52 protein-coding genes (2 of these 52 cut by a window edge) are annotated in these 57,254 nt (G+C 69.0%); 18 read left to right on the top strand and 34 right to left on the bottom strand.

Annotated elements, in window-relative coordinates; genetic code table 11:
- The 4 genes from FHU35_RS19280 to FHU35_RS19265 all read right to left on the bottom strand — a co-directional run.
- On the bottom strand, positions 1-771 hold the beginning of the coding sequence (locus FHU35_RS19280) for a YhgE/Pip domain-containing protein (RefSeq protein WP_145741727.1). 1,251 nt of this gene lie to the left of the window's left edge; the window shows 771 of its 2,022 coding nt (coding positions 1-771); its start codon is at positions 769-771; its stop codon lies off the left edge, out of view.
- A 16-nt stretch (positions 772-787) separates the two neighbouring features.
- Positions 788-1,423 carry an ATP-binding cassette domain-containing protein gene (locus tag FHU35_RS19275; protein WP_145741725.1) on the bottom strand — a complete coding sequence of 212 codons (636 nt, stop codon included), beginning with the start codon at positions 1,421-1,423 and terminating at the stop codon, positions 788-790.
- 47 nt (positions 1,424-1,470) lie between these two features.
- On the bottom strand, positions 1,471-2,403 hold the full coding sequence (locus FHU35_RS19270) for a GNAT family N-acetyltransferase (protein ID WP_145741723.1): 933 nt from the start codon (positions 2,401-2,403) through the stop codon (positions 1,471-1,473).
- Positions 2,404-2,544: 141 nt separating this feature from the next.
- Positions 2,545-3,402 carry a class I SAM-dependent methyltransferase gene (locus FHU35_RS19265; RefSeq protein ID WP_145741721.1) on the bottom strand — a complete coding sequence of 286 codons (858 nt, stop codon included), beginning with the start codon at positions 3,400-3,402 and terminating at the stop codon, positions 2,545-2,547.
- 304 nt (positions 3,403-3,706) lie between these two features.
- Between FHU35_RS19265 and rpsA the strand changes: the two genes are divergently transcribed.
- On the top strand, positions 3,707-5,224 hold the full coding sequence (gene rpsA / locus FHU35_RS19260; protein WP_145741719.1) for a 30S ribosomal protein S1: 1,518 nt from the start codon (positions 3,707-3,709) through the stop codon (positions 5,222-5,224).
- A gap of 181 nt (positions 5,225-5,405) precedes the next feature.
- Complete coding sequence (coaE, locus tag FHU35_RS19255) at positions 5,406-6,593, top strand: dephospho-CoA kinase (protein ID WP_145741717.1); 1,188 nt, start codon at positions 5,406-5,408, stop codon at positions 6,591-6,593.
- 21 nt (positions 6,594-6,614) lie between these two features.
- Here coaE and FHU35_RS19250 read toward each other — a convergent pair whose 3' ends face one another.
- On the bottom strand, positions 6,615-7,094 hold the full coding sequence (locus FHU35_RS19250) for a hypothetical protein (protein WP_186459510.1): 480 nt from the start codon (positions 7,092-7,094) through the stop codon (positions 6,615-6,617).
- A 132-nt stretch (positions 7,095-7,226) separates the two neighbouring features.
- Complete coding sequence (locus FHU35_RS19245; protein WP_145741715.1) at positions 7,227-7,823, bottom strand: ribonuclease FAU-1 family protein; 597 nt, start codon at positions 7,821-7,823, stop codon at positions 7,227-7,229.
- A 192-nt stretch (positions 7,824-8,015) separates the two neighbouring features.
- Here FHU35_RS19245 and uvrB point away from each other — a divergent pair, with 192 nt between their 5' ends.
- Both uvrB and FHU35_RS19235 read left to right on the top strand, forming a co-directional pair.
- Complete coding sequence (gene uvrB / locus FHU35_RS19240; RefSeq protein ID WP_281290249.1) at positions 8,016-10,196, top strand: excinuclease ABC subunit UvrB; 2,181 nt, start codon at positions 8,016-8,018, stop codon at positions 10,194-10,196.
- 726 nt (positions 10,197-10,922) lie between these two features.
- Positions 10,923-12,482: an acyl-CoA dehydrogenase family protein gene (locus FHU35_RS19235; RefSeq protein WP_145741713.1), complete on the top strand. Its 1,560-nt coding sequence runs from the start codon at positions 10,923-10,925 to the stop codon at positions 12,480-12,482.
- 110 nt (positions 12,483-12,592) lie between these two features.
- Here the strand turns inward: FHU35_RS19235 and FHU35_RS19230 are convergent, their stop codons facing one another.
- The 13 genes from FHU35_RS19230 to FHU35_RS19170 all read right to left on the bottom strand — a co-directional run bounded on the left by FHU35_RS19230 (position 12,593) and on the right by FHU35_RS19170 (position 26,159).
- Entirely contained in the window at positions 12,593-13,153 is a 561-nt protein-coding gene (locus tag FHU35_RS19230) for a GAF domain-containing protein (protein WP_145741712.1), read from the bottom strand.
- 33 nt (positions 13,154-13,186) lie between these two features.
- Positions 13,187-13,759: a GTP-binding protein gene (locus FHU35_RS19225; protein WP_145741710.1), complete on the bottom strand. Its 573-nt coding sequence runs from the start codon at positions 13,757-13,759 to the stop codon at positions 13,187-13,189.
- Positions 13,740-14,099, bottom strand: a complete 360-nt coding sequence (locus FHU35_RS19220; protein ID WP_145741708.1) for a DUF742 domain-containing protein — start codon at positions 14,097-14,099, stop codon at positions 13,740-13,742. The genes FHU35_RS19225 and FHU35_RS19220 overlap by 20 nt, the downstream gene beginning before the upstream one ends.
- Before the next feature lie 2 nt (positions 14,100-14,101).
- Entirely contained in the window at positions 14,102-14,542 is a 441-nt protein-coding gene (locus tag FHU35_RS19215) for a roadblock/LC7 domain-containing protein (protein ID WP_132684740.1), read from the bottom strand.
- Between the two features lie 74 nt (positions 14,543-14,616).
- The gene (locus FHU35_RS19210) at positions 14,617-16,311 is read right to left on the bottom strand and encodes a sensor histidine kinase (RefSeq protein WP_145741706.1); all 1,695 of its coding nucleotides are present in this window, start codon (positions 16,309-16,311) and stop codon (positions 14,617-14,619) included.
- A 322-nt stretch (positions 16,312-16,633) separates the two neighbouring features.
- Positions 16,634-17,818 carry an acyl-CoA dehydrogenase family protein gene (locus FHU35_RS19205; protein ID WP_145741703.1) on the bottom strand — a complete coding sequence of 395 codons (1,185 nt, stop codon included), beginning with the start codon at positions 17,816-17,818 and terminating at the stop codon, positions 16,634-16,636.
- 14 nt (positions 17,819-17,832) lie between these two features.
- Positions 17,833-18,789 (bottom strand): 3-hydroxyacyl-CoA dehydrogenase NAD-binding domain-containing protein, encoded by a 957-nt coding sequence (locus FHU35_RS19200; protein WP_186459509.1) that lies wholly within the window; start codon positions 18,787-18,789, stop codon positions 17,833-17,835.
- Positions 18,786-19,538, bottom strand: coding sequence for an acetoacetate decarboxylase (locus tag FHU35_RS19195; protein WP_145741701.1), 753 nt, complete (start codon positions 19,536-19,538; stop codon positions 18,786-18,788). The genes FHU35_RS19200 and FHU35_RS19195 overlap by 4 nt, the downstream gene beginning before the upstream one ends.
- The gene (locus FHU35_RS19190; protein ID WP_145741699.1) at positions 19,535-20,308 is read right to left on the bottom strand and encodes a crotonase/enoyl-CoA hydratase family protein; all 774 of its coding nucleotides are present in this window, start codon (positions 20,306-20,308) and stop codon (positions 19,535-19,537) included. Before FHU35_RS19190 ends, FHU35_RS19195 begins: the two co-directional genes overlap by 4 nt.
- On the bottom strand, positions 20,305-21,495 hold the full coding sequence (locus tag FHU35_RS19185; RefSeq protein ID WP_145741696.1) for a CaiB/BaiF CoA transferase family protein: 1,191 nt from the start codon (positions 21,493-21,495) through the stop codon (positions 20,305-20,307). Before FHU35_RS19185 ends, FHU35_RS19190 begins: the two co-directional genes overlap by 4 nt.
- Positions 21,496-21,627: 132 nt before the next feature.
- On the bottom strand, positions 21,628-22,536 hold the full coding sequence (locus FHU35_RS19180; protein ID WP_145741694.1) for a LysR family transcriptional regulator: 909 nt from the start codon (positions 22,534-22,536) through the stop codon (positions 21,628-21,630).
- A 69-nt stretch (positions 22,537-22,605) separates the two neighbouring features.
- Positions 22,606-23,538, bottom strand: a complete 933-nt coding sequence (locus tag FHU35_RS19175) for an ABC transporter permease subunit (RefSeq protein WP_246110420.1) — start codon at positions 23,536-23,538, stop codon at positions 22,606-22,608.
- Positions 23,535-26,159: an alpha/beta fold hydrolase gene (locus FHU35_RS19170; RefSeq protein ID WP_246110473.1), complete on the bottom strand. Its 2,625-nt coding sequence runs from the start codon at positions 26,157-26,159 to the stop codon at positions 23,535-23,537. The genes FHU35_RS19175 and FHU35_RS19170 overlap by 4 nt, the downstream gene beginning before the upstream one ends.
- Before the next feature lie 676 nt (positions 26,160-26,835).
- Between FHU35_RS19170 and FHU35_RS19165 the strand changes: the two genes are divergently transcribed.
- Positions 26,836-27,804, top strand: a complete 969-nt coding sequence (locus FHU35_RS19165) for a TerC family protein (protein WP_186459539.1) — start codon at positions 26,836-26,838, stop codon at positions 27,802-27,804.
- A gap of 75 nt (positions 27,805-27,879) precedes the next feature.
- Here the strand turns inward: FHU35_RS19165 and FHU35_RS19160 are convergent, their stop codons facing one another.
- Together FHU35_RS19160 and FHU35_RS19155 are read right to left on the bottom strand one after the other, a co-directional pair.
- Positions 27,880-28,536 (bottom strand): RES family NAD+ phosphorylase, encoded by a 657-nt coding sequence (locus FHU35_RS19160; RefSeq protein ID WP_186459508.1) that lies wholly within the window; start codon positions 28,534-28,536, stop codon positions 27,880-27,882.
- A gap of 33 nt (positions 28,537-28,569) precedes the next feature.
- Entirely contained in the window at positions 28,570-29,154 is a 585-nt protein-coding gene (locus tag FHU35_RS19155) for a DNA-binding protein (RefSeq protein ID WP_145741688.1), read from the bottom strand.
- Between the two features lie 267 nt (positions 29,155-29,421).
- On the opposite strand from FHU35_RS19155, the gene FHU35_RS19150 reads away from it, so the two are divergent.
- The 5 genes from FHU35_RS19150 to FHU35_RS19130 all read left to right on the top strand — a co-directional run bounded on the left by FHU35_RS19150 (position 29,422) and on the right by FHU35_RS19130 (position 35,096).
- On the top strand, positions 29,422-31,092 hold the full coding sequence (locus FHU35_RS19150; RefSeq protein ID WP_246110419.1) for a class I adenylate-forming enzyme family protein: 1,671 nt from the start codon (positions 29,422-29,424) through the stop codon (positions 31,090-31,092).
- 16 nt (positions 31,093-31,108) lie between these two features.
- Positions 31,109-31,861 carry an SDR family oxidoreductase gene (locus FHU35_RS19145; protein WP_145741686.1) on the top strand — a complete coding sequence of 251 codons (753 nt, stop codon included), beginning with the start codon at positions 31,109-31,111 and terminating at the stop codon, positions 31,859-31,861.
- Between the two features lie 61 nt (positions 31,862-31,922).
- Positions 31,923-32,627, top strand: coding sequence for an SDR family oxidoreductase (locus FHU35_RS19140; protein WP_145742586.1), 705 nt, complete (start codon positions 31,923-31,925; stop codon positions 32,625-32,627).
- Positions 32,628-32,671: 44 nt separating this feature from the next.
- Positions 32,672-33,289 (top strand): TetR/AcrR family transcriptional regulator, encoded by a 618-nt coding sequence (locus tag FHU35_RS19135; protein ID WP_145741684.1) that lies wholly within the window; start codon positions 32,672-32,674, stop codon positions 33,287-33,289.
- A 250-nt stretch (positions 33,290-33,539) separates the two neighbouring features.
- Entirely contained in the window at positions 33,540-35,096 is a 1,557-nt protein-coding gene (locus FHU35_RS19130; RefSeq protein WP_145741682.1) for an AbgT family transporter, read from the top strand.
- 50 nt (positions 35,097-35,146) lie between these two features.
- Here the strand turns inward: FHU35_RS19130 and FHU35_RS19125 are convergent, their stop codons facing one another.
- From FHU35_RS19125 to FHU35_RS19095, 7 genes are all read right to left on the bottom strand, one after another.
- The gene (locus FHU35_RS19125; protein ID WP_145741680.1) at positions 35,147-35,599 is read right to left on the bottom strand and encodes a MaoC family dehydratase; all 453 of its coding nucleotides are present in this window, start codon (positions 35,597-35,599) and stop codon (positions 35,147-35,149) included.
- Complete coding sequence (locus FHU35_RS19120) at positions 35,596-36,693, bottom strand: acyl-CoA dehydrogenase family protein (RefSeq protein ID WP_145741678.1); 1,098 nt, start codon at positions 36,691-36,693, stop codon at positions 35,596-35,598. Before FHU35_RS19120 ends, FHU35_RS19125 begins: the two co-directional genes overlap by 4 nt.
- The gene (locus FHU35_RS19115) at positions 36,690-37,868 is read right to left on the bottom strand and encodes an acyl-CoA dehydrogenase family protein (protein WP_425474164.1); all 1,179 of its coding nucleotides are present in this window, start codon (positions 37,866-37,868) and stop codon (positions 36,690-36,692) included. The genes FHU35_RS19120 and FHU35_RS19115 overlap by 4 nt, the downstream gene beginning before the upstream one ends.
- 5 nt (positions 37,869-37,873) lie before the next feature.
- Positions 37,874-38,629, bottom strand: a complete 756-nt coding sequence (gene fabG, locus FHU35_RS19110; RefSeq protein WP_145741674.1) for a 3-oxoacyl-ACP reductase FabG — start codon at positions 38,627-38,629, stop codon at positions 37,874-37,876.
- Between the two features lie 117 nt (positions 38,630-38,746).
- A complete protein-coding gene (locus FHU35_RS19105; protein ID WP_145741673.1) occupies positions 38,747-39,961 on the bottom strand; it encodes an acyl-CoA dehydrogenase family protein in 1,215 nt (404 codons plus the stop codon).
- 3 nt (positions 39,962-39,964) lie between these two features.
- Positions 39,965-41,002, bottom strand: coding sequence for a phosphotransferase family protein (locus FHU35_RS19100; RefSeq protein WP_145741671.1), 1,038 nt, complete (start codon positions 41,000-41,002; stop codon positions 39,965-39,967).
- Entirely contained in the window at positions 40,999-41,682 is a 684-nt protein-coding gene (locus tag FHU35_RS19095; protein WP_145741669.1) for an HAD family hydrolase, read from the bottom strand. The genes FHU35_RS19100 and FHU35_RS19095 overlap by 4 nt, the downstream gene beginning before the upstream one ends.
- Positions 41,683-42,026: 344 nt before the next feature.
- Here FHU35_RS19095 and FHU35_RS19090 point away from each other — a divergent pair, with 344 nt between their 5' ends.
- Positions 42,027-42,662: a cyclase gene (locus FHU35_RS19090; protein WP_145741667.1), complete on the top strand. Its 636-nt coding sequence runs from the start codon at positions 42,027-42,029 to the stop codon at positions 42,660-42,662.
- 43 nt (positions 42,663-42,705) lie between these two features.
- Here the strand turns inward: FHU35_RS19090 and FHU35_RS19085 are convergent, their stop codons facing one another.
- Positions 42,706-43,872, bottom strand: coding sequence for a benzoate/H(+) symporter BenE family transporter (locus FHU35_RS19085; protein WP_145741664.1), 1,167 nt, complete (start codon positions 43,870-43,872; stop codon positions 42,706-42,708).
- Positions 43,873-43,921: 49 nt separating this feature from the next.
- Between FHU35_RS19085 and FHU35_RS19080 the strand changes: the two genes are divergently transcribed.
- Positions 43,922-44,479 (top strand): helix-turn-helix domain-containing protein, encoded by a 558-nt coding sequence (locus FHU35_RS19080; protein ID WP_145741662.1) that lies wholly within the window; start codon positions 43,922-43,924, stop codon positions 44,477-44,479.
- A gap of 201 nt (positions 44,480-44,680) precedes the next feature.
- On the opposite strand, the gene FHU35_RS19075 is transcribed toward FHU35_RS19080, so the two are convergent.
- From FHU35_RS19075 to FHU35_RS19065, 3 genes are all read right to left on the bottom strand, one after another.
- Entirely contained in the window at positions 44,681-46,234 is a 1,554-nt protein-coding gene (locus FHU35_RS19075) for a GMC family oxidoreductase (RefSeq protein ID WP_145741660.1), read from the bottom strand.
- Positions 46,235-46,252: 18 nt separating this feature from the next.
- Complete coding sequence (locus FHU35_RS19070; RefSeq protein WP_145741658.1) at positions 46,253-47,797, bottom strand: APC family permease; 1,545 nt, start codon at positions 47,795-47,797, stop codon at positions 46,253-46,255.
- 159 nt (positions 47,798-47,956) lie between these two features.
- Positions 47,957-49,450 carry an aldehyde dehydrogenase family protein gene (locus FHU35_RS19065; protein WP_145741656.1) on the bottom strand — a complete coding sequence of 498 codons (1,494 nt, stop codon included), beginning with the start codon at positions 49,448-49,450 and terminating at the stop codon, positions 47,957-47,959.
- Positions 49,451-49,802: 352 nt separating this feature from the next.
- Here FHU35_RS19065 and FHU35_RS29360 point away from each other — a divergent pair, with 352 nt between their 5' ends.
- The 4 genes from FHU35_RS29360 to FHU35_RS19050 all read left to right on the top strand — a co-directional run bounded on the left by FHU35_RS29360 (position 49,803) and on the right by FHU35_RS19050 (position 53,299).
- Entirely contained in the window at positions 49,803-49,955 is a 153-nt protein-coding gene (locus FHU35_RS29360; RefSeq protein ID WP_186459507.1) for a hypothetical protein, read from the top strand.
- A 21-nt stretch (positions 49,956-49,976) separates the two neighbouring features.
- Positions 49,977-50,552, top strand: a complete 576-nt coding sequence (locus tag FHU35_RS19060; protein WP_145741654.1) for a TetR/AcrR family transcriptional regulator — start codon at positions 49,977-49,979, stop codon at positions 50,550-50,552.
- A gap of 275 nt (positions 50,553-50,827) precedes the next feature.
- A complete protein-coding gene (locus tag FHU35_RS19055) occupies positions 50,828-51,763 on the top strand; it encodes a coiled-coil domain-containing protein (protein ID WP_186459506.1) in 936 nt (311 codons plus the stop codon).
- A gap of 174 nt (positions 51,764-51,937) precedes the next feature.
- Positions 51,938-53,299 (top strand): S28 family serine protease, encoded by a 1,362-nt coding sequence (locus tag FHU35_RS19050; RefSeq protein WP_145741652.1) that lies wholly within the window; start codon positions 51,938-51,940, stop codon positions 53,297-53,299.
- Here FHU35_RS19050 and FHU35_RS19045 read toward each other — a convergent pair.
- Positions 53,287-54,393: an acyltransferase family protein gene (locus FHU35_RS19045; protein WP_246110418.1), complete on the bottom strand. Its 1,107-nt coding sequence runs from the start codon at positions 54,391-54,393 to the stop codon at positions 53,287-53,289. The two genes, FHU35_RS19050 and FHU35_RS19045, sit on opposite strands and share 13 nt — an antisense overlap.
- Before the next feature lie 68 nt (positions 54,394-54,461).
- Positions 54,462-55,283, bottom strand: coding sequence for an SAM-dependent methyltransferase (locus FHU35_RS19040; protein WP_145741650.1), 822 nt, complete (start codon positions 55,281-55,283; stop codon positions 54,462-54,464).
- 384 nt (positions 55,284-55,667) lie between these two features.
- On the opposite strand from FHU35_RS19040, the gene FHU35_RS19035 reads away from it, so the two are divergent.
- On the top strand, positions 55,668-57,014 hold the full coding sequence (locus FHU35_RS19035) for an ATP-binding protein (RefSeq protein ID WP_145741648.1): 1,347 nt from the start codon (positions 55,668-55,670) through the stop codon (positions 57,012-57,014).
- Between the two features lie 66 nt (positions 57,015-57,080).
- Positions 57,081-57,254, top strand: partial view of a roadblock/LC7 domain-containing protein gene (locus FHU35_RS19030; RefSeq protein WP_145741646.1) — the start only. The gene runs 231 nt beyond the window's last position; the window shows 174 of its 405 coding nt (coding positions 1-174); the start codon lies at positions 57,081-57,083; its stop codon lies beyond the right edge, outside the window.

Raw genomic sequence — 57,254 nt, 5'->3', positions numbered from 1 at the left:
GGGCAGCTGGGCGGTGGAGGACTGCAGCGTCTGCAGTCCGGTGTGCAGCCGGCCGGTTCCGTCGGCGAGCCGGTCGGCTCCCGAGGCCAGCTGCTGCTGTCCGGAGAGCAGCTGGTGCGCGCCGTCGGACAGCTGCGTGCCACCCTGCTCGGCTTGGCCGAGCCCGTCGCGCAGCCGTCCGGCGCCGTCGGCGAGCTGCCCCGCGCCGTTGGCGGCTTCGACGGTTTTGTCGTGCACCGTCGAGAAGCCCAGCAGGAACTGCTCGGCGGCGGTCGACCCGGCGTTGGCCGCCACGCCCTTGCGGACCTCACCGGCGAGCTTGTCGGCGATGGTGCCTACGAGGTAGTTGTTCGCGTCGTTGGTGACCAGCTGCAGCTTCGCCTGCCGCGGCTCGAAATCGGCGGGGGAGACCAGGGCGCCGGAGAAGTCCCGGGGCACCACGAGCGCGAAGGTGTAGTCGCCGTTGGCCACGCCCTCCTGGGCGTGCTGGAGGTCGGTGCGCGTCCAGGAGAACGTGCCGGAGTCCAGCAGTTCGTCGTAGACGTCCTCGCCGGCCCGGAGCGGCTGGCCGTCGTCCTTCTCGGCACCGGTGTCGTCGATGACGACCGCCGCGGGAACCGAGTCCAGCTTCCCGTAGGGGTCCCAGTTGGCGTAGATGTACATCGCGCCGTAGAGCAGCGGCACCAGGGTGACCGCGAGCAGCGCGAGCTTGGGCAGCTTGCCCGAGGTGAGTCGTCGCAATTCCGTTGCGGCGAGCCGGAAAGTAGTCATCACGGACCTTCAGGTATCAACCGGCCGAAGTGGACTTCTGGGTTTCGTCCGCGCCGATGCGGACGGCGGGTGCGCCGAGCTTGTCGGCGGAGTGCGTGGAGCACAGGACGACCACGGCCATGCCCGCCTCGGCGCGGGCGGTGGCTGCGGCGTACCAGTGCTGCGGGTCGTGACCGTGCCGGTCGGGGCAGTCCAGCACCAGCGCGCGGGCGGTGCGGGACTCGCAGGCGAGGTCGATCAGCAGTCGGGTGCGCTGGTGCGCGGTGAGGTTCTCGAAGCGCACGTCACCGGGCAGTTCGCGTTCGGCCAGCCAGTTGCGGACCCTGCGGCGGGTCGATCGGCGCCGGGCGAGCGAAAGCCCTTCGGCGACGACGTTGGTGACCTGCAGCGCGTCGTCAGGTTCGGTGATCTGCGGCGCGTCGACGACGGCGACGGCGCGCCGCAGCGCGTCGGCGCTCGCCGAGCCGTCGAGGCGGACGCTTCCGCTGCTGGGCTTAAGCCGCCCGGACAGGGCGAGCGCGAGCGCGGTCTTGCCCGTTCCGGCTTCGCCGGTGACCAGGAGGGTTTGCCCGTCGGTGACGCGCAGCGACGTCGGGGCCAGCAGCGGCCCGTGCGCGCCGACGACTTCGACGCCGGTGGCGACGATCTCCACGCCTTCTCCTCGATTCTCGGAGCCTGCCGCGCGGCCCCGGGACGGGGTCAGCGCAGTGCGGTTGCCGGGCGCATCTCCCACATCGTCCACAGTGGCCGGTATCCCTGCCGGGGCCAGAACACCGAGGAGAGCGGGTTGGGCGGGTTGTAGTACAGGAAGCTGCCTTCGGCTCCCCGACGCACGAACTCGTTGTGCGCCACCGCCATCAGCTGTTGGCCGACGCCGGTGCCGCGCGCCTTCTCGTGCACGGACACGCAGTTGACGTACGCCCACGAGCCGGGGCGCAGCCGGTAAGCCCGCGGGGGCTTGCCGGTGTCGACCCAGCCGCATTCCGCGACCGCGACGGGCGTGCCGTCCTGCTCCGCGAGCCAGACCGGATCGTCGGAGTGCAGACGCACTCGAGCGGCGGTCCGCTTCAGCTGCGCGGCATCGGAGCGGTACGTGGCGGTTCCGACGAGGGCGGCGTACTCGAGCTCGGCGAGCGTGAGCTCGACGACGGCGTCCAGGTCGGCCGGTCCGGCGCGACGCACTATTACGGTACCAGATAGTTCCGTATCTGCTACCGGGGTGGGAGATCGAACCGCGAGCACCGACAGCGGGAGGAAGCCGTGATCCAGCAACGCCCTCGTGGCCTGCACGTCCCGGCTCGGCCAGACCACCATCGCCGACGAGTTCGGCCCCGGGTCGTCCTGCTCGCCCAGCCACGCGCGCCACGCGTCCAGCAGCGAATCCATCCCGCCGCGCGGGTGCTCGCCGACGATCGGGAACAGCTCGAAGGCCTCGCCCGCCTGCCACAGACCGCGCGCCGAACCGTCCGCGTTCGTCGTGCGGGTCACCAACCCGGCCACCGCGTGCCCGTCGGCGGTGCGCGCCGCCACCGGCTCGGCGTCGGAAGGCACGAACTGGTCCTGCGGCAGCTGCGGATCGAGAGCGGCGAACCGCGCGAATTGGGCCTTCATCAAATCCTGCGCGGTCGCCACCCCGGGCTCCTCACCTCTGCGGCCCGCGCATCGGCAGCGCGGGCGTGGACCTTGATCGAACGACGAAGCCGCTCCTCTTCCGCCACGTGATCACCCGGCCGCGCCACCCGCGCGGCTGGAGGGGCCGAGCCGGGGACCAGTTCACTCGAGCGTGCAGACGAAGATCGCGGTGCCGGGGAACAGCCTCCCGCGGAGCGGGCTCCACTGACCCCAGATCTGAGTGTGCCCGCTCGGCCACTCCGGTTCGATCAGATCGGTCAACCGCATCCCGGCCTCCGACAGCTCCCGCACGAAGTCGCCCAGCGTGCGGTGGTGCTCGACGTAGGTCGCGCGGTCGTCGCCGTCGATCTCCAGGTAGGGGGTCCGGTCGAAGTAGGAGTTCGTGGCGGTCAGGCCGGTCGGTCCCGGATCGTCCGGGAAGACCCACCGCATCGGGTGCGTGACGGCGAACACCCACCTGCCTCCCGGTCGCACGACCCGGGCCACCTCGCGGAACGCCGCGCCCACGTCGGCCACGAACGGGATGCCGCCGAAGGCGGAGCAGGCCAGGTCGAAGCTGTCGGTGGCGAAGGGCAGCACATCAGCGCTGGCCTGGACCAGCGGAACCGGCGTGCCGCTGCGCCGGGAGGCGTCCCTCGCGTGGCGCAGCATCCCGGCGGAGATGTCCAGACCGACCGCCTCGGCGCCGTGCCCGACCAGCCAGCGCGCGCACGACGCCGCGCCGCAGCCGACCTCCAGGACCTTCTTGCCGCGCACGTCGCCGAGCAGTCGAGCGTGCTCCTCGCGCAGGCCCTCCGGGCACCACACGAAGTCGTCGTCGCCCAGGAAGCCGCCGTGCTCGGCCTGGTAGTCGTCGGCGTCGGCGTCCCACCACAGCCGGTTCGCCGAACGTGACTCGGTGGCATCCACGCCGCGCTTGCGCACACCGACCGTCCCCAGCCGCTGCTCCGCCGAGCTATTGTGGGAGCTGGCGTTTTCCGGCTCGTCGAGACGTGTCATGGATTCCCCCGGGATGGTCGTCGTGGTTCGGACGTGAAGAGATTGTGTCGTGCGTCCGAAGCCCGTCTGCCGTCCAGGGGTACCGCAGTTTGCCTGGCGATCGAGAAAGCGCGTACGATACCGCCCGCGCCGTGGGTCTTTTTCTCATCGGCTTCCGCGTCCCGGTTCGCGCCGGGTGGCGAAGGCCGGTCGGCAAAGCGGAATCCGCAGGTCCGGCTACTAGTCGGGCTTGACGGAACCGGCCACGACGCGGAACAAACGTAGAACCAACGACCAGCCTATCCGTACCGGAGCAACCCACCTGATGTCCACCGACACCACCACCGTCCCGACTGCAGCCGCCACCAAGCCGCAGGTCGCAGTGAACGACGTCGGGACGGAGGAGGACTTCCTCGCCGCCGTCGACCAGACCATCAAGTACTTCAACGATGGGGACATTGTTGAGGGCACCATCGTCAAGGTCGACCGTGACGAGGTGCTGCTTGACATCGGCTACAAGACCGAGGGCGTCATCCCGTCCCGGGAACTGTCGATCAAGCACGACGTCGACCCCGCCGAGGTCGTCACCGTTGGTGACTTCGTCGAGGCCCTTGTTCTCCAGAAGGAGGACAAGGAAGGCCGACTGATCCTCTCCAAGAAGCGCGCCCAGTACGAGCGTGCCTGGGGCACCATCGAGGAGCTCAAGGAGAAGGACGAGCCCGTCAAGGGCACGGTCATCGAGGTCGTCAAGGGCGGCCTCATCCTCGACATCGGCCTGCGCGGCTTCCTGCCGGCCTCCCTCGTCGAGATGCGCCGCGTCCGCGACCTGCAGCCCTACGTCGGCCGCGAGCTCGAAGCCAAGATCATCGAGCTGGACAAGAACCGCAACAACGTGGTCCTGTCCCGCCGCGCCTGGCTGGAGCAGACCCAGTCCGAGGTCCGCAGCGAGTTCCTCAACCAGCTGCAGAAGGGCCAGGTCCGCAAGGGCGTCGTGTCCTCCATCGTCAACTTCGGTGCGTTCGTCGACCTCGGTGGAGTCGACGGTCTGGTGCACGTCTCCGAGCTGTCCTGGAAGCACATCGACCACCCGTCCGAGGTCGTCGAGGTCGGCCAGGAGGTCACGGTCGAGGTCCTCGACGTCGACATGGACCGCGAGCGCGTCTCCCTGTCGCTCAAGGCGACCCAGGAAGACCCGTGGCGTCAGTTCGCCCGCACCCACGCGATCGGCCAGATCGTGCCGGGCAAGGTCACCAAGCTGGTGCCGTTCGGTGCGTTCGTCCGCGTCGACGAGGGCATCGAGGGCCTGGTCCACATCTCCGAGCTGGCCGAGCGCCACGTGGAGATCCCGGAGCAGGTCGTCCAGGTCGGCGACGAGGTGATGATCAAGGTCATCGACATCGACCTCGAGCGTCGCCGGATCTCCCTGTCGCTGAAGCAGGCCAACGAGGGCTTCAGCCCCGACTCGGAGTTCGACCCGACCCAGTACGGCATGGCTGCCGAGTACGACAACGAAGGCAACTACATCTACCCCGAGGGCTTCGACCCGGAGACCGCGGAGTGGCAGGAAGGCTTCGACACGCAGCGCGAGGAGTGGGAGCGCCAGTACGCCGAGGCGCACACCCGCTTCGAGAAGCACATCGCGCAGATCACCAAGGCTCGCCAGGCCGACGCCGAGGCCGCGGCTGCCGCGGCCGCCGGTGGCGGCGAGGAGCAGCCGGCTCCGACCGGTGGCGGCAACTACTCCTCGGCTTCCTCGTCGAACGAGGAGCAGCAGGACAGCGGCTCGCTCGCGAGCGACGCCCAGCTGGCCGCCCTCCGCGAGAAGCTCTCCGGTGGTGCGTGAGCACTGAAGCCTGAAGGCTGAGGCCTGAATCGGCCCCGCATCCCCCGTGGATGCGGGGCCGATTCGCGTCCAGGGGCGGTTCTGGTCCGAACCGCCCATGATCGATGTCCTCTTCGCCCCGGTCAATTCGGACCGGAACTGCCCCCTCACAGAGCGATGATCACCTGGCAGGATGTAGCGCATGTTGCGCGTGGGTTTGACCGGAGGCATCGGATCGGGCAAGTCGACGGTGGCTCGGCGGCTGGCCGAGCTGGGCGCGGTGGTGATCGACGCCGACCAGCTCTCGAGGGAAGCGGTCGAGCCCGGCAGCGCGGGGCTGGCCGAACTGATCGAGCGGTTCGGCGAGGACGTCCTGGACTCCTCGGGCGCCCTGGACAGGCCCGCGCTGGCGGCCAAGGCGTTCGCCGACGAGCAGTCCCGGCTCGACCTGAACGCGATCGTGCACCCCAGGGTCGCCGAGCTCACCGCGCGCCGGATGGCCGAGGCTCCCGCTGATTCCGTGCTGGTGCACGACATCCCGTTGCTGGTGGAGGCGGGATACGCCCCCAACTACCACCTGGTGCTCATCGTCGACGCCGCCGAGGACGTCCGGGTGCAGCGGCTGGTCGGCCGCGGGCTCGCCGAGCAGGACGCACGCGCGCGCATCGCCGCGCAGGCCACCGAGGAGCAGCGCCGCGAGGTCGCCGACGTGTGGCTGGACAACGGTGGCGAGGTCGAGGACCTCCTCGCGCGAGTCGACGAGCTGTGGAAGGAACGCCTGGTGCCGTTCGAGCGGAACCTGAGGCTGCACCAGCGCAACGCGCAGAAGCCACCGACCCTCGTCGACCCGGATCCGGAGTGGGCGGCTCAGGCCCGGCGGCTGATCGCCCGCGTGGAGCGGGCGGCGGGGCAGCGCGCGGTGCGCGTCGACCACGTCGGCTCGACCTCGGTGCCGATCCCCGCCAAGGACGTGATCGACCTCCAACTCACCGTCCGGACTCTCGCCGACGCCGACGCGCTGGCGGAACCGCTGGACGAGGCGGGCTTCCCGCTGCTGCAGGGCCTCGACAGCGACCCGGCGCACGATTTCGCCCCGGAACCCGAGCAGTGGTCCAAGCGGATCCACGCCGCAGCGGACCCCGGTCGATACGTGAACCTGCACATCCGAGTCGAAGGTACGGCGGCCTGGCGGGTGGCCTTGCTCTTCCCGGCGTGGCTGCGAGCCGACCCCCAGGCCCGCGAGGATTACCTCGCCACCAAACGTCAGGTCGCCGAAGCCCACGCCGACGACCCGGACCACCAGGGCTACGCCGAGGCGAAGGAGCCGTGGTTCATCGCCAACCTCCCCAGGGCCATGACCTGGGCGGACGCCACGCACTGGACCCCCTGACCCCGGCGGGAGCGGGGCGGTTCACCAGGGGTCGAAGATGCCTCGGTAGGCGAGCCACTGGTTGATCGACCGGTGAAGGCTGACCTCGTCGAGGGTGCGGTGGACCGTCTGGAACGCGTAGTCGGCCTCGCTCTGCCGGATGGTTCCGGTGGCCACCGCGGAGGCGAACTCGGCCGCCCTGGTGATGCGCGGGCGGCCCTCGTCCGGGATCTCCAGCCCGAGGAGCAGGTTGGTGGTGGCCCAGGACCGGGTGTCGTGGCTGATGGTGACCGCAGTGAGCGTGCTCGGGCTCGGACGGGAGTGCCGGTTGCGCGGCCGGAACTTCGTCAGTCGCAGGCCCAGGTCGGCCAGCAACCAGGTGATCTCCACGTCGTGCTCCGGGGCCTGTGGAGTCGGGCACTCCACGGCCAGCCCCCACCGCTCGACGTGGCAGGCCTCCAGCCGGTGCACGTGGCCGGACGGATATCTGCGCTGCGAGCTGAAGAGGTCGATGACTTCCATCAGTTTGGGGGAAATCGCAGCGCTCACAGAATCAGAGAGTAGCCGCGAAAACCGGCAACGTGATCATCAGTACCGGGTTTTAACATAACTTTTCTGCAATGGTCGACCGGCGCCGGCAAGCCCCGCTCATGATCACTCCGATGGCGGTAGCGAACGCGGCTCGGGTACGGGATCTTGGGTGGGTTGTCCGCCCCACGACAGCTCGATGTCGTTGTCGCGCAACCACTTCGGCAGGTCGTAGCCGCAGCGGGTGATGCCCTCGATGGCCGCGCACGACCGCCGCATCGCACGCTCGGCGGTCGTCGGGTCGAGCAGTCCGGACTGAACCGCGAGCACGAATTCATCCACGTCGAGCAGTTCCAGTCCCCGGCCCTGGCGCACTTCCAGATCCAGGTAGTGGTCGACGGTCCGCCACTCGCCGTCACCCGATTCGACGTCCACGAGATCGAGGTAGAGATCGATGTCGCGTTCGTGGCCGGGCCGCCAGTACCAGCGCGTCACCCGCAGTCCGAGCGCGGGCAGCAGCCACGATTCCAGGGCGGCGAGCCTCGGGTGGCCCGGCAGCGGCCTGGCCAGGTACAGCCCGAAGGGCTCGCGGCGGAAGCGGCTCACGGTGCGCACGTGGCCCTTGGGGTCGGTGTTGGTGCCCGCCGCGAGGTCGAACACCTCGGTCTTCGGCGGATGCACGGGCAGTCCCAGACGCTCGGCGATCTCCCGCTGAGTGGTCACACGCACACTCTAGGCGTTCGCACGAGACGGGCGCGACGTTCGAATCCCGTCGCGCCCGCTCTCTCTCTGCCACTGTTCGCAGGTCACCTCCCATCGGTCGGGGCCGGTGACGTAAACCATTGTCCGCCCTCATCGCCGCGAAAGCACCCCGTGACGCAACATGATGTCGGTGGGTGCTCGTACGCTGGGGCCGTGGCTTTTGCGACTGAGCGAACCCCGGAAGACGACGACGCCGACTCCGTGCGGGCGCACTCCGAGTTCCGGCCGGTCGGCGACATCCCACGGTCCGACGGCCGGTTCCGCATGGTCAGCGATTACGAGCCCGCCGGTGACCAGCCCCAGGCGATCGAGGACCTGGAGCGGCGGATCAACTCCGGTGAGAAGGACGTGGTCCTGCTCGGTGCCACCGGTACCGGCAAGTCAGCCACCACCGCGTGGCTGGTGGAGCGGGTGCAGCGGCCGACGCTGGTGCTGGAGCCGAACAAGACCCTGGCCGCCCAGATGGCCAACGAGCTGCGCGGGTTCTTCCCGGACAACGCCGTGGAGTACTTCGTCAGCTACTACGACTACTACCAGCCCGAGGCCTACGTCCCGCAGACCGACACCTACATCGAGAAGGACTCCTCGATCAACGAGGACGTCGAGCGGCTGCGCCACTCCGCCACCTCGAACCTGCTCTCCCGCCGCGACTGCGTGGTGGTCTCGTCGGTCTCCTGCATCTACGGCCTGGGCACGCCGCAGTCGTACCTGGACCGCGCGATCCCGCTGGAGGTCGGCGGCGAGATCGATCGCGACGTCTTCCTGCGGGCGCTGGTCGACGTGCAGTACAGCCGCAACGACATCGCCTTCGCCCGCGGGACCTTCCGGGTGCGCGGCGACACCGTCGAGATCATCCCCGCCTACGAGGAGCTGGCCGTGCGGGTCGAGTTCTTCGGCGACGAGATCGACCGGCTGCACTACCTGCACCCGCTCACCGGCGAGATCGTCCGCGAGGTGAAGGACCTGCGGATCTTCCCCGCGACCCACTACGTCGCGGGCCCGGAGCGGATGGACAAGGCGATCCGCGCCATCGAGGGCGAGCTGGAAGAGCAGCTGGAACGCATGGAGAAGCAGAACAAGCTGTTGGAGGCCCAGCGGCTGCGGATGCGCACCCAGTACGACATCGAGATGATGCGCCAGGTCGGGTTCTGCTCGGGCATCGAGAACTACTCGCGGCACATCGACGGCCGTGAGGCGGGTTCGGCCCCGGCGACCTTGATCGACTACTTCCCGGACGACTTCCTGCTGGTCATCGACGAGTCGCACCAGACCGTCCCGCAGATCGGCGGCATGTTCGAGGGGGACGCGTCCCGGAAGCGGACGCTGGTCGAGCACGGCTTCCGCCTGCCCAGCGCGCTGGACAACCGGCCGCTGACCTTCGAGGAGTTCTCCGACCGCATCGGTCAGAGCGTCTACCTGTCGGCCACGCCCGGGCCGTACGAGATGGCTCAGGCGGGCGGCGAGTTCGTCGAGCAGGTCATCCGCCCGACGGGTCTGATCGACCCGGAGGTCGTCGTCAAGCCCACCGAGGGGCAGATCGACGACCTGGTGCACGAGATCCGCGAGCGCGCGGACCGCGACGAGCGCGTCCTGGTGACCACGCTGACCAAGAAGATGGCCGAGGACCTCACCGACTACCTGCTGGAGCTGGGGATCCGGGTGCGCTACCTGCACTCCGAGGTGGACACGCTGCGGCGCGTGGAGCTGCTGCGGCAGCTGCGGCTCGGCGAGTACGACGTGCTGATCGGCATCAACCTGCTGCGCGAGGGCCTGGACCTCCCGGAGGTCTCGCTGGTGTCCATCCTGGATGCCGACAAGGAGGGCTTCCTGCGCTCCGGAACCTCCTTGGTGCAGACCATCGGTCGTGCCGCGCGCAACGTGTCCGGTCAGGTGCACATGTACGCCGACCGCGTCACCGACTCGATGCAGCACGCGATCGACGAGACCAACCGGCGCCGCGCCAAGCAGACCGCCTACAACGAGGAGCGCGGTCTCGACCCGCAGCCGTTGCGCAAGAAGATCGCCGACATCCTCGACCGCGTCTACAGCGAGGCGGAGGACACCGAGGAGTCGGTGGCGGTGGGCGGCTCGGGCCGCAACACCTCGCGCGGCAAGAAGCCCTCCGGCGAGGCGGTGTCCAGTGCCGGCCTGCTGGAGGACCGCGACATCTCGGCGATGCCGCGCGCCGAGATGGCCGACCTGGTGCAGCAGCTCAACGACCAGATGATGAACGCCGCGCGGGAGTTGCAGTTCGAGCTGGCGGCCAGGTTGCGCGACGAGATCGCCGATCTGAAGAAGGAGATCCGGGGGATGGACGCCGCGGGCATCGAATGAACCGTGCGCGGAAGGTGATCAAGCTCTCGCTCTCCGCGCACGGGTCCTCTCCGCGTTGCCGAGAAGCGGAAGCGTCACCTCGATTACTGGCGAGTTATGGGCATGACCTCGCAGTATTCGCGTTCTGGTCCACAGTGGATTCGCCTTTGTGGAAACTGCTCGCGAGCGGGGTCGATTTGCTCACAGAATTCTCAGACTCCGTCCACCAGCAGCGATTACTTTCCGTTGTTCAGCTCACCGAGAAGGGGGTACCCCGCATTGGTGAGGTGAGGTAATTTCGCTCTCCTGCTGTGCTCACGTGGATGCTGCTGGACGCGCCAGGAAACGGAGTTTTCGAGATGGATCCCGGTCGGTCGCCAAGGACTCGTTCCCTCCGAGGTCCTTCGCCGATCCGGTCCGGGATCCGGCCTGCACGGCGTGAACTCAGCAGGACCCGGCAACCTGGCCTCCCCACAGCCGACGGCGTGCCACCCCCCACTCGCCGGTAGAGCGACGTTGTCGTCGCGCTCCGGGCACCCCCACTGCCCGGACCGGTACTGCGCACGTCTGAAGCCGGGGTCGCCTTTCACATCAGCGGAACGCACATGAGATGACGAACGCGGAAATCAACGCGTGCCGAAATACCGGTGCGACCGGGTTCGTCGGATCGAACGCGCCTGCGAAAACAACCCCCTCTTCGCGAACTGTCCCCCTCGCGAGTGCTTTTCCAGGAAGGACCTGTCGGAAATGGAGTCGACCGAAAGCGGTTCCCCGGACCCCGGCCCGGCGTCGGAGATGCTCGACTTCCTGCGCAGATACAGCAGGGAGCAACTCGACTCCCGTCGCGCGGACGAACGTCGAGGTTTTCACCTGTCCCTGATTCCCGACCTCGCTCACGCGGGCCTGCTCGGCCTTCAGATCCCCCAGCGCTATCACGGTCAGGAGCTCTCGCATTCCGACACCGTCAAAGTGTGGCGGCAGTCCGGTGCGATCGACTGCAACCTGCTGATCCTGCTCGCCGTGCACAACACGCTCGGGGTCCCGCCGATCCAGGACTTCGCCTCGGAGGACGTGCGCTCGGCGGTGCTGCCCGAACTCGCGCAAGGCCGCAGGCTGGTGACCAGCGCGATCAGCGAGCACGGCATGGGTTCGCACGTGCGGTCGATCTCCGCCGGCGCGACGAAGCGGCCGGACGGCTCCTACGTGCTCAACGGTGGCAAGCAGTGGATCTCGTTGGGCGCGGATGCCAGCTACGTCAACGTATTCGCGCGTCTGACCGATGAGAACGGGCAGGACGCCGGGATCACCGGCTTCCTGGTCGACGCCTCCTCGCCCGGTTTCGTGCGCGGGCCGGAGGTCATCACGCTCGGCCTCAAGGCCGTTCCGCAGAACAGCCTCAGCCTGGAGAACCTGCACGTCCCGGCCGAGCGCCTGCTCGGCGAGGAGGGCAAGGGCCTGCTCGCGGCCAAGACCGCGTTCACCCACGGCAGGCTCATGCTGGCCGCCGGCTCGGTCGGCGCCGCGATGCGGGCGCTGGAGCTGACGCAGCGCTTCGCCCGGCGTCGCGAGGTGGCCACCGGCAACCTCGCCGAGAACGGCCGCATCCAGCAGATCATCGCCGAATCCGTGGCTGCGATCCAAGCAGTGGAGACCTTGACCGAGCACATCGTCGATCGGCTGGACTCGGGCCGCGAGGTCCCGGAACCGTTCTACTTCGCGGCGAAGATCCTGGGCTGCGAGCTGATGTGGCAGGTGGTCGACCGCTGCGTGCAGCTGCTCGGCGCTCGCGGGTTCGTCGACACCAACGTGGTCGGGCAGTTCTTCCGGGACTACCGGCTGTTCCGGATCTTCGAAGGAACCACCGAGGCCATCACGGTCTACCTGGGTTCGATGATCCTCAAGCACCCGCAGCAGTTCTTCTCGGTCTTCGACGACTTCGACGTGGACCACACGCTCGGCGAGTACATCTCCCGGATCGACAAGCTGGCGACCACCACGACCACCACCGGCCGGCAACGCCACATCCTGGCCAACCAGATCGGTGAGCTGGCCTGCTGGGCGATCGTCGCGGTGCTCTCCGCCGACGGGCGCCACCGCTCCTCGATGTTCGCCCACACGGCGTCCTGGACCGAGCAGCAGCTGCTCGGCAAGCTGCAGGCCGCGGAGGACAGCAGGCCGTTCGTGGAACTCCCCACCGCGGACGAGCTCGCGCGCTACATCGGCGATTTCGAGGAGTCCATCGGCAACGTCGAGCAACGCAGGCCCGGCATCCAGCACGACCTGGACCTGCTCCTGCGGCGCGGCTGAGCGTCCGTTCCGCTACCCGCTCCGCTCGGCGTTGCGGGTAGCGGACCCCGGCAGAGCGCACGAGGGCGGGACCGCCGTGCCGGTCCCGCCCTCGTGCTCGCCTGTGGTGTTCAGCCGGCCTGCAGGTCGCGTTCGCGCCGGTGCACCAGCTCGACGCCCTCGCCGGCCAGCGCCTTGATGGCGTTGAGGCCGTCGCGGCCCCACGGGCGCACCTCGCTGTCGATGACGCAGACCGTTCCCAGCGCCATGCCGGTCCGGTCGATCAGCGGAGCACCCAGGTAGGAGCGGACGTTCATCTTGTCCACGACGTCGTTTCCCGCGAAGCGCGGGTAGTCGCAGACGTCCTCGAGGACCAGCGCCATCCGACGGGCGATGACGTGCGGGCAGTAGCCCGTCTCCATCGGGGCCGAACGCGGGTCGATGTCGGACTTCGGCTCCTCCATCCCCGAAGCCTTGGTGAACAGGCCACCCAGGTACTGGTGGGTGTCGCTGATGAAGTTGACCATCGCGTTGGGCACGCCGAGGGACTGCGCGACCCGCTGCGCGAAGGCGTCGAACTCCGGATCGGCGGCGTCGCCCAGACCGAGCTGACGCAGCCGCGCCGCGCGCTCGTGCGCGTGCGAGTCGACGGGACTGAGGTGCCGGTGTCCGGCAGCATCGAAAGTCGTCACGAGAGGCTCCGATTTCGGTGGGGGATTCGGGGGTTACAGGGCGCGGGCCACCATCACGTGCTCGATCAGCTGAACCAGCACCGAGGCCGCGGAACGGCGATCGCGCGCGTCGCAGAGCACGACCGGGATGTGGGGTTTGATGTCCAGTGCTTGCCGTACCTCCTCGGGTTGGTAGCGGAAGCCGTTCTCGAACTGGTTGACCGCCACGAGGAAGTCGATGCCGCGCCGTTCGAAGAACTCCACGGCGGCGAAGCAGTCCTCCAACCGGCGCGTGTCGGCGAGCACGACCGCGCCCAGGGCGCCGTCGACCAGGTCGTCCCACATGAACCAGAAGCGGTCCTGCCCTGGAGTGCCGAACAGGAACAGGACGATGTTCTGCGGGTTGAACGTGATTCGACCGAAGTCCATCGCCACGGTGGTCGTGGTCTTGTCTCCCACGCCGGTCAGGTCATCGTGTCCGACGCTGGCGACGGTGAGCGTCTCCTCCGTGGTCAGCGGCTCGATCTCGCTGACCGAATGGATGAACGTGGTCTTTCCGACTCCGAACCCACCCGCTATGAGGAACTTGAACGAGGTCGGGAATGGCTCAGAGCTGTTGGAGCCCATTCAGCAAAGCCTCCAGTTGATCGCGCTGCGGCACGTCGGCGGGTGCGTGGGTGGTGAGCGCTCCCCAGTCGATGAGGTCGGAGAGCAGCACTTTGGTGACTACGGCAGGTTGCCGCAGGTGAGCGGCCACCTCGGCGACGGAGGTGGCGTGCCGGCACAGGTTCAGCATCTTGGCGTGGACGGGTTCGATCCGGTCCGGCGAGAACCGCCCGGTGGAACGCACCAGCGACTGCAGGGACAGCGGCTCGCTGGGCTCCGTCCGTCCGTTGGTCAGCGAGTACGGGCGCAGCAGCGGGCCGGCTTCGTTGTCCAGCCAAGGTTTGTCCGTGGGGCCGGGCATGCTCACCTGCCCATCTCACCGGCGCTCCGCGCGGCGGTGGGCTGCCGCATGGGGGTAGCCAGGTGGTTCGGGACTCGCTTGACGAGCTGGGCGATCTCGTAGCCGAGCACGGCCGCGTCGGCTTCCGGGGTGGCCAGCACGACGAGGACGGCTCCGCTACCGGCGGCGGAGACGAACACCACCAGGTCGTTGAACTCGACCACGACCTGGCGGACACCGCCGCCGTTCATGCCGAACCGGCGACCGCCGTTGCGGGCCAGCGAGCACTGCGCGGCGGCCCACGCGGCGAGGGCGTCGGCCTCGTCGTTGTCCAGGCCTCTGTAGTACCGCTTGATTCCGTCCGTGGAGGCGAGCAGGGCACAGCGGGTGTGCGGGACTCGTCGGAGCAGGTCGGCGAGTAGCCAACTCAGGTCGGACGACGAGCCCGCTGCGTCATTGGCCATTGTGGAAAACGTCTCCTGACTCTTCTCACTGCGCGGGGCAGATCTTGTGCGGGGGAGGGGTGTGGCGGTGCGGGTCAGCCCTGGCCCGGTCTGTCGTCCGACGCGCCGCCTTCGACACCCGAGCGGAAGGACGCGTACAGGCTCGGGCTGGGCCCGCCCTGCGGCTTCTCCTCGGGCTCGGGTGCGGAGGACCCTTCCGCGAGCTGCGGAACCAGGTAGCTGCGGGTGCGGTCGCGCCTGGGGAGCGCGGGCCGTTCAGCGTTGTCGGCGTTGCTGGGGCCGGACGTCGTGATGGGCGGAGCCTCCGGCACAGCGCCGGAGTGACGGCCGTAGGGGTTCTGCGGCTGCCGGGTGGGGAGCTCCTCGCGGACCGCGGGCTGCGGTCCGGTCGCGTAGACCGGCTGCTGGCCGGTGTGGCGACCGTTGTTGAACGTCTGCGGGGCGGGGATCATCGACGTGGCCGAATTGTGGCCGTTGACCTGCGGTTCGAAGGTCGACAGCACGCTGCTGGAGCTCTGCGCGGCGGTGTCGTCCGGCTCGTCGTCGGTCTCGCCCAGCAGGTTGTTGGGGATGACCACGTGCGCGTCGGTGCCGCCGTACATGTTGTTCTCCAGCTCCACGCCGATGTGGTGGCGGTGAGCCAGCTGCGCCACCACGTAGAGGCCGATGCGGCCGTCGCGCAGCTGGGCGTCCCGGTCGACCTCGTCGGGGTTGTTGAGCAGCCCGTTGAGCGTGATCCGGTTGCGCTGGTCGATGCCCAGACCGCGGTCGCGGATGTCGATGGCCAGGCCTGCGGTGACGATCTGGCTGTTGATGCTGACCTGCGTGTCGGGCTCGGAGAAGGCGGTGGCGTTCTCCACCAGCTCGGCGATGAGGTGGATGACGTCGGCGACGGCGTGCCCGTGCAGCGTGCCGTCCACCGGCGGGATCACCTTGACGCGGGCGTAGTGCTCGACCTCGGCGACCGCGGAGCGCAGCACGGTGTACATCGCGACCGGCTTGCTCCACTGCCGCCGCGGCATCGAACCACCGAGCACCGCGAGCGATTCCGCCTGCCTGCGCACGCCGGTGACCAGGTGGTCCACCGCGAACAGGCCCTTGAGCAGGTCCGGGTCCTCGACCTGCTGCTCCAGCTCGTCGAGCCGCTGGATGGCTCGGTGGGCGAGGGACTGCACGCGCCGCGCGAGGTTGGCGAAGACCGCGACACCGGGATCGACGTTGGTCTGGGCCGGCTCGCTCTGCATGCGCACCAGCGCGAACTCGACGGCCATCTGGGCCTGCCGGAGTTCGTGGGCGAGCTGCTCGTAGGGGCTGCCGGTGACGGGCTCGCCGGTGGGCCACTTGGGCGCGGGCTGCTGGCCGGCCTGGATCTGCTCGACCAGGTGGGGGAGTTCGCGGGTGCCCTGGGCGACGGTGCCTCGCAGGGACTCGATCCACTGGTGGGAGTTGCGCAGCGACTCCTGCAGCCTGGCCTGGGCCTCGTTGCCGGCTTCGTGGATCCGGGCGTCGACCGTCTCGGCCAGCGCGTTCGTGCGCAGGTATCCGCCGACGACGACGGCGATGCTGGCGACGATGCCGACGGCCAGCACGGTGTAGCGCAGTTCAGGTGGCGGGACGAAGACCAGGGCGACCGCCGTGGCGATCCCGATCAGCGCCGTCACTGCCAGGGACACCACGACCAGCCGCTGGAGCTTCGCCCGAAGATCGTTGTGGGGAGGTGCTTCGGGGGCTCGGTCGGTTCGGATCGCGGGTAAGGGGCTTTCAGACATCAGCGTCCTTGGTACGGGGGTTTCGGTGACGGGCACCGCAGTGCCGAGAAGTCGGGGGCGTCACCGGGGACTACTGGTGCTCCACTAATGATCAAAAGTATCACTCGGCGTGATGATAGTGCGCTCGGCCGCTGAATTGGACCTTTCCGCCCAACGATGCCGCCATTGAGCGGATGGACGGCGTCCGCGGAGGTCGACGAGAAGGCCGCCCACCTCGGAAATCGAGGCGGACGGCCGATTCTCGTCGCTGTCATCAAATTTTCGTTGAAACTGGGAGGATTGGAGTGCAAGTACCCGATCGGGTCACATTTCGATGGAGGTTCTAGGCGAACGCGCTCAGGCCGGTGATCGACTTGCCGACGATGAGCGTGTTCATCTCGCGGGAGCCTTCGAAGGAGTAGACCGCTTCGGCGTCGGCGAAGAACTTCGCGACCTCGTGATCCAGAACGATTCCGTTGCCGCCGAACAACTCCCGTGCCCAGGACACGACCTCGCGCATCTTGGTGGTGGTGAACGCCTTGGCCAGGGCGGCCTGCTCGGCGCTCCCCGAACCCTGAGCCACCAGCTGGTTGAGCCGCACCACGACGCCGAACATGGCGGTGATGTTGCCCAGCATCTTGACCAGCAGGTCCTGGATCATCTGGAAGCCCCCGATCGGCTTCCCGAACTGCTCGCGGTGGACCGCGTACTCGCGGGCCAGCTCGTAGGCGCGCACCGCCACGCCCAGCGCCTGCCACGCCACGCCGCCGCGGGTCATGGCCAGCACCTTCGCGGTGTCGCGGAAGCTGTTGACCTGCTGCAGCCGGTTCGCTTCCGGAACGCGGACGTCGGTGAGGGCGATGTCGGCGTTCTGCACGGCCCGCAGCGCGATCTTGCCCTCGATCTTGCTGGTCGTGAAGCCGGGAGTGCCCTTCTCCACCACGAAGCCCTTGACGTTGCCGTCCGCCTCGTCCTTGGCCCACACGACGATCAGGTCGGCGAACGTGCCGTTGCCGATCCAGCGCTTGGCGCCGTTGAGCACCCACTCGTCGCCCTCCTTGCGGGCGGTGGTGCGCATGCCGCCGGCGACGTCGGAGCCGCCATCGGGTTCGGTCAGCGCGAACGCGCCGATCCGCTCCATCTCCACCATGTCCGGGATCCAGCGATCGCGCTGCTGCTGGTCACCGCCGTGGTAGATGCTGCCCATCGCCAATCCGGTGTGGACACCGGAGAACACGGCCATGGACGGGTCGATCCGGTTGAGCTCCAGGCTCAGGAACCCGGTGAACAGCGGGCTCCGCTGCCTGCCGTCCCCGTACTCGGTGAACTGGTAGCCCGCCAGCCGCAGCTTGGCGAACTTCTCGACGACCTCGAACGGGAACTCCGAGGTGTCCCACGCGTGGTTGGTCAGCGGCTTGACCTCGCGTTCCAGGTACTCGCGGATATCGGCGAGCTCGGCGCGCTCGGACTCGCCGAGCAGCTCGTAGAAGCCGAAGAAATCGGGGTTGGTGATCGCGGGCTTGGGCATCTTCTTCTTCCTCGTCAGACTGTGTCGTCCGCGCCTGTGTCGATTCCGAACAGGGCGGCGTTGATCGCGTTGTGCTTGCGGTCGCGGATGCGGGCGCGTGCGCGGTAGGCGTCGGGTCCCGAGCCGTAGGCGGCCTCGGTCTGCTCGACGAGCGAGGTGGTGGTGGATTCGTCGAGCTCCGGGCGGCCCAGCTCGGCCCAGCGGTCGGCCATGCCGACCCCGAGGTGCGCCATCATGTGGCGGATCCCGCCGGGCCCGCCTCCCAGGTGGAAGCTCTCGAACGGGCCGATGGTCGCGTAGCGACCGCCCAGCGACGCCTTCATCACGGTGTCGAGTTCCGCCGCGGACACGACGCCCTGCTGCACCAGCGACACCGACTCGCGCATGACCGCGCTCTGCAGCCGGTTGGCGACGAAGCCGGGAACCTCCTTGTGCACCCGCACCGGTGTCTTGCCCAGGTCTCGGTAGAACCCGATCGTCCGTTGCACGACCTCCTCCTCGGTCGTGCCGGGCACGATCTCCACCAGCGGCACGACCTGCGGCGGGTTGAACGGGTGGGCGATCAGCAGCCGCGCGGCCACGTCCTCGGGCAGCTCGGCGGCGATCGCGGAGGCCACGATCCCGGAGCTGGAGGAGGCCAGCACCGCATCGGCCGGGGCGTGCCGGGCGATCTCGGCGAACAGCCGCTGCTTGAACTCCAGCCGCTCCGGGCCGTTCTCCTGCACCAGCTGTGCGTTCTCCACCGCCTTGGCCAGGTCGTCGGTGGCGCTGATGCGTTCGCGCAGCGACGCGACCTGGGCGCCGGGCATGCTGTCGGCGAGCATCGGCAGCGCGTCGTCGATGGCCTCGTCGAGGTCCTCGCGCGGATCGGTGACCCGCACCTCCAGGCCGGCGTGCGCGAACAGCGCGGCCCACGCCAGCCCGATGGTCCCGGCGCCGACCACCGCCACGTTCGTCCACTCGGTTCTCATGCCTGAACCCCTTCCTCCGCCAGGTAGTCGTGGACCGGGGCGACTCCGGACAGCGTCAGATCGGTGATGATGTGGCTGGCCGAGACGACCTCGCGGACCGGCAGGTCGGCCAGCGGTGCCAGCGCGTGCTCGAACAGCTGCAACCGCGCAGGACCGGTGAACGCCTGCTTGACGGTGATGTCGGTGATGCGGGTGCGCACCAGCTCGGCGATCCGCGGCCGGTGGTCGTAGCCCGGGACGAGCTTGAGCATGTAGGTCGGCACGGTGATCTCGGCTTCGGCGGTGGCGAGATCCATCGGGAACCACTTGTAGCCCATCGTCGCCGTGGCGACCCGTTCCGAGCCGTAGTCCAGCGTCCCCACCAGCGCGGAGTCGTCGACCTTCAGCGCGGGATGGCCCATCACCTTCGGGTAGGCGCTGGCCTCCCGGCCCGCGACGGTGGCGGGGAAGTTGTTCAGGTACATCGCGTGCAGGTACTCGCCGCGCTCCTCGCCGAGGCGCACCGGAATCGCCTGGCCCGCTTCGACGTACGGGCCGAAGGAGGTGACCTCGCCCATGTTCATGATCTCGAAGCGCACCAGCGGTTCGTCGAACTCGAGCGGTTCGGGGACCACCGCGCGCAACGCCTCCGGATCGGTCCGGTAGACGACGTTGAGGTACTCGCGGTCGGTGAACCGCGCGACGGCCGGGGCGTAGGCCGGCGCGTTCAGCGGTGTCGCCACGTGCTGCAGGATTCGTTCGCGATTCATCGTCCCGTCCACTTCGGTGCGCGCTTCTCGGTGAAGGCCCGGACGCCCTCGGCGAAGTCGGCGGACTCGTGGAGCCTGCGGATCTCGCCTCGCTGCGCGGTGAAGGCCTCCGGTTCGGCCAACCGGTCGGAGTGCCGGACGACCTGCTTGACCGCGGCCAGCGCCAGCGGCGCGTTGGCGCTCAGCTCGGCCGCCAACTCCAGCGCGGCGTCGAGCGCGCCGCCGTCGGAGGTGACCCGGTTGACCAGGCCCAGCTCCGCCGCGCGGTCGGCGCCGATGGCGCGGCCGGTCAGCAGCAGCTCCAGGGCGAGGTGGTGCGGGATGCGCTTGGGCAGGCGGATCGCGCCGCCGCCTCCGGCGATCAGCCCGCGCTTGACCTCCGGCAGCGCGAACCGCGCACCGGCCGAGGCGACCACCAGGTCGCACGCCAGCGCCAGCTCGAACCCGCCGCCCATCGCGAATCCCTCGACCGCAGCGACCAGGGGCTTGGCGTTGTCGAACTCGGTGAGCCCGGCGAAGCCTCGGCCGTCGACGCTGGGGGATTCCCCGCGCGCGGCGGCCTTGAGATCCATGCCCGCGCTGAACGTGCCTGCCGAGCCGGTCAGCACTCCCACTCGCAGCTGCGGGTCGGAGTCGAGCTCGTCGACGGCCGCGGCGATGCCGTGAGCGACGTCGGCGTCGACCGCGTTGCGGGCCTCCGGCCGGTTGAGGGTGATCACCAGGACGTCACCGCGGTTCTCGGTGAGCACGGTGGTGTTCGGAGTGCTCATGCGGCGTTCCCCTCGTTGTCGTCGTCGAGCTCGGACATGACCGCGTCGGTGTCCTGGCCCGGGATGGGCGGGTGCAGGCGGATCGAGGCCGGGGTGGCGGAGAACTGCATCGGGACGCCCACCTGGCGGTAGCTGCCCTCGGTGGGGTGCTCGGCCAGGTCGAGGAGGTGGCCTTGCTGGACGTAGGGGTCGTCGGCGGCCTCGTCGAGCCGCAGCACCGGGCCGACCGGGATGCTGCACTCGGTGCACACCTGGATCCACTCGTCGGTGGTCAGGTTCGGCGTCACCGATTCCATGAGCTCGACCAGCGCCGTCCCGTGCTCCCGGGCGTCGATGTAGTCACCGGACAGGCGCGGATCGGCTGCGAGGTCGGGGCGCCCGGCGGCGGTGAACAGGTCGCGGAAGTTCTTCGGCGAGTACGGCATGATCATCGCGTAGCCGTCCTGGGTGGGACGGGCGCGGTGGCCGGTGTTCATCGACAGCGGGAACCCGGTGTCGGTCTCCGGTGGTTCGTAGATCCGGCCCTGCAGGTGCTCGACCAGGTTGAACGCCAGCATCGTGTCGGTCATCGGCACCTCGACCAGCTGTCCCTGCCCGGTCGCGCGCTGGTGGACCAGGGCGGCCAGCGCCGAGTAGGCGATGGTCAGCGCGGCGACCTTGTCCCCGAAGATGCTCGGGAGCACGACGGGTTCGCCGATGTCGCCCGCCCGCTGGGCGAGGTCGAGCAGCCCGGACGCGGCCTGCACGGTCTCGTCGTAGGCGGCGAGCTCGGCGCGGTCGGAGTCGGGGCGGAAGCCCTGGGCGTGTGCGTAGATCAGGTGCGGGTTGGCGGCGGCGAGGCTCTCGTAGTCCATGCCCAGGCGGCGCAGCGCGTTGATCCGCATGTTGGTGATCACGATGTCGGCGCTGCTGATGAGATCCTTGGCGCGCTGGGCGTCGTCGGCGTCCTTGAGGTCGAGCGCGACGCTGCGCTTGTTGCGGTTGACGTTCATCGCCAGCGGCGTCATGCCGGGGGTGCGGTGCACGGTGCCGAGGCGGACGGTGTCCTTCGGCGATTCGATCTTGATCACGTCGGCACCGAGATCGCCGAGGATCTGGGCCGCGTACGGGCCCATGACCACGGTCGCCATGTCGATGACGCGCACACCGGCCAGCGGACCGGAGGCGTTGTCAGCGGGGGTTGCCATCACCACTCCTAGTGCGTCGGGAAAACGTCCCGAAACGACTCATTTGCTTCGCTAACTACGTTAGGCCCGCAATGGAGAGGTGTTCAATTGATCAGTGGAACCGTATTGCGAACAATGGCGTGACCGCAGCGGTCACGCCGCGCGGACCGACAGCGATTCCTGCGCGTGCTCGATGAGTGAGCGCAGCTCAGGCTGCTCCTGAGTGCGATCCTGGCGCCAGATCAAACCGGTCGCGAGACTGGGGGAGAAGTCGTCGACGGGAAGCACGGTGATGTTCTCGTCACGCAATTTCTGCATTCCGCTCTGCGGGTCCAGCATGGAAATGGCGAATGCTCCACCATTGGCGATGATCTCCGCCGTGCTGCCGTAATCACCCGTGTCCAGCGTCATGCGGTGGTGGATCCCGGCCGCGGAGAGCCGCGCCTCGATCTCGTCCCAGTAGTCCGGCAGCATCCGCGACGCGGGACGCACGTAGGTCAGCCCCGCGAGCTCGTGCAGCGACACCGCCGCGCGGTCGGCGAAGTCCGCGGCAGGCAGCACCGCGCCCAGCGGCTCGCTCATCAGCTCGAACACCTCGATGCCCTCGGCGTGCACGGGCAGGTGCACGATGGCCATCGCCAGCTCGCCACGCTGGACCCCGAGCAGCAGTTCACGGCTACCGCCGGGCCACCGCTTCAGCTCGCACTCCTCGGCGCAGCCGCGGGTGAAGCCGGTCAGGCGCTCCCGCAAGGCCGAGTGCAGACCCGGTGGTACGCCGAGGTGCACCACCGGGCGGTGCCGCCCGGTGGCCTCGCGCAGCCGCCACGGCACGTCGTCGAACCGGCTCAGCGCATCGCGGGCGATCGGCAGCAGGGCCGTGCCCGACCCGGTCAGCCGCACGTGGTGCGAGTCGCGCTCGAACAGGACCGTCCCCAGCTCGCGTTCCAGGTCCCGGATCCGCTGGCTCAGCGGAGAGGTGGCCATGTGCAGCGACCGCGCGGCACCCGAGAAGCTCAGCTTCTCCGCCACGGCCACGAAGTATCGAAGATGAAAGATCTCCATCGCCTGCCAACAGTACGCCCACACCACCGAACCACCAGGTCAGGCGCCAGGGCGTCACCGGTAGGTGGTTCAGCTGGTGATGTCCTTGCGGTTGAAGCGCCAGATGGCGAGGGTGAGGAACACCGCCGCGTAGGAGAGGGCGGAGAACGAGCCGGTGATCATCGAGGAGAGGTCGACGTCCTCGCTGAGCAGGTCCGAGTACGCCGTGGAGAAGTGCGTGGGCAGGTAGTTGCGGAGATCGCCCAGCGCGGAGATCTGATCGATGATCTCCGACAGGATCGAGATGAGCACCGCGCCGCCCACCGCGCCCAGCGGTGCGTCGGTGTTGACGCTGAGGAACAGCGCGAGACCCGCGATCCAGCTGAGGTGGATCACCACGTAGGCCGTCGCGGCCGCGAGGCTGAGGGCACCGCGCGGGAACGTCAGGGCCTCCCCGGTGGTGCTGATCAGATCACCGGTGCCGAACCAGAACACGCCCACCGCCAGCGCGACCCCGACCAGCAGGACCACGCCGAGCACCGACAGCACCGCCGCGACCTTCGCCTTCTGCCGCAGCAACCGCGTCCGGGGGACCGGCGCGGCGAGCAGGTACTTCAGGCTCGACCAGGACGCTTCGCTCGCCACGGTGTCGCCGAAGAACAGCGCCACCACCACGACCAGCAGGAACCCGGTGGAGACGAACAGGGTGAACACGGCGAAGTTCAGCCCGCTGGCGGTCGCCATGTCGGCGAAGCTCCGCCCGCCGCGCGGGTCGTCCTCACCGAGCTCGAAGGCGGCGAGCAGCACCAGCGGCAGCAGGACCAGGAACGCCAGGGTCAGCCGCGTGCGCACCCGGCGCAGCTGGCGCGCGAGCTCCACCCGCATCGGCAGCGTGCGCTTGGCCGAGTAGCCCTCGGCGGCACCGTCGGTCTGCGGCACACCGAGCCGCGGGGCGCGCACCAGCGCAGTCTCCGGCTCCGGCAGGGCCACCTCGGTGGACGTGGTCGTTTCGTCGTCGCTCACCGCTGATCCTCTCCGACGAGCTGCAGGAAGGCGTCCTCCAGACGGCGCCGCGGGCCGACCTGGTGCACCGACACACCGGAGGCGACCAGCACGTTCACCGCCACCGCCGCTTGGTGCCCTGCGAGGTCGGCGTGCACCAGGTCGTCCTCGATCTCGACCAGGCCCAGCCCTTCGATGGTCCGCAGGGATTCGGCCGCCAGCTCCGGATCGTCGACGCGGAAGGTCGCCTCCCCGTTGACGGCCATGATCTCGGTGACGCTGCCCTCGGCGACGAGCTTGCCCGACTGCATGACCACGACGTGCGTGCAGGTCTGCTCGACCTCGGCGAGCAGGTGGCTGGAGACCAGCACCGCACGGCCGGTGGCGGCGTAGCGGCGCAGGATCTCGCGCATCTGGTGGATCTGCGGCGGGTCGAGACCGTTGGTCGGCTCGTCGAGCAGCAGCAGTTCCGGCAAGCCGAGCATGGCCTGCGCGATCGCCAGCCGCTGCTTCATGCCCTGGCTGTAGGTGCGGACCTTGCGCTTGGCGGAGTTCTCCAGACCGGCGATCTGCAGCACCTCGTCCAGGTGCGCGCGCAGCATCGGACGACCGGTCGCCGCCCAGTAGTGCCGCAGGTTGTCCACGCCGGACAGGTGGGGCAGGAAGCCCGGTGCCTCCACCAGAGCACCCACCCGGGACAGGACCGGAGCGCCGGCGTGCAGCCGGTGCCCGAAGATTCGGACCTCGCCTCGGGTCGGCCGCAGCAGTCCCAGCAGCATCCGCAGCGTGGTGGTCTTGCCTGCGCCGTTGGGGCCGAGGAGGCCGACGATCTGGCCGCGTTCGACCTGGATCGTGAGGTCGTCGACGGCGGCCTTCTTGCCCGGGTACGACTTGGTCAGCCCGGAGATCATGAGCGGCGTCTCGGCCTGGCGCGAGTCCGGGGCGTCGTTGAACTTGCGCCGGACCGCGGAGAGGGCCCACAGCAGCAGCGCCACCGTGAAGACCAGGCCGATGCCCACCAGGGGGCCGACCGGGACCGTTCCGGCGCTGGAGGAGGTCGCTCGCACCGACGGGATCGACACGGCGCCGTCGCCGGCCAGGGCCACCAGGTGCACCGACGGTTCCCTCGGCAACGCGTAGGCCTGATCGGTGGTGGCCACCGCGAGCTCGATCCGGTGACCGGTCTCCACCGGGTGCACGACACCGGGCAGCGCGACGTCGAACTCGACGGGCCTGCCGTCCGGGGGAACGCCTGCGATGTGCAGCGGGGACACGGCGTTGCCCAGGAGCTGGCGCTGCCCGTCCGGGCCGACGTCGTAGAGCTTGGCGAACAGCACGGCATCGGTGGGCTGCGGCTGTCCCGGGACCGCGGCGACCGCCAGCCGGGTGCGCGGGGTGCCGGAGATCAGCGTCTGCTCCTGCAACGGCTGCGTGCGGAACACCGCGACCTGCCCGGGCAGGTCCCGGGCCAAGGACTGACCGAGGCTGCCGGCAGCGTCGAGGACCTGGCCCGCGCCGGGAAGTGCGGTCGTGGCGGCCGGCGATCCGCCCGGCGGGTTGATCACCGGGGTGGCCGGCCCCTCCAGCGGGAGCGAGTAGCGGGGCGTGCGCGAATCGCGCAGACCGGGGTAGGCCGGTGCGGTCATCGTGCGCACCGGGATGTCGCCATCGCGCTGCGGCCGTCCCGCGATGTCGAACTGGAAGCCCGTGCCGGGATCCGGAACCGGTTCCACGCCGCCGAGGTGGAAGGCGAACCAGTCGGCGATGCGCCCGCGCACCTCCGGGCCGGGCGGGTTGCCGTCGTGGCCGCCGGCGAACCAGATCGTCTTGACCGCGCCGCCTGCTGCGGTGATCTGCCGCGCGTTGGCATCCGCCTGGTCCAGGCCGAACAGGGTGTCGCGCTCGCCCTGCACCAGCAGCGTCGGCTGGGTGACCCGCGAGTTGGTGGACTTGGGCGAGGATTTCGCCAGCAGGTCCAGGGTCGGCTGGCTCGCACGGCCGCGCTGCGCGACCTCGGAGTAGGCCGCGCACACCGCGGGAACGAAGTTCCCGCACGTCAGCGACGCTCCCGGGGTGGGGCGGGGCGCGCCGCCCGCGGAGAACAGGAGTCCGGTCCACGCCTGCTTGAAGACGCCGTCGGGGTTGAAGGAGCCACCTGCGGGGGTGGATCCGTCGATGCGCGCCTGGCTGGCGTTGTTGGGCAGCAGCGCCTGCCCGAGATCGTTGTAGGTCATCACCGGTGACACGGCGTCGACGCGGGGATCGGTGCCCGCCAGCATCAGCGCCAGCGCGCCGCCGTAGGAACCGCCGGTGACGCCGACGCGCGGATCGCCGTCGCGGTCGCGCAGCACCTCGGGCTGACGGGCCATCCAGTCCAGCAGCTGCCGGGCGTCGGTGACCTCGTAATCAGGGGAGTTCAGCGCGATCTGCCCGGTGCTGCGGCCGAATCCGCGCGCCGAGTAGGTCAGCACGGTGAAGCCGCGTCCGACCAGCTCCCGGGCCTGTTCGGCGGTGTCGTCCTTGCTGCCGCCGAAGCCGTGCGCGAGCAGGATCGCGGGAGCAGGGGTGTCGACGGGGGAGTAGAGCGTGACGTCGATCTGCACGCGTTCGGTTCCCCCGGGGCCGTCGAGCACGTCGACCATGGCCTCTCGGGGCTGCGGGGGCTGCGCCGCAGGTTGCAGCGGTTGCACCTGGCCGGACCACAGGAACGCACCCAGCACCACTAAGAGGACGCAAGGCACGGCGAGCAGGGCCAGGCCGGTGCGGCGACGAGGGGAGGCGGACACGCCATCGACAGTAGGTGAACTGAGCGGCACCAGTTTCATCCAGACGCGGGGGGAGTGCAAGACGCTATGAACCAGAGACCAAAGCGCAATCGGACACCTCGTCGTGCCCGTTCTCGTGTGGTCTTCGCCGCATCCCCGCGTGCGGTGCCCGAGTGATCGGGCCGACGTGATCGTATCGATCTACGGTGTGAACGCAACGCCTCCAGATCGCCCAGCGGGAGTGAACCGCATTGCCCCGTTCAGCGGTCCCGCATAGGTTCGTTCGGTGACTTGCAGTGCGAGTGGTCACCCCGCCTGGTGCGGAGACCCCGGCATACGTGACAATCTTGGCAAGTGGTGGAGGGGAGTATTCCTTCGCGACGGTGTCGTCATCACGGAACTTGCCTGGTCAAGCCCGGTGCCGTCGGCCGATACAACAGATCGGTGGAAGAGACCTCCGGTCCCGGACGTGTTCGCCCTGAACCGGAGGTGATTGATGGGTGCCGACCTGATGTTGCGCGCTGCACCTGCGCAGCAAGCCGCAGTCGACACGATGCACGTGCACTGGTGGGTGTGGGCAGCCACGCTCGGCGGACTCGCCCTGCTGTTGCTGCTCGACCTCGTGATCGTTGACCGCAAGCCGCACGAGGTGACCACCGCCGAAGCGGCGAAGTGGGTCACCTTCTACATCGCTTGCGCGATCGTGTTCGGCATCGGTGTGTGGATCTTCGGTGATCAGCACTTCGCCATCGAGTTCTTCACCGGTTACATCACCGAGTACTCGCTGAGCGTGGACAACCTGTTCATCTTCATGGTGATCATGTCCAGCTTCGCGGTGCCGTCGATCCACCAGCACAAGGTGCTGCTGATCGGCATCCTGCTCGCGCTGTTCATGCGCGGCATCTTCATCGCCGTCGGTGCGGCTCTGATCGCCCAGTTCGTGTGGATCTTCTTCATCTTCGGCGCCTTCCTCATCTGGACCGCGTTCAGCATGGTCCGCAAGAAGGACGAGGAAGAGGAGTACAAGGAGAACGCGCTCGTCCGCTGGGTCCGCAAGGTGTTCCCGGTGACCGACGACTACCACGAGTCCAAGCAGACCGTGAAGATCGACGGCAAGCGGTACCTGACGCCGATGTTCGTGGTGATCGTGGCCATCGGCAGCGCCGACCTGCTGTTCGCGGTCGACTCGATCCCGGCGATCTTCGGCATCACCCAGGACCCGTTCCTGGTGTTCACCGCCAACGCGTTCGCGCTGATGGGCCTGCGGCAGCTGTACTTCCTGCTCGGCGGCCTGGTGGACAAGCTGGTCTACCTGTCGGTCGGGCTCGCGGTCATCCTCGGCTTCATCGGCCTGAAGCTGATCCTGCACGCCTTCCACGAGTACCACCTGGTGCCGGAGTGGGCGGAGATCAACAACTGGATGTCGTTGGGCTTCATCGTGCTGACGCTGGCCATCACGACCTGGGCCAGCCTCGCGAAGTCCAAGCGGAACTCCTCGGAGGCCGAGGCCAACCAGGGCTGAGGCTCCGCAGCACTACCGGGAAATCCCCTCCGGACCAGATCCGGAGGGGATTTCTCTTGCGCGCGGAACGACTCCTCAGTCCAGGAGCGTGTAGCTGAGTTCCTGGCAGACGCGTCCGAGCGGGACGTCCAGGCCGGGATGGCTCAGCGGCAGCAGGACGTCCGGGGTGTCAGGCAGCGCCGTGTCCGCAGGGGGATCCCAGAGGCACACCGAGGGTTTTCCCGAGTCCATGGCGGACCGGTACCAGAGCCCGTCGAGCTCCGGGTAGGACGCGCGGATCGCCCGGGCCCACGCCTGGGTGCGGGATTTCGGCCCGCTGCTGATCGCCTGAGAAGCGCCGGCCCTGGTGGGCCAGAGGCCGGTGAGGTCCAGCAGTCGCAGCGTCCGTCGCGGGTGGAACAGCACCAGGTGCGGACTGCGCGTGCGACGGTCCACTGTGGAGGTCGCCTGGTACACCTCGGCGATGCAGGTCTGCACCGACAGCGAGAAGTACAGGACGCCGTGCTCGCGGGTGATCGTGGGTCCGCCCTGCGAGTTGGGCAGGTGCGGGTCGAACCGCGCGTGCGGCAGGGGGCCGGCGTAGCGGAAGCTGTTCCACTGCTGCGGGTGATTGCCGCCTGAGGTGAACACGCGCGCGAGCCTGGTGCTCGACGGCACCGCGATCACGTCCTCTGTTCGGCGGAGGATCGCCTGCAGCGCTGCAGGAGCAGGCGGCTGAGGAAGCCGTGCCAATTGTGGTCCCGGTGGTGGTCGCGATGGGGCTGGTCAGGCGGGGGTGCCGATGGCTGCGGCGAGCTCGGCGACTCGTTGTGGTTCGCCGCCGGCCAGCAGCCACTCTCGCGGACTCACGGGTCTGTCGTGGATCTCCAGTTCTTCCTGGGGTGTGGTCATGAAGTTCGCCAGCACGAGCGCGGGCTGGTCGGCGGGCATCCACGTGAGCACGACGTCCAGCCCGGGCAGCGCGTCGGAATCGCTGAACTGCCACGCGGGCAGCCGCCAGCCGCCGCGGTCCTTCCAGCCGATCAGGCGGCGTTCGCCGATGCGGTGGCGGATCCGGCTCGTGTCGACCCCGATGCGCGCGGCGGCCTGGCCGACCGACAGCGCGGTGTCGCGCAGCACGGTCTGCTCGGCGACGGTGCGGGCGCGCGGGTCGACCTCGGACTCGCCCAGCGGGGAGAGGTCCAGCCCGGTCGCGGCCAGCGCGGTGCGCTCCGCTTCGGTGAAGTGCGCGGCTGGGTCGACCTGCGGCGAGGTGAGCTTCTTGGCAGCGTCCTCGACGAGGTTGAGGAACTCGTTGGCCGTGACCTTCAAACCGGCCCGGGCCAACACGGTCTCCAGCGCGGCTGACATATGCCGAGGGTACCGCAGAGCGCACGAAATGCGTGCGCGATCGTGCGCGGACCCACCCGATGTCACCTGCGGTGCTGATGATGTTGCAGATGGTGACGATGTGGTTGCTCTGACCGGATTCTTGCTGCTGCGACGTCCGAGTGCTTGATCACCCGGCAGGAGGGGGCCCTGCTAGCGGATCGTCGGCGAATCGCCTCTTGACGGGAGCGCCGATCGATCGTTGACTTGGCCGTACCGACTGGTCGGTCTCACAGTGGAGGTGGCGCGTTGGGCAGCGTGTACGACGAACGACCGTGGCTGAAGCTCTACGACGGCGATCTGCCCGCCGAGATCGAGCCCGAGCACGCCACGATGCTCGATGTGCTGGCCGACACCGTCCGGGCCCACCCCGACGACGTCGCGCTCACCTACTTCGACGGGCGGCTGACCTTCACCGAGCTCGACGACCTCAGCGACGGGCTGGCCTGCCACCTGGCCGAGCGCGGCGTCGCCCAGGGCGACCGGGTCGCGGTCTACCTGCAGAACGTGCCGCAGTTCGCCATCGCCGTGCTCGCCGGGTGGAAGGCGGGGGCCATCGTCGTCCCGCTCAACCCGATGTACCGGACGCACGAGCTCACGAGGATCCTCGGCGACGCCGGGCCGACCGCCGTGATCTCCTCCGAGCGGGGCTGGCACGACGTGGTCAGCGGCGTCGCGACCGCGCTGGGCATCGACATCGCCGTCACCACCAGCGAACTCGACCTCCAGACCCGCGACGACCAGCGGCTGTTCGCCCGGGCCGAGCGCAGGCCCGCCGCCGGCTGCACCGATCTGCTGGCCGCCGCCCGCGCGCACGCCGGGCAGCGACCGCCCGCGGTCTCGCCGTCCGCATCGGACATCGCGCTGCTCGTCTACACCTCCGGCACCAGCGGCGTCCCCAAGGGCGCCACCAACACCCACGGCAACGTCGTGTTCAACGCCGAGGGCACGGCCCTGCGGCTCGACGAGGAGACCCCCGGCGGGATCTTCGCGCTCGCGCCGCTGTTCCACATCACCGGCCTGGTCGTGCAGTTCGCCGCCGCGCTGGCCGCCGGTCGGCAGCTGGACCTGGCCTACCGCTTCGAGCCCGGAGTCGTGCTCGACGCCCTCGCCGAGCACGGGGCCGCGTTCATGGTGGGGCCGTCCACGGCCTACATGGCGCTGATGAACCACCCCGAGGTCTCGGCCGAGCACTTCGCCTCGCTGAAGATGGTCCACTCCGGCGGAGCGCCGCTGCCCTCGGCGGTGGTCGAGGCGTTCCGGAAGCGCTTCGGCCTCTACATCCGCAACGGCTACGGGCTCACCGAGACCACCGCGACCGCGACCTCCGTGCCGCTGGGCCTGGAAGCCCCGGTCGACGCCGCCTCGGGCACGCTCGCGGTCGGGATCCCCACCTACAACGCGGTGTTGCGGGTGATCGACGAGGACGGGTCCGACCTGCCCGCCGGGGATGTCGGTGAGATCGTCATCGAGGGGCCGATGGTGGTCCCCGCCTACTGGAACAAGCCGGAGGAGACCGCCGCCGGCATCCGGGACGGCAGGCTGCGCACCGGCGACGTCGGGTTCATGGACGAGCACGGCTGGTTCTACGTGGTGGACCGGAAGAAGGACATGATCAACGCCTCCGGCTTCAAGGTGTGGCCGCGCGAGATCGAGGACGTCCTCTACGGACACCCCGCTGTGCGCGAAGCCGCCGTCGTCGGCGTTCCCGACGACTACCGCGGCGAGACCGTCAAGGCGTTCATCAGCCTCGCCCACGGCAGCACCGTCACCGGCGAGGAGCTCGTCGAGCACTGCAAGCGGCAGCTGGCCGCCTACAAGTACCCGCGGAGCGTCGAGATCATCGACGAACTCCCGAAAACCGCAACCGGGAAGATCCTGCGCCGACAACTGCGCGACACGACGCCAGCGGGCGAGTGACACGGAAGGAAGAACATTGAGCAAGCGTTTCGACGGGCGAGTGGCGATCGTGACCGGTGCCAGCCGGGGAATCGGACTGGCCATCGCCGAGCGGCTGGTCGCCGAAGGCGCCAAGGTCACCATCACGGCGCGCAAGCCGGAGCCGTTGGCCGAAGCCGTCGCGGGCCTCGGCGAGGGCAACGCGCTGGGCATCGCGGGCAAGGCCGACGACCTGGAGCACCAGGCCGAGACCGTCGCCAAGACCGTTGAGGCATTCGGCCGGGTCGACCTGCTGGTCAACAACACCGGCATCAACCCCGCCTACGGCCCGATGATGGACCTCGACCACGCCGTCGCGCAGAAGACCTTCCAGGTCAACGTGCTCGCCGCGCTGTCGTGGACCCAGCAGGTCTTCCGCGCCGGGATGGCCGAGCACGGCGGTTCGGTGCTCAACGTGTCCTCTGTGGCCGGTCTCAATCCCGCGCCCGGCATCGGCTTCTACGGTGCGACCAAGGCGATGCTGGCCCACATGACCCAGGAGCTGGCCGTGGAGCTCGCCCCGAAGGTGCGGGTCAACGCGATCGCGCCGGCCGTGGTCAAGACGAAGTTCGCCACCGCCCTCTACGCCGACAACGAGGCGGAGGTCGCCAGCGGTTACCCGTTGGGGCGCTTGGGAATTCCCTCGGACATCTCCGGTGCCGCGGCGTTCCTGCTCTCCGACGAGGCGTCCTGGGTCACCGGGCAGATCCTGGTGCTCGACGGCGGATCGACCCTGAAGGGCGGTATGTGAGGTGGACCTGTCCGATTCGGTCGTGGTGATCACCGGTGCCGGCAACGGCATCGGTGCGGCCATGGCGCACAAGTTCGCCGCGCTCGGCGCGAAACCGGTTCTCGGGGACCTCGATTCGGACGCGGTCGCCGCGGTCGCGGCCGAGGTCGGCGGCATCGCCGTGGCCGGCGATGCCGCGAGCGAGCAGGGCGTGGCGGATCTGGTCGCGGCGGCGATGGCCGAGCACGGCCGGATCGACGTGTTCTGCGCGAACGCCGGCATCGGGCGCAACGGCGGACCGGAGGCCGACGAGGACGCCTGGGCGGCCTCCTGGGAGGTCAACGTGATGTCCCACGTGCGCGCGGCACGGGCGGTGCTGCCGCACTGGCTGGAGCGCGGCGAGGGCCACTTCCTGGGCACCGCTTCGGCGGCCGGGCTGCTCACCATGCTCGGATCCGCGCCGTACTCGGTGACCAAGCACGCCGCCGTCGCCTTCGCCGAGTACCTCAACATCACCTACGCGGACAAGGGCATCACGGCGCAGGCGCTGTGCCCGCAGGGCGTGCGCACCCAGCTGCTGGAGGCGACCGGCGAGACCGGCCGGATCCTGATGGGCGCCACCGCCATCGAGGCCGTCGACGTCGCCGAGATCGTGGCGGAGAAGCTGGGTGGTGACGAGTTCCTGATCCTGCCCCACCCGGAGGTCGCCGACTACTACGCGTTGCGCGCGGCCCAGCCGGAGCGGTGGCAGGCGGGCATGCGCAAGCTGCAGCGCAAGGTCGAGTAGCGGCCCGTCTAGGCTTGCAGGAGGCATCGACAAGGGGAGGAACGATGGCGCGGTCGGCCAACGCACGTACGTCCAACGCGGCGGAGGCGGGAACCGAACCCGTACCGCAGCGGTTGCTGGCCGTGGCCACCCGGTTGTTCGCGGAGCAGGGCTTCGAAGCGACTTCGGTGCAGCAGATCGTCGACGCCGCGGGCGTCACCAAGGGCGCGATGTACCACTACTTCGGCTCCAAGGACGACCTGCTCTACGAGATCTACGCCCGGGTGCTGCGCGACCAGCAAGCGCGGCTGGACGTCGCGGCCGACAGCGACTCCCCGGTCCGGGAGCGGCTGCACTCGGCGGCCTCGGACGTCGTGGCCACCACGGCGGCCAACCTGGAGGACACGATCATCTTCTTCAGATCGATGCACCTGCTGCACGCCGACAAGCAGGCCGAGGTGCGCGCCGAGCGTCGCCGCTACCACGAGCGGGTGCGCGGGCTGATCGAGGAAGGCCAGACCACCGGGGTGTTCCGCACCGACAAGTCGGCGGACCTGGTGGTGGACTACTTCTTCGGCGCCGTGCACCACCTCGGGACCTGGTTCCGGGAGGACGGCAAGCTCACCGGCAAGGAGGTGGGCGAGCAGTTCGCCGACCTCCTCCTCGATTCCCTCCGCCCCTAGCACTTCGGCGCCCAGCGGGCGTGTCGGGCGTGGCAATTCCCAGTTTTAGTCCAAACCGAGCCATGATCATGTCCGAAATGTCGGCTCAGTTTGGACTAAAACTGGGATTCTCCGGTGACGGTCGCGCCGGATCGGGTGTTGAGGCGCGGTGTCTTCCGAGTTCGGGTGTCTTCCGGTTTCGGGTCTTGTGCGGTGAGCATGCGGGCGTGTTGGCTGCCGCAGTGGTCCTGCGAGGCTGCTGGAGGCGACGATGACCGAGACCGACGCGACGCGCTCACCGCGCCTGGACCGGGCGCTCAACCTGATCGAGCGGATCGGCAACAGGCTCCCCGAACCGTTCATCCTGTTCGGACTGCTGTTCCTGCTGGTCGCCATCGTGTCGACGGCGATATCGGCGTTCGGCGTCACGGTCACCATCCCAGGTGCCGAGAAGGCGACGCCGGTCCGCGGCGCCTTCACCGGCGAGGGCCTGGAATTCCTGTTCACGAAGATGGCGGAGAACTTCATCGGCTTCCCGCCGCTGGAAACCGTCGTCACGATCATGCTCGCGGTCGGCCTGGCCGAACGCACCGGCATGCTCACCGCGCTGATCAGGGCGTCCTTCGGCAATGCCCGACGTTCGGTGCTGCCTTACGCGGTCGGCCTGGTCGGGGTGAGCGCGAGCGTCATGGCCGACTCCTCGATGATCATCGTTCCGCCGCTGGCGGCGCTCGTGTTCAAGGCGGCGGGCCGCCACCCCGTCGCCGGCCTGCTGGGCGGATTCGCCGCGACCGGCGCCGGGTACTCGACGTCCGTGCTCGTGACCAGCCTGGACGCGCTGTTCTCCGGGGTCAGCAACAAGGTCGCCGAGACCCTGCCGAACCCGGGCACGCTGGTGACCCCGGTGTCGAACTACTACTTCAACGCCGTCTCGGCGGTCCTGCTGGGACTGCTGGCCGGGTTCCTCGTCGACCGGCTCATCGAGCCTCGCCTGGTCCGCACCGGGGTCCCGCGCGAGGCCGCCGACGGCGAGCAGGACGAGGACCTGAAGGTCGAGCTCGGAACCCCGGAGCGGCGGGGCCTGCTGTGGGCCGGGGCGGCGTTCCTGGTCACCGCCGCGCTGGTGCTGCTGCTGGTGCTCTGGCCGAACTCACCGCTGGCCAACTCCGATGGCGGGTTCCTGCCGGACTCGCCCCTGCTGGACTCGGTGACGACACTGATCTTCTTCGGGTTCGCCATCCCGGCCATCGCCTACGGCGCCAAAGCCGGTTCCATCAGCCGCGCCGCCGACGTGCCCCGGCTGATGGCGCTCGCGCTGCGCGACCTGTCCGGATTCCTGGTGCTGGCCTTCATGCTCGGCCAGTTCATCGCCCTGTTCAACTGGACGAACCTCGGTTCGCTGGTGGCCGTTTCGGGAGCGGACCTGCTGCAGGGCATGCATCTCGACGGCTATCCGGCCTTCCTCGGGTTCATGCTGCTGGCCTCGGTGCTGAACCTGTTCATCATCTCCGGATCCAGCCTGTGGACGCTGATGGCAGCGGTCTTCGTGCCGATGTTCGCGCTGCTGGGATTCGAGCCGGGCTTCGCCCAGGCGGCGTTCCGCGTCGGCGATTCCGCCACGCAGATCATGACGCCGCTGAACCCGTACATGATCATCATCCTGGGATACCTGCGCCGCTACGAACCCAGCGCGGGAATCGGCACCCTGGTCGCCCGCATGGTGCCCTTCGTGGTCCCGTTCTGGCTGCTGTGGGCGCTGGTCATGACCGTCTTCTACTTCGCCGACCTCCCGCTCGGGCCGGGCATGGGCATCCACATCCAGCCCTGACCAGAGGTGGGGCGGCCTCGACCGAGACCGCCCCACCTCGAAAGCCGTTGCTACAGGAGGACTCGCGAGAGGAACTCCGCCACGCAGGCGGGCTTGTCGGCTCCCTCGATCTCGACCGTGGCCTTGACCGCGAGCTGGAGACCGCCGTCGATCTCGGTGACGTCGATCAGCTCGGTCGTGGAGCGCACCCGGGCGCCGACCGGGACGGGGGAGGGGAAGCGGACCTTGTTGAGCCCGTAGTTGATCCCCATCTTGACGTTGTCGACCCGGAAGGTCTCCGAGTTCAGCTTCGGCAGCAGGCTCAGCGTGAGGAAGCCGTGCGCGATCGGCGTGCCGAACGGTCCCTGCTCGGCCTTCTCGACGTCGACGTGGATCCACTGGTGGTCGTGGGTCGCGTCGGCGAACGTGTTGACCTGCTCCTGGGTGATGGTCAACCACTCGCTGGTGCCCAGCTTCTCGCCCTTGGCGGCGAGGATCTCGTCCTTGCTGGTGAAAACCTTCATGCGCTTCCTCCGGGAAGGTCGACGAGTTCGGCGATCCGGGCGCGGTGCGCTTCGGCGATGCCGAACGTGAGCTGGGAGCTCTTGGCGCGGCCCAGGTACAGGTGCGCGGGGTGCTCCCAGGTCATGCCGATGCCACCGTGCAGCTGCAGGTGCTCCTCGGCGGCGCGGACCACCAGGTCCGAGACGTAGGCCTGGGCCATCGCCACCGCCAGTTCGGTCTCGGTGCCTGAGGCCAGGGCATCGGAGGCGTTGCGGGACACCGCGCGTGCCATGCTGATCTGGGTCCACAGGTCGGCGAGCCGGTGCTTCACGGCCTGGAACGACCCGATCTGCCTGCCGAACTGGTAGCGGGTCTTGCCGTACTCGACGGTGGCGTCCAGGCAGTGCTGCGCGAGGCCGACCTGCTCGGCCGCCAGCGTTCCCGCCGCCGTGACCAGCGCCTGGCGCAGGATCCGCTCCGCGTCGGTGCCGGAGGCGATGCGCACGCCCGCGGTGCCGTCCAGGACGAGCGTCCCGAAGCGGCGGGTCAGGTCCAGCGGCGTGGTCGGCGTGCTCGTCGCGGCCGAGGTGTCCACCAGGTACAGCGCCGAACCGTCGGCGTCGACTGCCGGGACCACGACGTGGTCGGCCACCTCGAGGTCGACCACGGCCGACACCGTGCCGGTCAGCGTCGAGTCGGTGGCCTTCACCGACTGCGGGAACGGTGCGTGCGGCAGGGTGGTCAGGCCGACCGCGACCGTGCCCACCTTCGAACCGTCCACCAGCTGCGGCAGCACGTCCTGCTCCGCGCAGCCCACCAGCGTCGTGGTGGCCAGCACCGCGCCGAGGAAGGGGACGGGCGCGACCGCGCGGCCGATCTCCTCGGCCACCACGGACAGCTCCCGGGCCGTGGCACCGGCGCCGCCGAGCTCCTCGGGCACCAGCAGTCCCGCCAGGCCCATCTCACCGGCCAGCGACCGCCACAGGGCCAGGTCGTACGGCTCGTCGCTCTCGACGCGGGCCAGGACAGCCGTCCAGTCGCAGCGGTCTCGCAGCACCCGGCGCACTCCGGAGCGCAGGTCCTCCTCGACCTCGGTGTAGAGCAGATCCGTCATCGCGGCAGCTCCTTCCACGGCTTGTCCTTGTCGGTGCGGATCTCCGGCGGCAAGCCCAGGACCCGCTCTGCGATGACGTTGCGCAGGATCTCGGACGTGCCGCCCTCGATCGTGTTGCCCTTCGCGCGCAGGTAGCGGAAACCGGGCCCGCGCTTGGTGAAGTCGGCGAACTCGGGCTGGCGGAACGTCCAGTCGTCGTACTCCAGGCCCTCCTCGCCCAGCAGCTCCAGCTGGTAGCCGGTGAGCCGCTGGTTGAGCTCGGCGAAGGCCGACTTGATCGCCGAACCTTCCGGTCCCGGCTCTCCGACGGCCATCTGCTGGCGGAGCCGGATGCTGGCGAGCCGCATGGCCTCGGCCTCCACCCACAGCTCCAGCAGTCGGTCGTGCAGACCGGGCGTGCGCTTCTCGGGGTGCTCCCGCCACTGCTCGGCGGCCGCGCCGATCAGGCCGCTCTCGCGGGGTGGCGTGCGACCGCCGATGGCGACGCGCTCGTTCATCAGCGTGCCCAGCGCCACCGACCAGCCCTGGCCGACGTCGCCGAGCCGCTGCGAGTCGGGGATGCGCACGCCGGAGAGGAAGACCTCGTTGAACTCGGCCTCGCCGGTGATCTGCCGCAGCGGGCGGACTTCCACGCCCGGCGCGGTCATGTCGCAGATGAAGTAGGTCAGGCCCTTGTGCTTGGGCTGGTCGGGGTCGGACCGGGTCACCAGGATCGCCCAGCGCGCCTCGTGCGCCAGCGACGTCCACACCTTCTGGCCGTCGACGACCCAGTCATCGCCGTCGCGAACGGCCTTGGTCGACAGCGCCGCGAGGTCCGAGCCCGCGCCCGGCTCGCTGAACAGCTGGCACCAGATCTCCTCGCCGGTCCACAGCGGACGCAGGTAGCGCGCGTGCTGCTCGGCGTTGCCGAACTTCAGGATCGTCGGGGCGGCCATGCCCAGCCCGATGACGTTCATGTGCGGGGAGTTGTCCGGCGCTCCCGCCTCGGCGAACGCGGCGTCGACGTCGGCCTGCAACTCGCGGGCCGCGCCCAGACCGCCCAGGCCCGCCGGAAAGTGCACCCAGGCCAGCCCGGCGTCGAACCGGGCCCGCAGGAACTCCAGCCGGTCCGTGGTCTCCGGGGAGTGCGCGGCCAGGAACTCCTGGACCCGGCCGCGCAGTTCGGTGGCGTCCACGTCGCTCACGCCTTCGGTCCGCCGGCGACGTAGATGACCTGGCCGGAGACGAAGCCCGAGCGCTCGTCGGCGAAGAAGGACACCGTGTTGGCGATGTCCTCCGGCTTGCCCGCGCGCGCGACCGGGATCTGCGAGATCGCGGCGGTGGTGAAGTCCTCGAAGGAGACCCCGACGCGCTCGGCGGTCGCCTTGGTCATGTCGGTGGCGATGAAGCCCGGTGCGATCGCGTTCGCGGTGATGCCGAACTTGCCCAGCTCGATGGCCAGCGTCTTGGTCAGGCCCTGCAGGCCGGCCTTGGCGGTGGAGTAGTTGGCCTGACCGCGGTTGCCCAGCGCCGAGGTCGACGAGAGGTTCACGATCCGGCCCCACTTGGCCTCGACCATGTGCTTCTGCACCGCTCGGGCCATCAGGAACGAGCCTCGCAGGTGCACGTTCATCACGATGTCCCAGTCGTCCTCGGACATCTTGAACAGCATGTTGTCGCGCAGCACGCCGGCGTTGTTCACCAGCACCGTCGGCGAGCCCAGCTCGGAGGCGATCCGGTCGACGGCGGTCTGCACCTTCTCGGCGTCGGCGACGTCGCAGCCCACTGCCAGCGCCTTGCCACCGCCGGACTCGATCGCCGAAACGGTGTCGGCGCACTGGTTCTCGTCGAGGTCGATGACGCCGACGGCGAACCCGTCCTCGGCAAGCCTCTTCGCGGTGGCGGCACCGATCCCGCGAGCGGCACCGGTGACGATCGCGACACGACTCTCAACCATGGACAACTCCTCGTTGCTCTGTGCGGTTCACGTTGCCCGGCCGGTGCGGGGCTCTCCGGAAATCCGGGTGCCGCGGGGCCGGGGTTCGTTGGGGTAACGGGGGAGAGGGGTGGTGGGTTACTTCTTGTACTTGCGCAGTTCCCGGCGCGCCAGGGAGCGGCGGTGGACCTCGTCGGGGCCGTCGACCAGGTGCAGGGTGCGTGCGTGAGCGTAGAGGGCGGCGAGGGGGAACGCCTGCGAGACGCCGCCTCCGCCGTGCGCCTGGATGGCGCGGTCGATGACCCAGGTGGTCATCTCCGGGACCGCGACCTTGATCGACTGGATCTCGGTGTGCGCGCCCTGGTTGCCGACCGTGTCCATCAGCCACGCGGTCTTGAGCACCAGCAGCCGGCACAGCTCGATCTTCACCCGGGACTCGGCGATCCAGTGCTGGACCACGCCCTGGTCGGCCAGAGGCTTGCCGAACGCGACTCGCTCGGAGGTGCGCTGGCACATCAGCTCCAGCGCCCGCTCGGCCATGCCGATGGCGCGCATGCAGTGGTGGATGCGGCCGGGGCCGAGCCGCGCCTGGGCGATCGCGAATCCCTCACCCTCACCGGAGATGACGTTCTCCACCGGTACCCGCACATCGTTGAACACGATCTCGGCGTGACCGCCGTGGTCGGCGTCGTCGTAGCCGAAGACGTTCATGCTGCGCTGGATCTCGACGCCCGGGGTGTCCTTGGGCACGAGAACCTGGCTCTGCTGGCGGTGCCGCTCGGCCTCCGGGTCGGTCTTGCCCATCACGATCAGGATCTTGCACCGCGGGCTCATCGCTCCGGAGGAGAACCACTTCCGGCCGTTGATGACGTAGTGGTCGCCGTCGCGGGTGATGCGGGTGCCGATGTTGGTCGCGTCGGAGGAGGCGACGTCGGGTTCGGTCATGCAGAACGCCGACCGGATCTCACCGTCCAGGAGCGGCTGCAGCCACTGCTTCTGCTGCGCCGCGGTGCCGAACTGCGTGAGCACCTCCATGTTCCCGGTGTCCGGCGCCGCGCAGTTGGTGGCTTCCGGGGCCAGGTGACCGGAGCGTCCCATGATCTCGGCGAGCGGGGCGTACTGCAGGTTGGTCAGCCCAGCGCCGTGCTCGCCGGGCAGGAAGAGGTTCCACAGACCGCGCTTTCGCGCTTCAGCCTTGAGCTCCTCCATGACCGGCGGGTGCGCGGCCCAGCGGTCGGAGGCCTCGCCCAGCTGCTCGGCGAACACCGGTTCGGCGGGGTAGATGTGCGAGTCCATGAACTCCAGCAGCTGACCGCGCAGCTCCTCGGTCCGTGCGTCGAACGCGAAATCCATCTCTCATGCCTCCTTGAGGGTCGCCAGGCCTTGCGCGACGAGCGGAGCGACCAGACCGCCGACGTGCTCGAAGCCCTCGCCTACGGTCTGGTCGTGGATGAAGCGGTAGTGGATCCCTTCGAGGATCACCGCGATCTTGAAGAAGCCGAACGCCAGGTACCAGTTCACATCGGACAGATCCAGCTCGCTGCGCTCGGCGTAGCGGGTGAAGAGCTGTTCGGCGCTGGGGAATCCGTACTCCGGGCCGATTCCCTTGGCGATCGGGTTGTTCTCCAGGCCGCTGAAGCCCTCCCAGTAGACCGCCAGCAGGCCGAGGTCGGTGAGCGGGTCGCCGATGGTGGCCATCTCCCAGTCGAGCACGGCCTTGATCTGCTGGTCGTCACCGACGATGACGTTGTCGAGCCGGTAGTCGCCGTGCACGATGCCGACCCGGCCGGTGGTCGGGACCTGGTCGGCGAGCCGTTGGGAGAGTTCGTCGATGCCGTCGACCTCGCGGCTGTGGGAGGCCTTGAGCTGCTTGGTCCACCGGCGGACCTGGCGTTCCAGGAAGCCCTCCGGACGGCCGAACTCGGCCAGGCCCACCGAGGCCGGGTCGATCGAGTGCAGGTCGGCGAGCACGTCCATGAGCTGGAACGACAGGTCGCTGCGCTGCTGCGTGCTCAGTCGGTCGGTCTGCTCGGGGGCGCGGAAGACGGTGCCCGGCACGTACTCCATCACGTAGAACGGGGCGCCGAGAACGGAGTCGTCCTGGCACAGCACGTCGGTGCGCGGTACCGGTACGCGAGTTCCGGCGAGGGCGGTGAGCATCCGGTGCTCGCGGCTCATGTCGTGCGCGGTCGCCAGCACGTGGCCCAGCGGTGGGCGCCGCACGACCCACTGCCCGGTGCCGTCGCTGACGATGTAGGTCAGGTTCGAGCGGCCGCCCTGCACCAGCTCGCCGGTGAGCTCGCCGGCCACCAGGCCGGGTGTCTCGACGTCGAGGTACGCCCGCAGCCGGTGCAGGTCGAGGCCGGGCAGCTCGTCGGGCTCTGGTGCGTTCACCTGATCTCCTCGTCCAGTGGTGCGGATCCGGCGGGCAGCAGCGCGGCCAGCCGGGTTCGGGTCTCCGCCGGGCCGGTGTGCAGCACGGCGTGCATGCCCAGGTGGCGGGCGGAGTCGACGTTGGGGGCGCCGTCGTCGACGAAGGCTGTCTGCTCGGCGGGCAGGCCGAGCTCGTCCAGGCTCATCCGGTAGATGCGCGGGTCGGGCTTGCGAAGCCCCACCCGGCCGGACAGGACGGTGGATTCGAAGAGTCCCGTCAGCTGCTCCCACGGGTAGGCGTCGATGTTTCCCCAGCTGTTGGACAGCAGTGCGGTGCGGATCCCGCGTTCCCGCAGGTCGCGCACGAGGGTCAGCATGGCCGGTTCGGGACGCATCCGCGCGAAGAGTCGTCCGAGCAGGTCATCGGGTGCCACGGGCTGATCGTCGAGGGTGCGCAGCCGGGCGGCCATCGCTTCGTTGAAGCCGTCCGCGTCGAGTTCGCCGGTTTCCAGCAGGTGCACGGGCGTGCCGGCGGGCGCATCGCGGGAGAGCCACTGCTTGAGCGCGGCGGAGAACAGCTCCGGCCGGATCCGCTCTTCGGTCAGCCAGGCGTTGATCGAGTCGCGCGTGGGTGTGGTCAGCACGCCTCCGTAGTCGAAGACGACCGCGCGCACGGCCGGGCTGGCAGCACTGGAACCCATGAACAGGACCGTACCGACTAGACGGTATGTCGCGCTAGCCCCAGTTCGCGGACTCCGTCGTGCCTGCGCTGAGGGGTGATGTGCGCGAGCACGGATGGAGCAGGCGATCACACCGCGTCTGCGTACGCACGGTTCCCGTCCGGGTCGCGGGTCCACCCGGGTGGCCGGTGTTCATCGGGTCGGCGGTTGCGCACGCGCCTCCCGCGCGATCCGCTCACGCTGCGTCAAAGGTGGTAACTCCGGCAAAATCACCCTCGTTGACCAGATTTCTACTCGTCGGTAGGTTACGAATTCACCGCGCGGACAGCACCTTTCGAACTCCACCGAGTGTGCAGGAGAGGCCAATGAAGTCCGTCCTCAGTGGAAAGCGCGCCGCCATCGCGGCCGCCTTCGCCGCAACCGCAGCCCTCACCATGACTCCGCAGGCCATGGCTGCTCCCTTCGACATCAACTTCGACTGCCAAGGTGATGCGCCGACGGGTGCTCAGCAGTTCACCCTGGCGCAGAGCACCGATGTCTCAGCTCCCGAGACCGTCGCTCCCGGAGCGGCTTTCGACGTCGTCGTCGACCCGGCCGTGAACACCATCCCGGGCGAGGTCAACGGCAACACCGTCAAGGAGGTCGGCGGTTTCGACCTGAGGCTCCCGATCCCGGCGAACTCCACCTACGTCTCGGCCGACCTGGCCGGTGGCTCCAACCTGGGCCCGAACCCGCCGACCATCAACGTCGAGAACGGCGTCGCCACGGTGCACCTCGACGGCCCGATCGCCGGTGGCAGCGAGTTCGAGCTGCCCACCATCACCGTGCACCTCACCGCGGGCGAGGCCGGCACGATCGAGACCAAGCTGGCGGGGACCAGCTACGAAGACCCGGGGCTGACCTTCACGGCGGTCGTGTCCTCGATCATCGGTGACGTCGACGTCCCGTCGGCGTGCTTCCCGAACCCCAACCCCACGCTGACCACCACGACCATCGGCTGACGCAGGAGCTTTCCGCGGCGGGGGCGCATCGCGTCCCCGCCGCTCACTCGCGCGTGATCAGGTGCGCGGCGATCCCGGCGACCAGGCCCCAGAAGACCGAGGCGATCCCGAACGCCGTGATTCCGGACGCGGTGACCAGGAAGGCGATCAGCGCACCGGTCCGGCTGCCGGCGTCGGAGGTGGCCTTGGCCAGCGTGCCGCCGATCGTGTCGAGCAGGCCGATCCCGGCGAGAGCGGCGATCAACACCCCCGGGAACGCCGCGATCAGGCTCGCCAGCGTCGCGCCGAAGATCCCGATGACGAGGTACAGCGCACCCGAGGTGATCGCCGCCTTGTAGCGCTGGGCGGGTTCCTCGTGGGCTTCGGGTCCCATCGCCAGCGCCGCCGTGATGGCCGCGAGGTTGATGCCGAAGCAGCCCAGCGGAGCCAGCAGCACGTTCACCGCACCGGTCCAGGACAGCACCGGTGAGATCGGCGTGGTGTAGCCGTGCGCGCGCAACGTCACGACGCCGGGCAGGTTCTGCGAGGTCGTGGTGATCACGAACAGCGGGATCGCGATGCCCACCACCGAGTGCACCGAGAAGTCCGGCCACGTCCACGCGGGCGTCGCCGCGGCCAGGTCGATGTCGCCGGCCCGCAGGGTGCCTGCGAAGGCGGTCCCGGCCAGGCCGATGATCAGGCTGATCAGCACCGCGTACCGGGTCAGGAAGCGCTTGCCCAGCAGGTAGCCCGCCAGCATCGCCGCGACCAGCGCGAACTCCTCCCGCATCGTGGTGAACAGGTCGATGCCGAATCGCAGCAGCACGCCGCCGAGCAGTGCTGCGGCGATCGCGGGCGGGATCAGGTTCACCGCCCGCTCGAACAGCCCGGTCACGCCCACCAGCAGTGACAGCAGTGCGGCCAGCAGGAACGCGCCGATCGCCTCCGGCATGGTCAGGCCGTGCCCGCTCGCCGCGAGCAGCGCCGCGCCCGGCGTCGACCAGGCGAGCACGATCGGCGCGCGGGTCCGCAGCGACAGCGCGATCGAGGTGACGCCGATGCCCAGGCCGAGTGCGAGGATCCAGGAGGAGATCTCGGCAGGCGTGGCTCCCAGCGTTCGCGCGGCTTCGAAGACGATGGCGGCGGAGCTCACCACCCCGACCAGGGTGGTGATGGCTCCGGCGGCCAAGGTGGACACCGGAGCGGCGGGTAACCGCTGACGCAACTGCACGAGCCCATCCGTTCTGTATATGGAACGATGGTGATGCTAGGAGGTGCCCGTGGAACCGGTCAAGCTCGTCGGGGAGAACCTGCGTGCGGCCCGCACCCGGCGCGGCCTGTCGCTGTCGGAGGTGGCCAGGCAGGCGGGCATCGGCAAGGGCACGCTCTCCGAACTCGAATCCGGGAACCGGAACCCCACCCTGGAAACGCTCTACGCGCTCGCCACGGTGCTCGGCCTGCCCCTCGGACGGCTCCTGGCGGCCGAACCCGAGGCGCGAGCCGAGGAGCCCCTCCGCGTCCACCGCGCCGCCGGCCCCGAGATCTCCGGCCGTGCCGCCGACGTCGAGCTGCTGGACAGCGTCGACGACGGCCGGACCCGCCTGGAGATCTACCGCCTGCACATCCGCGCGGGCACGAGCTACACCTCTCCGGCGCACCACCCCAGGGTCATCGAGCAACTCCACGTCCACACCGGAACCCTCGTCACCGGGCCGGAATCGGACCCGCAGACCCTCGGCCCCGGCGACTACATCCGCTTCGACGCCACGGTCCCCCACGTCTACGAAGCCCCCGACGCCGCCACCACGGCCACCCTCGTCATGCGCTACCCGGACTGAACACCCAGCAACCGCACGACCGGGTGGTGGGGTGGGGACGTTTTCATGAAAACTTCCCCACCCCACGACGGAAAGCGAAAGTCCCTCCGGGACGGGGGACCGGAGGGACTTCCTGGGGGTGAGCACCTGGCCGTTTCGGGGCGGTTCAGGGGCTCGGTGCGGGTGTCCTCGGGGATGCGAGGACACCCGCCTCGTGACTGCTCAGGCGTTGTCCTGCTTGAGCATGTCGGAGCACTTCTCGCCGATGGCCATGGTGGTGATGTTGGGGTTCACCGCCACCAGGAACGGCATCACCGAGGCGTCCGCGACGCGCAGGCCGTCCACGCCCTTGACCCGCAAGCGCGGGTCGATCGGCTTCGAAACGTCCTCGGCCGCACCCATCTTCACCGACCCCGCGGGGTGGTAGACGGTGTTGTGGGTGCGCTTGATGTAGTCGGCGATCTCGTCGTCTGTCTGCACTGCCTCGCCGGGGAAGAGCTCCTCGCCGGCCCACTCCTGCATCGCCGACTGCGCGACGATCTTGCGGGCCAGCTTGATGCCCTCGGTCATGACGCGGATGTCGTGACCTTCCGGGTCGGTGAAGTAGCGCGGGTCGACCTTGGCCTTGTCCCGGAAGTCCTTGCTGCGCAACCGGACCGTGCCGGTGGAGCGCGCACGGGTGACGTTCGGGGTCAGGCAGAAGGCGTTCTCCGACGACGGGTAGCCCTGCCGCACGGTGTGCATGTCGAACGGCACCGAACCGTAGTGGAACATCAGGTCCGGCCGGTCCAGGTCGTCCTCGGTCCGGGTGAAGATGCCGATCTCCCACCACTGGGTGGAGTCCTCCACCATCGGCTTCTTGGCCTCCCAGCTGATCACGCCCTCGGGGTGGTCCTCCAGGGTGGAGCCGACGCCGGGGGAGTCGACCAGCACGTCGATGCCGAACTCGCGCAGGTGCTCGGCCGGACCGATGCCCGAGAGCATCAGCAGCTTCGGCGTGTCGATCGCGCCGGTGGACAGCACGACCTCCTTGCGGGCGGAGATCGTCTTCGAGTGGATCAGGTCGTCGCTGAGGTACTCCACGCCGGTGGCGCGCGTGCCGTCGAAGGTGACCTTCTTGGCCCAGGCGTTGGTGCGGATCTCCAGGTTCGGCCGGTCCATGATCGGGTGCAGGTAGGACACCGACGACGAGGAGCGGGTGCCGTCCTGCTTGGCGTTGATCTGGAACCAGTTGGCGCCGTGCGTGACGGTCGTGCCGGAGTTGAACTCCGTGGTCGGAATGCCCTGCTGCTCGCAGGCTTCCAGCAGCGCGACACCGGTCGGGTCCTTCGGCGGGACCGAGCGGATGGTCACCGGCCCGCCGCGACCGTGGTGCTCGCCCGGCCCGTCGTTGGTCTCCAGCCGCTTGTACAGCGGGAACATGTCCGCCGAGCTCCAGCCGGGCAGGCCCATCGACTCCCACTCGTCGAGGTCCTCGGCCGGTGCCCAGAACGCGATGCAGGAGTTGTGCGAGGAGCAGCCGCCCAGGACGCGGGCACGGGCGTGCCGCATGAACGAGTTGCCGTTCTCCTGCGGCTCGATGAGGTAGTCCCAGTCGTAACCGGACTCCAGCAGCGCCATCCACTTCTTGAGCTCGAGGACGTTGCTGTCGCCGACGTCGGACGGTCCGGCTTCGATCAGGCACACGGTCGTGCCGGGGTCCTCCGACAGCCGGGCCGCGACAGCCGCGCCTGCGCTACCGCCACCCACCACGACGTAGTCGAACTGATCGGTCATGGTCATTCCTTTCAGAACTCAGACGAGGGAGGTGTTCTCGTCGCCTTCGGCGTCCTTCTCGGCCACGGCGTGGTCGGCGAGCACGCCCACCTTGTGCCGCTGGACGAACCAGTAGTAGGCGAATCCGCCCACCGCCGCGATGCCGACGAACAGGACCGAGCTGTACTGCAGGTACCAGTGGAACGGCGGTTCGGCGTTGTAGACGTCCTTGCGCGGCCACGCGAGGTTGGTCGACATGCCCAGGCCCCACAGCACGGCCAGGACGTTGATCGGCAGGCCCCACTTGCCGAGGCTGAAGCGGCCCTCCTCCTTGACCGGCTTCCACTTGCCGCGCAGTCGCGCGACGAGCATCGGGATCGTCACCAGCAGGTAGGAGATGTAGATCAGGATGATGGCCAGCGAGGTGATCGCGGTGAAGATCTGCGGCTGACCGATGTTGACCAGCAGCAGCACGATCGCGACCACGCCGATGAACACCGCAGGGGCGACCGGGGTCTGGAACCGCGGGCTCACCCGGGCCAGCAGCTTGCCCGCGGGCAGCGCGTTGTCGCGGGCCATCGCGAACATGATGCGGATCGCGGCGGTGTGCACGGCCAGCACGCAGACGGTGATCGCCACGAAGATCGCGAGCAGGAAGAGCCTGCCCACGAACGGGCCGAGCGCGTCGCTGAGCACGAACTGCAGGCCGGACTCCGCCAGCTCCGGGGCGTTGAAGTCGCGGGTGGCCATCATGCCGAACAGCAGGATGAGACCGCCGAGCACGAACGAGGCGATCAACGCCCGCAGGATCGCCCGAGGGGCGTTCTTGTGCGGGTCGATCGATTCCTCGCCCAGCGAGGCGGCGGTGTCGAAGCCGTACATCACGTAGGAGGAGGCGATTCCGGCGACGAGGAAGGCGCTCATGTAGCTGCCGCCGTAGGCGGCCTCGGTGCCGTTGGTGTCGAGGACGATCGTCGGCGGGTTCACCACGACCAGCGCCAGCGCGATGATCAGCAGGACCGCGGCGGCCAGCTCGATGAACACACCCGTGGAGTTGATCTGCGCCATGAGCTTCACGCCGTAGGCGTTGACCATCGTGGTGAACAGGATCAGCACCAGCGCCAGCAGCACCGCGTTGACAGCGGAGTCGGTGGCGTCGGCGCCATCACCGATCACCTGGAACCCGGCCCAGATCTGCGGCAGCGTGTTCTGGTAGGCCAGCGCCGTCGCCGAGATCGACACGATCGAGGCCAGCAGCATCATCCAGCCGGCCAGCCAGCCGACGTGGGGACCGCCGAGCTTCTTCGCCCAGTTGTAGACGGAACCGGCGATCGGGTAGCGGGACGCCAGCTCGGCGAAGCTCAACGCCACCAGCAACTGCCCCAGGAACACGATCGGCCAGGACCACACGTAGGCGGGTCCGCCGAAACCGATCCCGAAGTAGGACAGTTGGAAGGTGCCGGTGAGCACCGAGATGTAGCTGATGCCCGCGGCGAAGGTGTGGAAACTGCCCAGGCTTCTCTTCAACTTGTTGGTGTAACCGAACTCGTTGAGCCCGGCGTCGTGACTGGTGGGCGCGCTCATGCCCCGAACTCCTTCCCCGGCCGACCACACCCGCCGGGGACGGCAGACGGGGCGACGCGGGTTGGTTTGTTTGCGTAGCGCGAAATCCCGCTTCCCGCAAGCTCGTTGCGGGAGGTGCGGTGGCACGTCCGGCCACCGCACCGGCACAAGATTCCTTCCTTACTTCGAGGAGAACCAGTTCTGCGGACCGGGCCGCAGGTTCTGGTAGACGTGCTTGGCCTCCTGGTACTCGCCGAGTCCGCCCCGGCCGAGCTCGCGTCCGATGCCGGACTGCTTGAAGCCACCCCACTCGGCTTGCGGGAGGTAGGGGTGGAAGTCGTTGATCCAGACGGTTCCGTGGCGCAGCCGGTTGGCGACCCGCTGGGCCTTGGCCGGGTCACCGGTGAACACCGCACCGGCCAGGCCGTAGTGCGTGTCGTTGGCGATGCGCACCGCGTCGTCCTCGTCGGTGAAGCGCTCGACGGTCAGCACGGGACCGAAGGATTCCTCGTTCACCGCGTAGGTCCGCTGCTGCACCTCGTCGAGAACGGTGGGCAGGTAGTAGTGGCCGTCCGCGTAGCGGTCGCCCTCGGGGCGCTTGCCGCCGGTGCGCAGGACCGCGCCCTCGGCAACGGATTTGGCGACGTAGTCGTCGACCTTCTCCAGGTGCGCGGCGGAGATCAGCGGGCCGGTCTCGGCGTCCTCGTCGAACGGGCCGCCGATGCGGATCTGCTCGGCGCGGCGGACGATCTCGTCGACCAGCGCGTCGTGGATCTCGTCCTGCACGATCAGGCGGGCACCCGCGGAGCAGACCTGACCGGAGTGCAGGAAGATCGCGGTCAGCGCGAAGTCCACGGCGGTGTCGAAGTCGGAGTCGGCGAAGACCACGTTGGGGTTCTTGCCGCCCAGCTCGAGCGCGACCTTCTTGACGGTCGGCGCGGCCATCGCCGAGATCTTCCGGCCGGTGTGCAGACCACCGGTGAACGAGATCAGGTCGACGTCGGGGTGTTCGGCCAGCACCGAGCCGACCTCGGCTCCGGCGCCCAGCACCAGGTTCCCGACACCTGCGGGCAGTCCGGCTTCCTCCAGCACGCGCATCAGCAGGATCGCGGTGGCGGGGGTCAGCTCGCTGGGCTTGAGGATGAAGGTGTCGCCCGCGGCGATGGCCGGCGCGACCTTCCAGGCCACCTGCAGCAGCGGGAAGTTCCAGGGCGTGATCATGCCGCAGACGCCGACCGGCTCGTACTGCACGCGACTGATCGCGTCCGGGGTGCCGGTGTCGACGAGGCTGCCCGCGTCGGTCCCGGCGATCTTGCCGAAGTAGCGGAAGCAGGCGGCGATGTCGTCCATGTCGTACTCGCTCTCCACCAGGCGCTTGCCGGTGTCGAGCGATTCGGCGCGGGCGAACTCGTCCTTGTCGCGGACGAGGAGGTCGGCGACGCGCAGCAGCAGGTCGCCTCGGTCCCAGGCCGAGCTGGTCGGCCACGAGCCCTCGTCGAAGACCCGGCGAGCGGCGGCGATGGCCTGCTCGGCCTCGGTCCGGCCGCCTTCGGAGACGGTGGCGACCAGCCGTCCGTCGGCGGGGCAGTGGATCTGCCGGGTGCGGCCGTCGGCGGCCGGGACCCACTTGCCGTCGATGAACAGCGTGGGCCCCGAATTGTCTGCTTGCGGCATGACTTTCCCCGTTTGTCGCTCGTTTGTCCGCTTTGGCGGCCATCATGAACACGCCTCGCGAGAGGCGCCTGGTTCACAATGCGGCGGGCGCCGATTCGTCGCCACACGAAATCCGCACCGGGTGATGCGGAGCAATTCGCCGAATGGTGCGCTTCATCGGCACTATTCGGTCCGCGAATTCACCTCCTGGCGGTCCATTCGGTGGCTATCCGGCGCGTTTTCTTCCGCATTCCGCGCGACGCATTTCTGCCGCGCGGAAACGATTGGCCGCGGTGCCGGGAGAGGACACTAGCACCAGGCATGTACATCTGTACATCATCGGGCGTGGAGGATCTGTCGAGCGGCTGGAAAAATGCGCGATGAACTGGCCAAACGCGGTGTCGGTGACGTGGACCGCATCGGGATCGGAGCGGACGTGGCAAGCTGGATCTCCTGGACGCGGGCCGATCACCGCACGGCCGAATCGCTCGCCACCCGGATGCCGGAACTCGTTCACGCGCTGTGACAGGGGAGGAACACCGAGCGCATGTCGACCACCCAGCCCGCGCCGCCCGCTCGACGCAAGGATCCCGATCGCCGCGAGCGCATCGCTCGCGCCGCGATCGAGGTGGTGGCCGACCGCGGCGTCGAGAAGCTCACGCACCGCAGCGTGGCAGCGGCCGCGGGGGTCCCGCTCGGGTCCACCACCTACTATTTCGCGACCCTCGATGACCTGCTCGCCAGCGCTCTGCGCCAGGCTGCCGAGGACGACGTCGAGCACATGCGCCAGTGGGCTGCCGACCTGGAGTCCGGCCAGGACCTCGCCGAGGCGCTGACCGACCTGGTGCTGCACTACCTGGGGCCGGCTCGGGCGCAGACCGCGGTCGAGCACCAGCTCTACATCGCCGCGCTGCACAAGCCGGCGTTGCGGCAGGTGAGCCAGGAGTGGGACACCTGGCTGGCCGAGCTGTTCGCCTCCTACACCGACGAGTCGACCGGCCGCGCCCTGTCGGTGCTGTTCTGCGGTTGGCAGCTGCAGGGGATCGTCCGGGAATCGGTGCCGAGCCGAGACGAAATCGAGATGACTTTTCGGCGGATGCTGCAACCGGGTGCGAAAACCTGATTCCAACAGGCTTTTCAGGGTCGGTGTCCGGATGGTCAACATCCGATGTCCGTTGGATTGCACTGGAATCAGGGCAGTTGATCTCAATGGTCTCGGCGAGGAAGATGTAGGCATAGCGATCCGTGTGGCATCGGTGTCGGTGATGTCGTCGCAGTTGTCGGTTTTCGGCCCGGCGAGACGCATCAGCGGATGAATCTCCGGTGCGAGCGCGGACTTGCCGCGTCGGGGCGTGGCTCGCTCCCAGCACAATTGATCAACTCAGGTGGGGTGAGACCGTGGGGCACATCGAAGACCGCGAACTGGTACCGCTGAAGGCCGATTTCGACACCGTTTGGTACGGATACCGCCGTTCGCAGGTGAAGTTCTACATCCAGCAGACCGAAGCCGAGCTGCGGCTGGTCACCGAGGACAGGGACTCGGCGTTAAGCCAGGTCAACGAACTGTCCACGCAGCTCGACCAGGCTCGCGCGCAGGTCGAGGAGCTCAAGGCGGAGCTCGACGCGCAGGCGCAGGAGCCCATCTCGACCGAAGCCCTGTCCGACCGGATGCGTCGCATGGTCCGTCTCGCTCAGGACGAGGCCAAGGAGATCGTGGCCAGCGCTCAGGCGGCGTCCGAGCACGAGTGGGCCCGTTCCGAGCAGGCCGCTGCCGAGCTGCGCAACCGCTACGAGAAGCTCGTCGCAGAGGCCGATGAGTGGCGTCGCCAGTCCGAGGAGCAGCGCAACGAGATGATCGCGCGCACCCGCTCCGAGGTTCAGGACATGGCCAAGCAGGCCGAGCAGCAGCGCAGGCAGCTCGACAACGAGGCCGAGGACCGCCGCGTCCAGGTGGAGCACGACTTCGAGGTCTCCATGTCGGCCCGCCGCGAGGAAGCCATGCGCATCCTCGCCGAGCGCGAGCAGGCCAGCCGGGACGAGGCGCAGCGCCGCGTCCGCGAGGCCACGGCCGAGGGAGAGCGCCGCGTGCTGCGCGCCGACGAGTACTCGGCGACGATGCACCAGACCAGGCAGCAGCTCGCCGAGCAGGTGCGCGCCGCGCAGCAGATCCTCGGCAACGCCGAGCCGTTCCTGGTGGCCACCGAGACCGGTTCGGACACCGAGGGTTCGGACGCCTACGTGGCCAACACCGTCCACAATGGAGAATCGGACGTCGAGGTGCCCAAGCAGCGCGACGAGGAGCCGCTGCCGCAGGAGGCCGAGGCGACCGTCTGACGAGTTCCAGCACCACCCGGGGCGGCTCGCCCCGGGTGGAGGCCGCTCGCCGCGCGTTCGGCGGGCGGCCGATTGCTGCGCGCGGAGGACGGTGTCGAGAACTCGCCGCGCGCTTCCCGGTGGTTCGCTCGGGTGGCTAGATTGCTCCGATCGTTGTGCTCACCGGGAGGTCGGATGAACTGGCGCGGATGGGGAACCACCGCCGTGACCTGCGCGATGCTGCTCGTCGGGATGCCCGCGGGCGCGGCTCCGCCGGACGACGTCGCGCAGCGGCTGGAAGACGTGCCGGGCCTGACGGTGGTGGGCGAGCGGCCCACCGAACCGGGCTTCCGGTTGTTCGACCTGACCTTCACCCAGCCAGCCGACCACCGGCACCCGGAAGCGGGCTCCTTCCAGCAGCGCCTCACCCTGCTGCACCGCGACCTCTCCCGGCCGTCGGTCCTCTACACCACCGGTTACGAGCTGCCCGCCAGCGCTAACCGCACCGAACCGACGCAGCTGGTCGACGGCAACCAGGTGAACCTGGAACATCGCTTCTTCACGCCGTCGCGCCCGGAACCGGCCGACTGGAACGATCTCGACATCTGGCAGGCCGCCACCGACGAGCACGAGGTGATCTCGGCGTTGCGCGGTGTCTACGAGAGGCAGTGGATCACCACCGGCGCGAGCAAGGGCGGCATGACTGCGGTCTACCACCGCCACTTCTACCCGGACGACGTGGACGGAACCGTTGCGTACGTCGCACCGAACGATGTGGACAACGATCGCGACGCCTACGACCGGTTCCTCTCTTCAGTCGGTACCGATCAAGCCTGCCGCGAGGCTCTGACCGCCCTGCAGCGCGAGGCGTTGATCCGCAGACCGGAGATGATCGCCAGGTTCCAGGCGTTCGCCGACGCGCAGGGGATGACCTTCGACCGGATCATCGGCGACATCGATCGCGGCCTGGAACTGGTCGTGCTCGACGCCCCGTGGAGCTTCTGGCAGTACCGCGGTCAGCAGGACTGCGGGCAGGTCCCGGCACCTGCGGCGAGCACCGACGAGATCTACCGGTTCCTCGACGAGACCGTCGAGTTCGCCTTCTACACCGATCAGGGCATGGAGCCCTACGCGCCCTACTACTACCAGGCGGGAACCCAGCTGGGCTGGCCCGGAGTCTCCGACGAACCGCTGGCGGACCTGCTGCACCACCGCGACCTCAGCCAGCCGCGCAACCTGGTCCCGCGCGAGATCCCGATGGAGTTCGAGCCGGGCGTCATGCGCGAGGTGGACACCTGGGTGCGGAGCCAGGGGTCGCAGCTCATGTTCGTCAACGGGCAGAACGACCCGTGGAGCGCGGAGCCCTTCGAGCCGGGACGCCACGACTCGCACGGCTACCTGGTCCCGGGTGCCAACCACGGAGCCAAGATCGCGGGGTTGCCCGCCGAGCAGCGCAGCGAGGCCGAGGCCACGGTCCGCCGGTGGGCGGGCGTGGACGTCCCGGCGCTGCGCAGCACGCGGATCGACCACCAGCCGCTGGAACGTCACCCCCGCTGACGCGCGGCCAGCCGGTCGTAGAGGCGCAGCAGGAAGTCGTGGGCGGGGCGTTCGACCACCTTGGTCAGCGCCCAGCCCACGGCGGTGCCGGTCACCAGCATCGCCGTGGTCTGCAGCAGCGGCGGCACCCCGTTGGTGTCCAAGTAGTGCAGCAGGATGTAGCCGATGGTCTGGTGACTGAGGAACACACCGTAGGAGATCCCGGCGAACCAGGTCACGCCCCGGGCGAGCTGCGGCGGCAGCTTCCAGTCCGGACCGCAGGCGACCAGGGTCAGCACCAGCAGTCCGAGGCAGACGCCGGCGGTGGAGCCCCAGTCGCAATCCAGCACGCCCTCGGGGGTGCGGACGAAGTTGTGCATGACCTGGGCGAACATGCAGCTCGCCAGCAGCAGCGCGAAGTGCGCGCGCGAGAGGCGCCCGGTGGCGACCATCCAGATCGCCACCCCGGCGACGAACAGGTGCCAGCGGTGCGCGCCGAAACCGTCCACGAGCATCCGGTAGGTCTCGGGCGCTCCCGAGATGCGCAGGTGCCACTGCGCGAGCGGCAGCAGCACGGCCGCCCACAACACCCACGGGAGCTTGGTGCCGTGGCCCCACCTGGTCGAGTAGAGCGCCGCGGCGAAGGAGAAGCCCATCAGCTGCAGCGGGACCGTCCAATGTGAACCGTCGAGGAAGGCGTAGTCCAACGGCTTCCAGTTCCACAGCATCAGCAGGTGGTCGGCCAGGTCCCGGCCGCTCGGCTCCACCCAGCTGGGCGGCCGCAGGAACCGGAGGACGAGCCAGATCACCAGCACCGCGCCGACGAACGGCGGCACGAGCCGGGCCATCCGCTTCCACCAGTACCGCCACACGCTGCCCCGCCCGATCGTGGCCGCAGCGAAGTAAGCGGAGATCACCAGCAGCATGCTCGCGCCGACCTGGTACGGGAAGACGAGCCCTCGCGGGGAGAGCTCCGGGTGCGTCACGCGGCTCATGTGGGTCGCGTGGTAGAGCATCACCAGGACCACGCAGCCGGTGCGCACGATGTCCCAGCTGACCTTCCGGTTGCTCCGTGCTGAGACGCGGCCGGCGCGCGTGGCGGTCAGTTCGTGCACGCTCGCTACCTCGAGTATCGGTGTGTCCGGAATCTGTCCTGGTAGAAGAGGGATTCTGGGCGAACAGTCTAGACACGTGCGCTGTTCAGCCGAGGCGGGGGCACAGGTGACCTGCGCGCCAGCAGCGCGAAGCTCAACGGCTCGGGCGTGCGGAGCTCGACGTCGTCGGGTTCGGGACGCCAGTCCGCTACGGGCACCGCGCCGGGGTCCAGCGGTTCGAGACCGTCGAGGTAGGAGAGCACGGTCTCGCGGTCGCGGCTGGCGGCCTGCGGGCAGCCCTGCAGCTTCGTGCGCAGCTCCTGCGCGGGCTTCGGGGCGAACTCCTCGGTGAACTGCGACAGCGCCAGGAACGAGCCCGGGGCCATGGCGCCGGTGTAGTGCTGGATGACCTCCCCGGGGTGGTGGTGCTCACCGAACATGTGCAGCACGCCGAACATCAGCACGGCCACCGGCTGCTCGAAGTCCAGCAGCCGCCGCGTCTCCTCGGCGCCGAGGACGGATTCCGGATCGCGGACGTCGGCGTGGACCATGGCGGCCGACCCGGTCCCGCCGAGCAGCAGCTGGCCCTGCGTGGCGGCGATCTGCTCGTTGTCGACGTAGACCACGCGCGCGGCGGGGTCCACCGCGGTGGCGATCTCGTGCGGACTGCCCGCGGCGGGGATGCCGGAGCCCAGGTCGAGGAACTGCCGAACGCCCTGGTCCAGGCAGGTGCGGATCATGCGCCGCAGGCAGTTGCGGGCGGCCAGAGCTTCCAACCGGACGTAGGGGGCCAGCGCGAGGATGCGCCGGGCCAGGGCGCGGTCCGCCGCGAAGTTGCTGCCGCCGCCGAGCATGTAGTCGTGCACACGAGCGTCGCTCGGACGGTCCAGGTCGAGGGTCCTGGTGATCATCGGTCGATCCGCCAATGTGTCTGCGAGTGACTTTCCTGCTGCGTAGCGTAGTGATCAGCGCCCGTCCTGATCAGGTGAAAAATCCGCAGCGCAGTGACGCAGCGTCACCTCGTTGGAGTAGCCCGAAAGATCTGCGAAGCGCTCGGCCGCCTCTGGGAGAGACGCGAAAATGCGTTTCCGGATTTGTGAAAAATCCGAAAAAACTGCGGGCCCAACCGGCGGATCCGGCTCCGGATGAAGATCGAATGGCAAGTGGGTTGGCGCAGTGAGGCGAGTATCACCCAAAAGAGAGTCATCAGCTGTATGCTCTCCGTTACTATCTGCGTCGCGTACCAGTGTGCCCAAAGGCAGCCCGACCCCGCATCCGGCGATGAGGAACCGTTGATGTCGACCGACAGCCACGTGCAGCCGCGAGGAGAGTTCCCTTACCGGTTTCCGGTGGTCGTCGGGTTCGCGCTCACCTTCGGCCTCTCCGGCGCGCTCCTGCTCTGGGCCGTGCTCCAGACGCCCGCAGCCGGATCGCCGATCACCGTCGTCGGTGGCCTGCTCGTCCTCGCGCTCTCGACGGCCGTGGGCGGCCTCGTGCGCGGCGTGCAGATGACCCGGCACTACCGGGTGGCCACGGCCAGCATGAACGGCGACATGGTGCGGCTGGCCGAGGACGTCCTGCCCGAGATGGCCCGGGAGCTGCGCACCGGAGCGACCCCCGACGAAGCCGTCAAGGCGCGCAAGAACGACTTCAGCGTGCCGCACCGGCGCGTGATCAAGGCGATGTCCAAGGAGCTGGCCGCCAGCGAGAAGGTGCGCGCCGCCGCGCTGTCCACCTGTTCCAGCGCCGCGGGTCGCGTGCAGGCGCTGGCCACCGGCATGCTCGCCGACCTGCGCGAGATGGAGGGCAAGCACGAGTCGGAGGACGTCCTCGCCGACTTGCTCAAGCTCGACCACAGCACCGCGCAGGCCGGTCGGCTCGCCGACAGCATCGCCGTGCTCACCGGAGCCCGCAGCGGCAGGCGCTGGACCAAGCCGATCGTGATGGAGAGCGTCCTGCGCGGATCGATGGGCCGGATCAGCTCCTACCAGCGGATCCGGTTGCACTCCACCAGCACCATCGCGGTCGTGGGCTACGCGGCCGAGGGCGTGATGCACGCGCTGGCCGAGATCATGGACAACGCCACCAAGTTCTCCCCGCCCACCGAGGAAGTGCACGTCTACGTCGAGGAGGTGCACAGCGGCGTCGTGGTCACCGTCGAGGACAGCGGACTGGCCATGAGCGATGCCGCGCTGGCCCACGCCGAGCAGGCGGTGTCCGAGACTCCGCTGGACCTCGCCGAGGTCTCCGGCAGCCGCCTCGGGCTCGCCGTGGTCGGGTGCCTGGCACGCAAGCACGAGCTGTCGGTGTCCTTCCGCGCATCGGCGCGCGGCGGGACCGGCGTGGTGATGATGATCCCGCAGAAGCTGATCACCCAGCCGCGCTCGGAACCCGAACGTCCCGCTGAGGACGAGCCGGCAAAGTCGAAGCCGACGCTGGACCCCCGCGTCGAAACCGAGAACGAATCCACCGACCCCGGCGAACTCCCCAAGCGCCGCCGGGGCCGAACCCTCACCGCAGTCCGCTCGGCGCCCACCCCGCGGCAGACCGAGGACAAGCGGCCGGACGCGGGATCGCGCTTCGGCGCGTTCTCCCAGTCCCGTCGCGACGAATCGTCCACATCGGACGAAGAACCCCGATGACGCCCCCGATTCCCCCGATTGGAGGTGTGGGACACGGGTCGCCCCGCTCGTCGTCCCGCAACCGCGATGACCATCGACACCCGTGAACTCGACTGGATGCTTGAGAACCTGCTGCAGAACACCCCCGGCAGCAGACATGCGCTCGTGCTGTCCAAGGACGGTCTGAAGCTCTGCCACACGGCAGGTCTCGGCGCGGATCAGGCCGATCAGCTCTCGGCCATCGCCTCCGGGATCCAGAGC

Origin of the sequence: Saccharopolyspora dendranthemae (assembly GCF_007829955.1) — a bacterium.
Lineage (GTDB): Bacteria > Actinomycetota > Actinomycetes > Mycobacteriales > Pseudonocardiaceae > Saccharopolyspora > Saccharopolyspora dendranthemae.
The sequence above is the reverse complement of the archived record's forward strand: the minus strand, read 5'-3'. Positions and strand labels throughout refer to the sequence as shown.

Bases quoted from the DNA above. Each gene is read 5' to 3' on its own strand.
- FHU35_RS19105 (WP_145741673.1), bottom strand. From the start codon at position 39,961: ATGGATTTCGCGTTCGACGCACGGACCGAGGAGCTGCGCGGTCAGCTG.
- FHU35_RS19250 (WP_186459510.1), bottom strand. From the start codon at position 7,094: ATGGAAGTCATCGACCTCTTCAGCTCGCAGCGCAGATATCCGTCCGGC.
- FHU35_RS19135 (WP_145741684.1), top strand. From the start codon at position 32,672: ATGGCGCGGTCGGCCAACGCACGTACGTCCAACGCGGCGGAGGCGGGA.
- FHU35_RS19050 (WP_145741652.1), top strand. From the start codon at position 51,938: ATGAACTGGCGCGGATGGGGAACCACCGCCGTGACCTGCGCGATGCTG.
- FHU35_RS19215 (WP_132684740.1), bottom strand. From the start codon at position 14,542: ATGGCCAATGACGCAGCGGGCTCGTCGTCCGACCTGAGTTGGCTACTC.
- FHU35_RS19220 (WP_145741708.1), bottom strand. From the start codon at position 14,099: ATGCCCGGCCCCACGGACAAACCTTGGCTGGACAACGAAGCCGGCCCG.
- FHU35_RS19195 (WP_145741701.1), bottom strand. From the start codon at position 19,538: ATGAATCGCGAACGAATCCTGCAGCACGTGGCGACACCGCTGAACGCG.
- FHU35_RS19265 (WP_145741721.1), bottom strand. From the start codon at position 3,402: ATGACACGTCTCGACGAGCCGGAAAACGCCAGCTCCCACAATAGCTCG.
- FHU35_RS19205 (WP_145741703.1), bottom strand. From the start codon at position 17,818: ATGCCCAAGCCCGCGATCACCAACCCCGATTTCTTCGGCTTCTACGAG.
- FHU35_RS19165 (WP_186459539.1), top strand. From the start codon at position 26,836: ATGCACGTGCACTGGTGGGTGTGGGCAGCCACGCTCGGCGGACTCGCC.
- FHU35_RS19185 (WP_145741696.1), bottom strand. From the start codon at position 21,495: ATGGCAACCCCCGCTGACAACGCCTCCGGTCCGCTGGCCGGTGTGCGC.
- FHU35_RS19140 (WP_145742586.1), top strand. From the start codon at position 31,923: ATGGCGCACAAGTTCGCCGCGCTCGGCGCGAAACCGGTTCTCGGGGAC.
- FHU35_RS19075 (WP_145741660.1), bottom strand. From the start codon at position 46,234: ATGACCGATCAGTTCGACTACGTCGTGGTGGGTGGCGGTAGCGCAGGC.
- FHU35_RS19035 (WP_145741648.1), top strand. From the start codon at position 55,668: ATGTCGACCGACAGCCACGTGCAGCCGCGAGGAGAGTTCCCTTACCGG.
- coaE (WP_145741717.1), top strand. From the start codon at position 5,406: ATGTTGCGCGTGGGTTTGACCGGAGGCATCGGATCGGGCAAGTCGACG.
- FHU35_RS19170 (WP_246110473.1), bottom strand. From the start codon at position 26,159: ATGGTCGACGTGCTCGACGGCCCCGGGGGAACCGAACGCGTGCAGATC.
- fabG (WP_145741674.1), bottom strand. From the start codon at position 38,629: ATGGTTGAGAGTCGTGTCGCGATCGTCACCGGTGCCGCTCGCGGGATC.
- FHU35_RS19070 (WP_145741658.1), bottom strand. From the start codon at position 47,797: ATGAGCGCGCCCACCAGTCACGACGCCGGGCTCAACGAGTTCGGTTAC.
- FHU35_RS19180 (WP_145741694.1), bottom strand. From the start codon at position 22,536: ATGGAGATCTTTCATCTTCGATACTTCGTGGCCGTGGCGGAGAAGCTG.
- FHU35_RS19130 (WP_145741682.1), top strand. From the start codon at position 33,540: ATGACCGAGACCGACGCGACGCGCTCACCGCGCCTGGACCGGGCGCTC.
- rpsA (WP_145741719.1), top strand. From the start codon at position 3,707: ATGTCCACCGACACCACCACCGTCCCGACTGCAGCCGCCACCAAGCCG.
- FHU35_RS19060 (WP_145741654.1), top strand. From the start codon at position 49,977: ATGTCGACCACCCAGCCCGCGCCGCCCGCTCGACGCAAGGATCCCGAT.
- FHU35_RS19235 (WP_145741713.1), top strand. From the start codon at position 10,923: ATGGAGTCGACCGAAAGCGGTTCCCCGGACCCCGGCCCGGCGTCGGAG.
- FHU35_RS19210 (WP_145741706.1), bottom strand. From the start codon at position 16,311: ATGTCTGAAAGCCCCTTACCCGCGATCCGAACCGACCGAGCCCCCGAA.
- FHU35_RS19040 (WP_145741650.1), bottom strand. From the start codon at position 55,283: ATGATCACCAGGACCCTCGACCTGGACCGTCCGAGCGACGCTCGTGTG.
- FHU35_RS19095 (WP_145741669.1), bottom strand. From the start codon at position 41,682: ATGGGTTCCAGTGCTGCCAGCCCGGCCGTGCGCGCGGTCGTCTTCGAC.
- FHU35_RS19065 (WP_145741656.1), bottom strand. From the start codon at position 49,450: ATGCCGCAAGCAGACAATTCGGGGCCCACGCTGTTCATCGACGGCAAG.
- FHU35_RS19200 (WP_186459509.1), bottom strand. From the start codon at position 18,789: ATGAGAACCGAGTGGACGAACGTGGCGGTGGTCGGCGCCGGGACCATC.
- FHU35_RS19120 (WP_145741678.1), bottom strand. From the start codon at position 36,693: ATGACGGATCTGCTCTACACCGAGGTCGAGGAGGACCTGCGCTCCGGA.
- FHU35_RS19155 (WP_145741688.1), bottom strand. From the start codon at position 29,154: ATGTCAGCCGCGCTGGAGACCGTGTTGGCCCGGGCCGGTTTGAAGGTC.
- FHU35_RS19090 (WP_145741667.1), top strand. From the start codon at position 42,027: ATGAAGTCCGTCCTCAGTGGAAAGCGCGCCGCCATCGCGGCCGCCTTC.
- FHU35_RS19225 (WP_145741710.1), bottom strand. From the start codon at position 13,759: ATGGGCTCCAACAGCTCTGAGCCATTCCCGACCTCGTTCAAGTTCCTC.
- FHU35_RS19125 (WP_145741680.1), bottom strand. From the start codon at position 35,599: ATGAAGGTTTTCACCAGCAAGGACGAGATCCTCGCCGCCAAGGGCGAG.
- FHU35_RS19190 (WP_145741699.1), bottom strand. From the start codon at position 20,308: ATGAGCACTCCGAACACCACCGTGCTCACCGAGAACCGCGGTGACGTC.
- FHU35_RS29360 (WP_186459507.1), top strand. From the start codon at position 49,803: ATGCGCGATGAACTGGCCAAACGCGGTGTCGGTGACGTGGACCGCATC.